Origin of the sequence: Collinsella aerofaciens (genome assembly GCF_028209885.1) — a bacterium.
Classification (GTDB): Bacteria; Actinomycetota; Coriobacteriia; order Coriobacteriales; family Coriobacteriaceae; genus Collinsella; species Collinsella aerofaciens_BA.
In genome coordinates this window covers 1-57,671 of the sequence record NZ_JAQLEM010000009.1, presented here as the reverse complement: position 1 = coordinate 57,671, position 57,671 = coordinate 1, and the positions used below count along the sequence as shown (strand labels likewise).

The following is a 57,671-nucleotide window of genomic DNA, read 5'->3' as shown; positions in this document are numbered from 1 at the left end:
CCAATGGTAATGAAGCCGTCCTCTTCCAGGCGCATGTCGATGCCGGCGATATCTACGTTGGAAATGCCCGAGCCCTGCATGGTAAGCGCGCAGCCCAGAGCACGCACGCGGTCGCCTAGGTCGACGGCCAGCGGCTTGTCGCGCCAGCCGATCATGTCCATCGCGCGCAGCAGGCAGCGGTCGAGCGCGCAGGCGTTGAGCTTCTCGTTGTAGTACTGCGGCATGATCTCACCCTCGCGCACGATGTTCTTAAGGCGCAGGTCGGCGGGGTCCATGTGCAGCATGTCGGCGAGCTCGTTGACGGCGCTCTCGACGGCAAACTGGCCCTGGGTGGCACCGTAGCCGCGATACGCGCCGCCGCGGTTGGTATTGGTGTAGACGGCGTCCCAGCTAAAGCGGCTCGCCTTCACATGGTTGTAGATGGGCAGGCTCTTGTGGCCCGAAAGGCCGATCGTCGTGGTAGCGTGCTCGCCGTACGCGCCGGCGTTGGACAGCGTGTGCAAATCGATGGCCGTGATGGTGCCGTCGTTCATGGCGCCCAACTTAACGGTCATCTGCATCTGGTGGCGCGAGTTGCCCGCGGTGATGGTCTCCTCACGGGTGTAGCAGCAATAGCTCGGACGGCCGGTCTGCTGGGTCACGAACGCCACGAAGATCTCGCAGCAGCCCGTCTGCTTGGAGCCAAAGCCGCCGCCGATGCGCGGCTTAATGACCTGCACCTGCGACTGCGGAATGTCGAGCGACTGCGCGACCATGCGGCGCACGTGGAAGGGCACCTGCGTAGAGGTGGTCACCGAGATGCGGCCGAACGCGTCGGTCGTCGCGAAGGCACGGAAGGTCTCCATGGGCGCGGTCTGCGTGGCCTGGCTGGTGTAAGTGCGGGTGAAGACGATGTCGCTCTGGGCGAAGGCCTCGTCCAAGTCGCCATAATCGCTGGTACCGCTGCACACCAGGTTGCGCGAGACATCCCCGCCCTGCGGGAACATAAAGGTCACGTCGCCCTCGGGGTGGACCACGATGTCGTTATCGAGTGCCTGGGTAAAGTCGAGCAGCGGCTCGAGCACCTCATAGTCGACCTTGATGAGCTTGAGCGCCTTGTCGGCAGCCTCCTCGGTCTCGGCGGCGACGATCGCCACCTCCTCGTTTTGGTAGCGCACCAGGTTCTCGAGGATCAGGCGGTCATAGGGACTCGGCTGCGGATAGCTCTGACCGGCAATGGTAAAGCGACGCTGGGGCACGTCATCGTAGGTGTAGACGCCCACGACGCCGGGCACCTTCAGGGCGCGCGACGTATCGATGGAGCGGATCTTGGCGCGGGCATACGGGCTGCGCTTGAGCTTAACGATCAGGGCGCCGGCGGGCACCATGTCGCCCGTGTAGACGGGACGACCCTCGAGCAGCGCCTTCGAGTCCTTCTTGGGCTGCTTGTGGGTGATCTGCTTGTACGCGACACCATCGGAGCTGGTGTTATTGACCGGCAGCTCGGGCATCTCGAAACCCACCTGCACGCCGGACTCGTTGAGAAAACGGACGATGGCGCGCAGCTGGCTCTCGTAGCCGCTGCAACGGCAGAGGTTGCCGGCAAGCTGGCGCGAGAGTTCCTCGCGCGTGGCGACGAGGCTTGGGTCCTCCTTGGCGGCGCGGGCAAGCGCCAGCACGTTCATGATGAGGCCGGGGGCGCAAAAACCGCACTGCTCGGCGCCTTCGGCAGCCATCGCGCGGGCCAGTGCCTCGGATTCGGCCTTAAGGCCCTCGAGCGTGGTGATGGTATGGCCCTCGACACGGGCGGCGGGAACCGAACAGCTCAGCACCGGGTCGCCGTCGAGCCACACCGTGCACAGACCGCAGTTGGTGGTCTCGCAGGCGCACCGCACCGACGCGCAGCCCTGCTCGCGCAGCAGCGCAAAGAGCATGGTGTCGGGGGCAATCTGAACCTTGACCTTGCGGCCGTTGAGCGTAAAGGAAAGATCGATGAGTTTGGCAGCCATTAGCGCACCTCGCTAGAATCGACGCCGGGCACGCGGCGGCAGGAATACTCGTCCGTGGCAAACTTGGGAATCTGCACGCCCTCGAGCTCGCGGGCAAGCGCGGCCGAAAGCTCGATGCCGGCGGCGCGGCGCACGGCCTGAATCGCCAGCGGGGCCGAGATGCGGCGGCGGTAGTCGGCCGAGCCCCACATGTTGGTGCCATAGCTCAGCGCGCGTACGGACGCGGCAAGGGCGCGAAGCTCGTCCTCGGAAGGATGCTCGTTGGTAAGGCCGCACGCCTCGCCCTGCAGCAAGGTCGCGCGCAGCGGGCGGGCGCCCACGGTGACATGCCAGCTGTTGTCCCACCAGGCGACGGTGACGTTGAGCGAGGGGAAATCGGTCGCGGCCTTGCGCACGGCCTCGTAGCTCGCACGGTAATCATGCTTGACGACCACGACATGCTCGATCACGTCGCGCACGTAGCCCATGTCCACGAACTCGGCGAGCGGCACGCGACCGGCGCCCGTCAGCTCAACATAGGAATCGAGCGCGAGGAAGGCGGAGAGAACGTCCGAGAAGCCAAAGCGGCCGTAGATGCTGCCGCCCACCGTGGCGGTATTGCGCAGCTGCACGCCCACGATGTCGTGGACGGCGAACTCAAAGACATTGTTGACAAGCGCGTTGAGCCCGGCATGGCGCTCGAGCTGGCGCAGGGTGCACATGGCACCGATGCGAAACTCGGTCTCGGTCTCCTCGATCTGATCGAGTCCGCAGGCCGAAAGGTCAATCGCCGTCGCCACACGGCGCGAACCCAAGCGCATCCAGATGCCGCCGCCCACAATCTTGTTGTTGCGGTTCTTCTGCAAGAGCTCATAGGCTTCGGCCGCGTTTCCAACACGGACGTAGGTACCGAACTTGAGCACGTTCTCCCCCATCTCTCCACTTGTCCAGTACCTTTAAGTGTACCAAACGAGGGGCCGCACACCGTTTTAGGACAAAATCCACCCACCCATACATAACTTGCGGTGATATACGGACTGATTAGCCGTTCTGGGGCGCTAAACAGTCCGTATTTCACCGCAAGTTATGAGGAGTCCTCCGGGATAGAAAAGGCTCCCAGCCGGATAGCTGGGAGCCTCATCACATGCTATGTCGAGCGAAAATTTAGCAGACGCCCTGGGCGAGCATGGCGTCGGCGACCTTCAGGAAGCCGGCGATGTTGGCGCCCATGACAAAGTTGCCCTCCTCGCCGTACTTCTTGGCGGTGTCGTCCACGTTGTGGAACATGCCGCGCATGAGCTGCTCGAGCTTGCCGTCGACCTCCTCGAAGGTCCAGGACAGGTGCTCGGCGTTCTGGCTCATCTCCAGGCCGGACACGAGCACGCCGCCGGCGTTGGCAGCCTTACCGGGCATAAAGGCGACGCCGTTCTCCTGGAAGTAGGTCGTGGCCTCGATGGTCGTGGGCATGTTCGCGCCCTCGCCGACCACCTTGCAGCCGTTGGCGACGAGCGCCTGGGCGTCCTCGAGCAACAGTGTGTTCTCGCGAGCGCAAGGCAGCGCGATGTCGCAGGGTAGCTGCCAAACGCCGCGGCCGTCGCCCTCGTGCCACACGGCGTTGGGCTTCTCGTCAACGTACATAGCGAGCGTGACGCCCTTGTCGTGGCCGGAGCGCTTCTTGTTGTAGACGTGCTCGAGCACGGTGTAGTCGATGCCGTCGGGATCCTCAACCCAGCCGTGAGTATCGGAGCAGGCGAGCACCTTGCCGCCGAGCTGGGAAACCTTCTGGACTGCGTAGATGGCGACGTTACCGGAGCCGTGAACGACGACGTTCTTGCCCTCGAAGGAGTCGCCGCGGCTCTTGAGGTACTCGTCCACAAAGTAGGCCAGGCCGTAGCCGGTGGCCTCGGTACGGGCGAGCGAACCGCCAAAGGAGAGGCCCTTGCCAGTGAGGACGCCGGTCCACTCGTTGGTCAGGCGCTTGTACTGACCGAACAGGTAGGCAACCTCGCGGCCGCCAACGCCCAGGTCGCCGGCGGGAACGTCGGTGTTGGGGCCGATGTGGCGATAGAGCTCGGTCATGAAGGACTGGCAGAAGTGCATGATCTCGTTGTTGGACTTGCCCTTGGGGTCAAAGTCGGAGCCGCCCTTGCCGCCGCCCATGGGAAGGGTGGTCAGGCTGTTCTTGAGGATCTGCTCCAGACCCAGGAACTTGAGCATACCCAGGGTGACCGTCGGGTTAAAGCGCAGGCCGCCCTTGTAGGGTCCAATGGCAGAGTTGAACTCGACGCGGTAGCCGCGGTTGACCTGGACCTTGCCCTGGTCGTCGACCCAGGGGACACGGAACATAACGATGCGCTCGGGCTCGACGAGGCGCTCAAGCAGGGCGGCCTCCTCGTACTCGGGATGGGCGTCGAGCGCCGGCTGGATGGTGCCGAGGATCTCGGTCGCGGCCTGGATGAACTCAGGCTGCTCGGGATAGCGGGCCTTGAGCTCGTCGAGAACTTTCTGCGTGTAGCTCATGCTTCCTCCAATTGATGGAAAAGAAAGGTGTCGTTCGAGGCGCCCCATGCGCCGCGAGCTTTATCGAGTATGGATAATATCGCACTGTTGCAGCAAAGTTTCGCATAAGCCGACGAGCAGATGTTTCGTTTTGATTACGATGCAGGTAGAAGCGTTTTTGAGTGCCCGACGCACAAATCGCGTGTTTCGAAGCTGTTTCGTCCACGTGTTCCAAACCACCACATTGGGGACAGGCACCTTTGTGGTGGTGTTGGTGGTTAGAGGACGAGCTGGTGGTAGTCGGCGGGGGTTACGCGGCCCTCGGTGGCGGCGCGGAAGGCGGCGAGGGCATCGCCCGAGAACGGCATGGCCCAGCACAGCCCGCAGCCGGCGGTGATGGAGCCGGGCAGCGGCATGATGCGCCCGGGCACACCGGCGGCAAGACACAGCTGTTCGCATTCCATCACATCGAAGGTGCTGTCGAACGACGCGATGATTTTGCGTTCGTGATCAGGGGCATCGCCGAACGAGGCCTCGCGGTGCGACTCGCGATACGCAGCCGCCGCTGCCTCTTCCTCGGCCGTATGTCCACAGCCGCCACAGCCGCAGGTGCAAGGCTCGGACCCATCGCAAGTGCAAGGTTCTCCCGTGTCGGGACAAATATCGTGAGACATGGCAACTCCAATCGTCTAGGCGAGTAACTCGGCCGCCGCAAACTCCTCGGGCGTATTGACGTTCTCGAAGCAGAGCGTCGAGCCGGCGACCGCGACAATCTGAGGCTCGTCCAAATGCCCGGCGTTCACCCGGTCGATCAGGCAGCGGATTCGCTGACGGTCACCGGCGAGCAGCTCTTGGGCAACCGGAGCACACGCGTCACGACGCCAGACGGCGCAAAGCGGCTCAATCCCCCGCTCCTCGCGCGGCACGCACACGTCGAGCGCCTCGGCCTCGACACAGCCAGCAAGGGCACCGATTAGCTCCGAAGAGACAAACGGCATATCACAGGCGACGATAGCAGCGAGAGGCAGCCGGGCCGCAGTCAGCGAACTCGCGATGCCGCGCATGGCGCCCGCCGGCCCCTCAAGGTCCGACACTATTCGCGGCACCAGGCCGCCAAACGTGCGCTCCTCAAGGTAGGCAAGCTCGCTGGGACGCGAAGTCGTCACGACCAACTCGCCGGCAACTGGCGCCAGCCGACCCAGCACGCGTTCGATGAGCGGCTCGCCGCAAAACGCCATGCGCGCCTTATCACAGCCCATGCGCGAGGACAGCCCACCCGCCTGGACGACACAAGAAAGATCGGCACGTCTTACGGTAGTCATACGGCAAAACACCCCCATCGGCATGCTCGAAACCCGGTGCACGAAGCTAAATACCGCCGCCGAAATAGCGGCACTACGAAAAGCTCGTGCAAAAACAAAACAGCGCCTTTGCGGCACGCAGCAAGACCGCGAGCACAAAAGCGCTGGTAGCGTATGGCGGGAACGTATGTGAATCGAACACATCCAAGACGTTTTGCACGCCTCGCAACGGTTTTGAGGACCGCGGAGCCCACCGGAGCCCATCCGTTCCCAAGTGCGGCGGTATTTTACCAAACCGAGCAGCCAATCTAGCGCAGGGAGCGCAGGCCGCCGGCATCCTTGTCGAGCACCGTAAAGCGCACGGCATCTAGGTGCTCCAAGATGCTAATGGCGCGTTTGCGCGACACACCCAGGGCCTCGCGCAGCACGCTCGTGGTGGCAGCGCCGCCGGCTGCCTCTATGGCGGCGGCGACAAGCTCACGCGCATGGGACTCGGCGGCAGCGGACAGGGCAACGTCGCGCTCGACCTTAACGATCGAGCGGTTGAGCGAAAGCTCGCGCAGGGCACGCGTCATGGTGTCGCGACCGAGCTGCAGCTGTTCGCCCACCTCGGGAAGCGCCGGTGCATCCAGGCCAGCCTCGTCAAGCAGCGCGACGATGCGCTCGCAAGCCTCTCGCACCACGCGTGCCGCCGCGGCGGCCGAATGCGGATCGAATACCTCGGCGCCCTCGGCGGCGCACACGCCACGGGAGCAGCCCTCGGCAATCAGGGCCGCGGCAACGCCTTCATCAGCGGCAGGCCACGCAGCATGGGCAACGGCGCCGGGCGTAAAGCCCGTCTCCTTGGGAGCCGCCGCGTGCATGGCCGACAGGGTCGCCGCCAGCACGCCCATGGCGGCATCGAGCACGGCGGCATTCACATACAGCGCATCGCCCGAGCCAGCAAGCTCGCAAACAACACCTCGTGCCACCAACTCGTTCAGCGCGGTATCGGCCTCACCGGAAACAAGATCTAGCGCCGCGGCAACGTCAGCGACCACGACTGGCAACGCCTGCAGCGCCAGCCACGCATCCGCACCAGCGACGGCATCGTCGGCCTCAAGCGCTGCAAGCAGCGTGCGCTCCCCCGCCGAAAGCTCGCGCGAGCGACGGCAGCGCGATAGCAGCACGCGCCCGCCGCCGATGAGCATCACGGGCGAATAGGACAGCACCACGGCATGGTCTCCGGCTCGCAGCGGCAGCGGCTCCTCCAAGCGCACCTGAACATTACGGGTCTCGCCCACCGCCATGGGGGCCTCGCCCTCCATGAACATGATGCGACCGACGACCTCGGCCGTACCCGCCATCACGTGCACACGCGCACCCGACTCGAGCACACGCGGCTTGGCTCCCTCGCGACCCAAATACGTAAACGCCATCATAAAGCGCAACGTCTGACCAAAACGGTCTGCCACGCCGAGCATCTCACCGCGATCGAGCGCGGCGACGGCATCGCCCACCAAGTTGAGCGCCACACGCTGACCGGGCAACGCCCGCGGCGTATCGCCATGCACCTGAATCCCGCGCACGCGACAGACCGTACGCGACGGCAAAGCCATCAGCTCGTCGCCCACCGCAACCGGCGCATCGTGCAACGTTCCCGTCACCACGGTACCGACGCCCTTGATCGTAAAGCAGCGGTCGATGGGCAGACGCGGTGCGGCATCGGTGAGCTCGCCACGGGCACGGCAGGCATCCCAGCAAGCGGCAACCTGCTCGTCGAGCGCAGCCAGCAGGTCATCGATTCCCGCGCCGGTCTTGGACGACACGGGCACCATCGGCGCGTCCGCAAACACGGTACCCGACAAAAAGTCATCGACATCGAGCTCGGCAAGCTCGGTCATCTCGGCGTCGGCCAAGTCACACATCGTCAGCGCGACCACCATATGCGTAACGCCCAGCAGCTCCAGCACATGCACGTGCTCGCGGGTCTGCGGCATTACGCCCTCAACGGCAGAGACCACCAGCACGGCCACGTCGATACCCGTGGCGCCCTGCACCATGGCGCGCAAGTAATGCGCGTGGCCCGGCACGTCGACCAGGCCAACGATCTTGCCACTCGGCAGCGCCAGCTCGCCAAAGCCCAGCTCCACGGTCATACCGCGACGGCGTTCAACCTCCAGACGGTCGGGATTCTTGCCGGTCAGTGCCTCAATCAATGCCGACTTACCGTGGTCGACGTGGCCCGCCGTGCCCACGATAACGGGACACTCCACCAGCGCTTGAACCTCACTCATCGTGCAACCGCCTTCTCAACGCACGCGACGAGCGTCGACGCCGCTGTCTCGATATCGCGGTCACCCACGAGCGTGCGCACGTCAAACAGAATGCGGTCGTGCGAGGCGCGCGTGACGACTGGCGTATCGAAGTCTTGAACGAGCGAGCGCTTAAGTGCGTCGACGGACAGGCGCCCGTCGACCGGGCAGACGGCCACGCACATCGTGGGTAGCTCCACGGTAGGCAGCGAGCCGCCGCCGGGAGTCGACGACTCCTCGACGATCTCCACCTGAACGGCGCACGGGCAACCCGCCTTATCGAGCCCGGCGACCATACGATCGCGCAACTTGCGTGCGCGACGCTCCAGATGGGCCTGCGGAAGCGTGAGCATATTGAGCACCGGTACCTCGCGATGGGCCACATCCGCCCCATCCATGTAAATGCGTAGTGTAGCCTCGAGCGCCGCCAGTGCGAGCTTGCCCGGGCGTAGGGCACGCATAAGCGGATGCGACCCGCAGGCCTGGACCAGATCGCGACGGCCCATGATAATGCCCGCCTGTGCGGCACCGAGCAGCTTATCGCCCGAGCACGACACCAGATCGAGCCCTGCCGAAACCGAAGCCGGCGTGGTTTCTTCGCCGCCGCGCACCAAGATGTCGTCGGGCAACAGCGCGCCCGAACCCTGGTCCTCGTAGAACAGCAGACCATGCTTGTGGGCCAGGGCGGCAAGCTCCCGAGAGCCCACTTCCTCGTGAAAGCCCTCGATGCGATAGTTGGAAGGATGGACCTTGAGGATCATCGCCGTATCGGGCGTGATGGCTTGCTCATAATCAGCCAGGTGCGTGCGGTTGGTGGCGCCGACCTCGACGAGTTTGGCGCCCGAAGCCGCCATGACATCGGGGATGCGGAAGCTGCCGCCGATCTCGACAAGCTCGCCGCGGCTGACGATGACCTCCTTGCCTGCGGCATGGGTCGCCAGCACCAGCAGCACAGCGGCGGCGTTGTTGTTAACGACCAGCGCGTCCTCGGCACCGGTAAGCGAGCGGATGAGCTGCGCGGCGTGCTCCTTGCGCGACCCGCGCGAGCAGGTGTCCACGCTGTACTCGAGCGTGCTGTAGCCACGCGCGACCTCGGCCACGGCCTTTGCCGCCGACTCCGCGAGCGGGGCGCGACCCAAGTTGGTATGGATGACCACACCCGTGGCGTTGACGGCAGGGCGCAGGCTCGGCAGTGCGGATCGATGCGCACGCCACTCGATGGCCGAGGCCAGGTCGCGCTTGGAACGCGGGGCGGCGCCGGCACGAATCGCGGCGCGCTCCTCGTCGAGCTCGGCCGTGACGGCGGCATGCACCACCGCGTCGCAGGTCTCCCCCGCCGCCTTCACAACCGGCCACTCTGCGAGCAGCTCGTTGACGGAAGGAATAGCGCGAAGGCGGGCGCGTACCTCATCGGACATGTTCTGGCTATCGCTCATGTGCGACCTTTCAAAACCAAAGGTGAATCAATCGTTCGAACGTCAAACTATCAGCCAATTCGATCGGCTGAGTCAATCAATCGCTATTATCCTCGCGTGCCGCGATCTTTTCCACGCGAACGGCGTTTTCCTGGGTGAGCGCAGCGCCCGTCAACGGGTCCCAACGCAACGGCGTATGGTCGAGCGGACCCACGCCCAAGGCTTGAGCGCCACCGGCATCGGCGCCAAACGAACGCCCGCCGGGAGCGGCCGAGGTGAAGATGCACGCCGGATGCAGATACGGCGTCGTCTCCACGCGCACGCGATCGCGGCCCATATCGCTCACGAGTTCGACGACCTCGCCGTCGGCGATGCCCATGTGCGCAGCAGCATCGGCATTCATCTGCACGGCATCCAGGTCCGATCCAGCCTCGGCGGCACCGGCCGCCGCAAGCCTTCGCGAGGTATGCGACTCAAAGGGACGGTTGCCGCTAATGAGGCGAAACATCCCCGGGCCGGGCTCCACCATGGGAGCAATCCAGTTGGGTACACGGCCCAGGCCGGCTCGTTCCCATACGTCGCTTGCCAGCGCAATTTTACCGCTATCCAAGGGAATCGCCGGCTCGCCCGTACGCGACGGCAACGTAACACCCGTGTCGGCCCAGCCGCGCTCCTTGAGCTCGTCCAGATTGATCCCAAAAGGCGCCACCTGGGCAGCCGCCAGATCGTCAGACGTAAACTGGAAGTACTCGCCCACGCCACACGCCTGCGCCAGACCGGCAAAAATCTCCCGACCGGAACGCGTGTCGTCATGTAACACGGGCAGCACGGCGTTGCGGTAGAACACGCGCGAATCATTGGCGCCCACGACTGTGCCCACACCGCGGTCGGCCTCCAGATACGTCACGTCGGGCAGCACGAAGTCAGAAGCGCGCGCTGTCTCGGACCAGCGAATATCAATCGTCACGAGCAGGTCAAGCTGCTGCAAAATACCCAACCAAGCCTGCGCATTGCCATAGCCCGCACCGGGGTTACTGGCATAGACGATGAGTCCACGCAAATCGCCAGCAAGAATCGACTGACCGATGGTCGTGCACAGGCCGCGCACCGGATCGACCAGTGGATAGCGCTCGGACCCCAACTTGGGCTCACGTGGCATCGACGGCGTCGCGAAACGCGCAGGGTCCAAATCGCCCAAAGCAAGCGGCGTGGGCGGGTTGAGGGCACCGCCCGCGTGTCCGATGCAGCCCAGCAGCACATCGACCAGACAAATCGCGCGCGCGGTCTGGGTGCTATTGGCATACGCGATACCGATGCCGCCATGAAAGCCGGCGTCCACCACGGCAGCAGGCGCGGCGGCAGCTAGATCACGCGCCGTGGCGGCGATCTCTGCGGCCGGCACGTCGCACATCGACTCGGTCCACTCGGGCGTCCAAGCACGGGACGCCTGCGCCAGCTCGTCAAAGCCCGTGGTATAGCGGGTCACGAACTCGTGGTCGTACAAGTCCTCGGCAATGAGCACATGCGCAATGCCCAGCAGCAAGGCCAGGTCGCAGCCCGGGCGCACGCGCAGCCAGCGGTCGGCAAGCGCAGCCGAGCCGCTGCGCCGGGGGTCGACCACGATAATCTTCGCCCCACGGCGACGGGCATCGTTGAGCGCGTCAACGGCCCCCATCGTCGACGAATCGACAATGGAACGCCCAAGGTACATGATGCAATTGGTGTGCGCTAGGTCGGAGGCGGGACTATAGCCCAGGCTGTGCTCCCAACCGGTAAGTCGGCTTACCTCGCAGGCGCCATCGGCACCGTACACGTTGGGCGAGCCCAGCGCATGCATAAAGCGATACGCCCAGTAGCGGTCGAACGAGGGCACGCCGAGCGTCATGCCCAGCGCACGGGGCCCGCATTCGTCAACAATCCCCAAAAGACGCTCGGCAATCTGGGCAAACGCCTCGTCCCAGGTAATCGCATCGAACCCCGAGCCATCAGTTCGTCGGCGCATGGGATGCACAATGCGATCGCGCTCGTCAAACGGCATTGCCAGGCGATGCCGACCGCGGGCGCAGAGGGCACGCGCCGCGCACGGATGCCCCGGCACCGGTAACTCGGCCACCACGCGACCATCCTCAACATGAGCCGCAAAGGCGCAATCGGCATAGCATCCCCCGCATGTGGTCACCACGGCACGACCGTCACGCTCCACAGCAGATGCCATCTCGATTACCCCTTTCACAAGCCAAACACAACAGGCCAACAGCCCGGCAACGAGCCCCAGACCCAAAAAGCCTCCCGCACGGCAACGCCCCGCGGGAGGCCCAACGTCAAACAGACGGTACCTTACGCCTCGGACTTCTTGGCGTAGATAAACCAGTAGCCGAGCGCGACCAGAACCGCGCCGCCCACGATGTTGCCCAGCGTGGCGGCGGATAGATTAAACGCAATACCCGCGACGTTGAGCGCATCGGCCCCGGCAACCTTGGCACCATAGCCGCACGCGTGCATCACGGCACCCATGGGCAAAAAGTACATGTTGGCAACGCAGTGCTCAAAACCGCAGGCCACAAAGGCGGCGATGGGCAGCAAAATGCCCACAACCTTATCGACCACGGTCTTGCCCGCAGTGCCAATCCACACGGCCAGGCACACAAAGATGTTGCACAGGATGCCGCGGAAGAAGATCGTCACCCAGTCGACCGTCACCTTACCGGCGGCGACGTTCACCATGGAGTTGGCGACCGCCTCGCCGTTGAGCTTATAGATGCCGGCCATGTACACCAAAAAGACGATGAACAAGGCACCGACAAAATTGCCGACCCACACGACGACCCAAGCCTTGAGCATCTGAGCCAGGGTGATCTTTTTGCTCTTGAGCGCGCAGACCATAAGCGAATTGCCGGTAAACAGCTCGGCGCCGCACACCAGCACCAGCACCAGGCCCAGGCAAAAGCACAGGCCGCCCACGACGCGCTGGGCGCCCCAGCCCAGCGTGCTATCGCTCAAGAACACGGTAAAGAACAGGCCACCGAAGGCAATAAACGCACCGGCGAACATTGCCAACAGAAAGGCCTTTGCGACCGGCAGGTTGGCCTTGGTCACGCCGGCGACCTCGGTCTTGGCCTCGATCGCGGCGGGTGCCAGGCAATCAGGAGCGGGGTACTCCACCTTGGAATCTGCCATGTCAATCACTTCTTTCCTAATCAGCAGGGACAAGCGCTCCTATTGCTCTTGCCCCAAGCGGACAAAGTGGGAAAAGTCGTTGGCGGCCACGGCGTCGTACACGGCGTCGACGGCGTCAAAGACCTCCGGGGACATAGGGTTGTAAAACTCCGTATCGCCCGGCTGAATCCCTATGAAGACGATATCTTCGCACGATTGCTCGATTTCCTCGATCAGAATCGACAAAGGGAGCGAATGCGTGGTGAACATCGACTTGCGGGCCACGTCACGTTTGTCGAGCAAGCGGATGGCGCCGACGGGCAGCGCCATGTCGGCGGCATCGACCAAAACCAAACGCGGCGGACGCTCACGCTTAACCTCGATGATGTCGTCCTCGGGCGTTTGCCCGCCGTCGATGGTGTACCAACCGGCGATGGGCGCGTCCTCCATCTTTTTGGAGAGCACGGGGCCGGCGGCATCGTCGGCACGCAGCACGCTTCCCGCCGTGAGCACGATACCCGCAAACGGGGCGCCGTTCACACGTCCATCCACAACGCGACCCATTACTGCAACCTTCCCGTCAGATACACGCCCGAAACATCGCGCACGCGCTCCACCAAATCGCGGAACTTCATTAAGAACGCGACCTGCTGGGCATGCAGGCCAAAGTCATCGTCGAACACCGAGATGCCGGCCTTGGCCGACCCGCGAAAACCGCGCTCGTCGAGCAGCGCATCGCAGGCCTCGAGCAGCGACGGCACCGCCGCCTTGTCGAGCTGGCACTCGCCAAAGGAGCGGATGGCCTCAAACTTAGTCCGGGCCTCCCCCTCCGGCAGCGCGTCGACAAGCGAATAAAACACATCCACCGGCACCGACAGGCGCGGCTCAAAGCAGTCGAGCACGCCGGTGTGGTGGCCTACGGCGAGCGTGTAGTACAGCACGTCGCAGGCCTCCTGGGGAACGTCTTCCTCGGTCTCCACAAACTTACGCGTGAGCTCATAGAAGACCACCTGGTCGGGCGCGTGGCCCAGGCAGGGGTCGGCGACGCCCTCGGCGGCCTCGTCGCTTGCGCGCGAGGCATCGCCAAAAGAGCCGCCGAGCATGCCGGGACCCGCAAAGTAACCAGAGCGGTCCGTGAGCTCCATCTAACGACCTCCGGCCAGCACCAGATCCTGCAGCGCCGAGTAGACCTCAACGCGGCGCGGATCGTCCTGCTTGTCGATGAGCAGCGCCATGGCACCTCGGATATCACCCTTGGGCGCGCCCTCGAGCGTATCCATAAACTCGTTGGCCAGGTCGCGGCCGTAACGGTAGCCGCTCATGGCGCGAGCCTCGCGCTCGATGGCAACGCGCAGCTTGTACGGCACGCCGGGGTGCAGGATATCGGCCTGCTCGCCGGCGGCCTCCACCGTGGTCTCGGCATGGAGCTTTTGGTCCAGCAGACCGAGCGCCATGGCAAAGCCGTAGACGGTCTGCGCGGGGCTAGGCGGGCAGCCGGGGATGTAGACATCGACCGGCAAAATCTTATCCGTGCCGCCCCAGACGCAGTAGTTGTCGTAGAAGATGCCGCCGGTGCAGCCGCACGCGCCATAGGACACCACGATCTTGGGATCGGGTGCGGCCTCAAAGGCGCGCAGGGCCGGCATGCGCATGGCACGCGTCACGGCACCGGTGTACAGCAGCACATCGGCGTGACGGGGCGAAGGCACGACCTTGATGCCAAAGCGCTCGACGTCGAAGACGGGCGTGATGGAACCGAAGATCTCGATCTCGCAGCCGTTGCAGCCGCCGCAGTCAACACGGTAGACGTACACCGAGCGCTTGATCTTCTTAAGAAGGGTCGCCTTGGCCTTCTCGATGCTCTCGTCGAGCTCGATCTTGGTCGGGCGGTACTGAAGCCGCTCGGGCAAAAGCGTGGGTTCGGCCATGGTTACTCCTCCTTCGTATCAAAATCCATGATGATGCCCTCGACCGGCGCCGGTCCGGCGGGAATCTCGGGCGCATCGGGGTTGAGCTCGCGGTCGATATACTCCGGGTTCACGCCGTGGCCGCCCAGATACTCCATGCCGGGGCCCTGGGGCTCGCCGGACGCAAGCGTCTCGTTGGCAGCCATGCCGGCAGCGTTGCCGGTCTTTACGGCCGAAGCGGCGCGCAGGGCGTCGAGCTCGCGCTTGCACTCCTGGCACATACCGACGGTACGGGCGGCCTGCTCGGCCTCCATGCCGCCGGCCTTTTGCAGCAGGCGCTTGGCGTAGTCGATCTCCTTGTGCGGGGCAAACGGCTTGCCGCAACGCGAGCAGTGCTCGAGCGTGTAGACGCTCTTGCTGGTGAGGTCGTCCTTGCTCATGACGGCCAGCTCAAACTCCTCGGTGAGCTTGATGGCCTCCATGGGGCAGGCTTCCTCACAGCGGCCGCAAAAGATGCAGCGGCCGTAGTCGATCGACCAGGTGATGGTATCGGCCGAAAGGTCGGTGTCCATGCGAATGGCATCGGCCGGGCACGCCACGCCGCAGGCACCGCAGGCGATGCAGAGCTCGGCATTGTGCTCGGGCTTGCCGCGCATGTCCTTGTTGGTGGGGAACGGCGCAAACGGGTACTTGACCGTCGCGTCGCCGGCCTTGGCGTTAACCTTCCAAAGCTTCAGCATATTAGAGCGCCTCCTCATCGAGCGGAGCGGCCATGGTGCCCTCGCCCGCGAGCGGCGACTTGTCGCGCCAGACGTTCTCGAACTGCTCCTTGTCGAGCACGTGGTCGCGCTTGGCGGCGACATCGGTCACCGTCACGCGGTCGGTGCAGGAATAGCACGGGTCGAGCGAGCCAACGATCAGCGCCGCATCGCCCACGGTGTTGCCGCGGAACATGTAGCGCAGGACCGGCCAGTTACTGTACGTGGCGGCCTTGGCGCGCCAGCGGTAGCACTTCTGGTTATTGCCGAGCATGGCCCAGTGCACGTCCTCGCCGCGCGGCGCCTCGGTGGCGCCGATGGCGTACTTGTGCGGGGTGTACTCCCAATCCGTGGTGAGGATGGGGCCCGACGGGCAGTTCTCGAGCATAGTCTCGATCATGTCGATCGAATCATAGACCTCCTGGATGCGGACGGCGGTGCGGCCGAAGGCATCGCAGGTGTCGGCCGTAGCGGCGTGCATCTTTTGGACGTCCGGATCGGCGTAGCCGTCGAAGGGATGGTCAAAGCGCACGTCGCGGGCATAGCCCGAGCCACGCATGAGCGGGCCGACCGGCGAGAAGTCGCGTGCGATCTTGCGGTCCAAGATGCCGATGCCACTCGTACGCTCAATAAAGTTGGGCGTGGAGAGCAAGACGTCGACGAGCTCCTGAACCTCGGAGCGCAGCTGGTGGATAGTCGTGAGCGTGGAGAGCTTCTGCTCGGCCAAAATGTCGCGACGCACGCCGCCGATCACGTTGAGGCCGTAGGTCTTGCGGTGACCGGAGAGCTTCTCGGCCAGGTCCATGGACTTCTCGCGGACGCGGAAGAACTGCTGGAAGCCGGAGTCGAAGCCGGTGTAGTGCGATGCGAGGCCAATATTGAGCAGGTGTGAGTGCAGACGCTCGACCTCGAGCATGATGGCGCGGATGTACTGGGCGCGCGGCGGGACATGAATGCCCTGGGCGCGCTCGACGGCCTCGGCATAGGCCACCGAGTGGGCGCAGCCGCAGATGCCGCAGATGCGGTCGGCGAGGAACGTCACGGCGTCATAGTTCAGGCGCGTCTCGGCGACCTTCTCCATGCCGCGGTGCACGTAGAACAGACGGTAGTCGGCATCGACGATCGTCTCGCCCTCAACGAACAGGCGGAAGTGGCCGGGCTCGTCGGAGGTGATGTGCAACGGTCCCATGGGGACGAGCGTGGTCTCCTTGCCCTTGGTGTCGGCCAAGAATTCGTAGTTTTCCATGTCGCTCGCGGGGGCGGGGCGGAAACGGTAATCCATCGAATCCTTGCGCAACGGGTACAGCCCGCTGGGCCAATCGTCGGGAAGCACCAGGCGACGGCGGTCGGGCAGACCCTCGGGAATCAGGCCGAACATATCGCGCAGCTCGCGCTCGCCCCACACGCAGGCGGGGACGAACGGCGTCACGGACGGGAACGTCATCTTGGCGGGGTCGACCTCGGCACGCACGGTAACCCAGCCGGGGTCCTCCCCCTCCATGGAGATGACGTAGTACACGGCGTAACGGCCGCACAGGGAGCGCTCGTCGTTGCCGACAATCACGGGAATCCAGCCGTAGCGCTCGTAGTACAGGTAGTGGACGGCCTCGGGCAGCTTGTCCAGCTTGACGGTGATCGTCAGCTGGTCCTCGCACTGCCACTCAACCTTCTCGATAGCGCCCGGCACTGCGGCGCGCAGGGCCTCGACGTGGCTTTCGCAACGACGAGCGTAGTCCTTCTTTTCAGGTTCTGCCATGGTGCTAATTCACCTCGCTTGTCTTGGTCTGGGAACTGAACACCATGCGGTAGAGAGGAGCCTCGTGGAGCTCTTCGACGCTCTGGTTCAAAACGACGGACGTTGCATCCTCGACGCCGTTCGTGATGGCGACCGGGGTGGCGATACCGAACCACATGACCACGATCGCGAGGGCGATCTCGGGGATGATCATGAGGGCGGGCACCTCGTGGCGCTTCATGCCCTCGGGCGCCTTGCCGAAGATGGACTTGAGCGCGATGCCGGTAAGGGCAAAGTACACGCCGGTGAGGCCAATGGCCACGAGCACGACCACCCAGATGGGACCGGACTGGACGCCGGCCACGAAGGTGAGGAACTCGGAGATGAACAGGGCGAACGGCGGGAAGGCGGCGAGCGCGAGCAGGGCGATGATGGTGAGCGCTGCCGTGACGGGAGCGATCTCGACGACGCCCTTGATCTTGTTCAGGTCGCGGGTGTGGTAGATGTGCTGGATGTTACCGGCCATGCAGAAGGCGAGCGCCTTCGTGAAACCGTGGAAGATGCAGTGCAGCAGGCAGGCGGCGATACCGAGCGGACCACCGATACCCAGGCACAGCGCGACCACGCCGACGTTGTCGACGGAGGAGTACGCGAAGCGGCGCTTGATATCGTCCTGCTTAAAGATGCACAGGGCGGCCACCAGGATGGACAGCGTGCCCAGGATGAGCAGGAGCGTACGCGGATAGGTGTCGCCCACCGTGATGATGGACAGGGAGTAGAAGCGGATGATCACCAGCATGGCGCACTTGAGCAGCACGCCCGAGAGCAGCGCGGAGACCGGGCTCGGAGCCTGGGAGTGCGCGTCGGGCAGCCAAGTGTGCATGGGGAACAGGCCCGCCTTGGTGCCGAAGCCGATGACGATGAACGCGAACGCGAGGCGCACGAGCATCGGGTCGAACTGGTCGGCGTAGGGCATGATGGAGGTGAGGAAGGCTGCCTCATGCGCGTTGGGCATGATATCGGCGGCGTTCGCGTAGATGAGCAGCGTGCCGAACAGGCCGAAGGCCACGCCGGCGGTGCAGACCATCGCGTACTTCCAAGACGCCTCGAGCGCCTGCTTGTTCTTGTAGATGCCCACGAGGAACACGGTCGACAACGTGGTGGCCTCGACCGCCGCCCAGGTGAGGATGATGTTGTTGGACAGGCAGGCGAGCAGCATCGTGAAAACGAACAGGCTAAACAGCGCGTAGTACTGCTTGGTGCGCTCGGCCGGCATGGTCTTCTCCTCGATATCGATCTTGATATAGGAGATGGAGTACACGCCGGTGATGAACCCGATGATGCCTACCAGAAGGACGAAGATCGACGAGAGCGAATCGAGATGGAGCCACAGGCCCAAAGCGTCGATATTCTGCCCGCTCGAGAGCATGGTTCCCGCGGTGACGACCGAAAGGACGAGGGTCGCCGCGACGGAGATGGTGTTGAGCCCCGCAAAGACGCTGTAGGACGTCGTCTTGGGGAGCGCAGCCATAATCAGGGAGAACACGAGGGGACAAGCGAGCAGGGCGACCGTCAGCATTGAAACATCCATGGCCTACCCCTTCAATTCGGTCAGGTCGTGGGAGTCGAGCGACTTGGTGTCGTTCCAGATCCTCACGACGACGGCGGACATGATGATGACGGCGAAAATGGCGTCGGTGGCGATGCCGATCTCGATGATCTCGGGGGCCGTGGGCGCGAGCAGGGCGAGCGTCACGTGGCTACCGTTCTCCATAAGGCAGTACCCGAAGATTTGCTTGAGGATGTTGCGCTGGGAGATGATGCACGTGAGGCCGACGAAGAAGTGCGCGAAGCTGATGGCGAGGGCCGGAGTAGCCACCTCAGCGGTGGGCAGGCTCAGGCGCGTGACCACCGCGAAGCAGATGGCCACCTCCAGACCGGTGAGGATGATGGTCCAGGCCGGCTTGATGGAGGAGGTCAGCGTGCTATCGGCAGGCGAACCCATCTTTTTGTAGGCACGGTTGAGAATGAACGGAACGAGGATTACCTTGGTGACGAAGGCCGACGCGGCCCACATGAGAAGCTCGGTGGCACCGGTGGTGAGGCCCAGGGTGAGCAGCACGCCCACCAGGACAACCGACTGGATCGCGTACCACTTAATGGCGGACGGGATGGTCTTCGAGACGACCACCATGGTGGAGGTCACGATCAGAAGACCGCCCAGGATATTGACTAACGAATAACCCATGTCCTACCTCCTAACCCATCCAACTAGAGGACAGAGGGCCGGCGACGACGACCATGATCATGAGGACGACGAACACGAACGCCATGGCGCGCGGAAGGGGCTGGCCGGCGGCCACGGTCTCGCTCGGCTCACCGGGCAGGACCTTACCCATCCAACGCAGGAACCATGCGAAGGTGGCGACGGTCTCGACGACCATGACGCACACGAGGACGAAGATGACCGTGTTGGAAGCACCAACCGCGAAGCCACCGGAAATAATCTGGAACTTGGAGAAGAACGTGCTCATGGGGGGCACGCCGGCGATAGCGGTCGCGGCGACCGCGAAGCCCACGCCCGTGACCGGGTACTTCTTCATGAGGCCCTGGATCTTGGGCAACATACGGGTTCCCAGCGTGAAGCTGAGGGAGCCGGCGATGAGGAAGAACAGGGTCTTGGTGAACGCGTGGTTGAAGATGTGCTCGACGGCGCCGTTGAACGCCATCTGGCTTCCGAACACGGAGAGGCCCAGGCCGAAGAACACGTAGGCGAGCTGCGCGATCGTCGAGAAGGCGAGCAGGCGCTTCATATCCTTCTGGGGCAGGTACATGAGGAAGCCGAAGAGCATGGTCACGACGGCGTCGATGATGGCGACCCAACCGACGATCTCGGGGATATCGCCGGCACTCGCAAGAGCGCGGGCGAACACGCACACGCCGACCTTCACCATGGACGCGCCATGGAGGTAGGCGGAAACGGGCGTGGGGGCCTCCATTGCGGAGGGCAGCCACATGTAGAGCGGGAACTGGGCGGACTTGGCCCAAGCGGCGAACAGGATGAGCAGCAGCACGACGGTCTTCATACCGGAATCGAGCTGGGAGATCGCGCTCAGCGCGAACGTGCCGGTTCCGGCGAACAGGAAGGCCGCGCCGATGTAGAGTCCCAGAGCGCCGATATGGGTGATGATGAGCGCCTTCATACCGGCCTTCTTGGCCGTGGGCGTCATGTAGTAGCTGATGAGGCCCCAGGAGCACACGCCGGTGATCTCGAAGAAAACGAGCTGGCCGACGATGGTGGAGCTGTAGGCGAGACCGGCCATGGCGCCGATGAACGTGGAGAAGTACACGTAGAAGCGGCGACGGGGCGCGTCGGGATGCTCCTTGTTCTTATCGCTCATGTACGGGAACGAATAGATGACGACGAGCAGGCCGATAGCGACGAACGCGGGTGCGAGCAGCGTGCTCATCCGGTCGAATATGAAGCCCATGACCAAGGTCTGGCCCATACTCGCCCAGGTTACATCGACCGCGTTCATGCCGTTTCCGGCAAACGTCGCGGCCAAGCCAACGGAAGCGACCGTGGCGATGCCGCCGGCAAAGGCGCAGATCCATTTAGCGTAGGGACGCGGCAGCATGACGATGAGCAGGGAGCCCAGCATGGGGACGGCGATCGCCACCATGGCAAAGAGGGACAAGCTCGATTCGATTGACATAGTTTCTCCCTTCTCCCTACACGCCTACGACGACGAAGACGAACGCGAGGACCGCGATGCCGACGACGGCCCAGGTCTGGTTACCGAGCACCTTGAAGCGCGAACGGGAAACGGAGTTCTCGAGCACGCCGCAGACAACGAAATCGACCAGGCACTTGACAAGGAAGACGACGGCGCCCACGAGAGCGGTGACGCCGATGGTCGCGGGCTCTCCCCAGGGGATGAAGATGGAGGTGAACCAAGCGACGACCACGACCTGCTTCATGCCCATGGCGAGCTTCATCATGGCCAGGGACGGGCCGGAGAGCTCGGCGAGCGGGCCCTCCTGGAGCTCCTGCTCGGCTTCGGCCTGATCGAACGGAAGCTTGCCGAGCTCCATATAGCAGGCGGCCGCGAAGGCGACGCCGGCGAGGATGACGGCGACGACGCTCGAGACGTTGCCCGTAACGATGTGCTGACCCATGGTCGCAATGTCCGTGGAGCCGCACACGATGGCGACGGTAAACAGCGCGATGAGCATGGACGGCTCGATGAGCACGCTCATGAGGAGCTCGCGGATACCGCCGAAGCCCGCGTAGGCGTTGGAGGAATCCACGCCGGACAGCGCGAAGAAGAAGCGGGACAGCGCGAGCGCGTACATGATGGTGATGGCGTCACCAAAGACGGGCATGGGGCTCTCGAGCGTGAACATGGGCAGGCCCATGGCGAGCATGAACGACACCGCGAGGAACAGCGGCGGCATGATGCGCAGCACGAAGCTCGAGTCGGAACTCACGGACTCGGGACGCGCCATGAGCTTCGCGAGGTCCCGGTAATCCTGAAGGATGGACGGACCGCGGCGATTGTGCATCTTCGCGCGAATCACACGGGCGAGGCCGGAGAAGAAGGGCGCGACCAGCATGACCACGAGGCCCTGCGCTATCGCAAGAACGATGTTCATAATATCCTCTCCCCTCTCTAGACCATGACCACGGCGAGCACGAGGAAGACCACGAGCGACGCGACGATGTAGCAGATGTATACGGAGTAGTTGCCGCCCTCGATCTTGGAGGCGAGGCCGGCCAGCTTATCGGCACCCTCGCTCGGTGCATCGACCAGGAAGCGGTCGGGCAGGGGCTCAACGCCCTGGGCGACACCGGTGAGCTTCTGGAACACGTGCGCGATGGACCAGCAGATCTTGGTGCATACCTCGCGCAGGGTGTAGAGCGGGCCCATGAAGAGCTCTACGTCTGACGCGAAGCTCGTGGCGACGACGGGCATGTGCTCGTTGGGCTCGTAGCCGCACGCCCAAGGGTCGGTCTTCTTAGCGGGGGCCTTGGTGCCGAGGCAGGACCTCAGCACGAACGCGAGGCCGGTGAGGACCACGAGCGCGATGGCGATCGCGGGGGTGGAGGTGGCGGCACCGGAAATCTCGTTCACCAGAGACACGCCCGAGGTGGCTGTGACGGCAGAGCCGGCAAGCACGCTCTGGGCGACGTCGCCCAGAACCGGGGCGATGACGGGAGAGCCGATTCCCAGCACCACGCAGATGGCCGCGAGGAGCATCTGCGAGAACAACATCGGAGCCGGGGACTCCTTGGCGTTCGCGGCCTCCTGGGAACGAGGGCTGCTCGCGAACGAGACGCCGTAGGCCTTCACGAAGCACGTGACGGCCAGGGCACCGGTGATGGCGAGGGCGGCCGCGGAGGCGACGGCGAACACCATGACGACCGGGTCGGAGAGCGTCGAGATGTTGAACAGGGACTGGTAGGTGAACCACTCGGAAACGAAGCCGTTGAGCGGCGGGATAGCCGAGATGGCAAGGGCACCGATGAGGAAGCAGACGGCCGTGACCGGCATACGGCGGAACAGGCCGCCCATCTTCTCCATGTTGCGCGTACCCGTGGCATAGAGCAGGGAGCCCGCGCCGAGGAACAGCTCGCCCTTGAACATGGCGTGGTTGAGCGTGTGGTAGAGGGCGGCCATGAGCGCGATCGTCGCGATGACGTCGTTGCCCAGGGCGTGCGCCGTCATGGACGCGCCGACACCGAGCAAGATGATGCCGATGTTCTCGACGGAGTGGTAGGCCAGCAGGCGCTTAATGTCGTGCTCGTGGAGGGCGTAGACGACGCCCAAGACCGACGAGATGGATCCGAAGACCAGGACCATGAGGCCCCACCAGAGCTGGACGCCCGAACCCGCGAGCAGGTCGAGACCGACCTTGAGGATTCCCAGGATGCCGATCTTGATCATGCCGCCGGACATGAGGGCGGACACGTTGGACGGCGCCTCGGGGTGCGCCTGGGGCAGCCAGGAGTGCAGCGGGATGATACCGGCCTTTGCGCCGAATCCGAAGAACGCGAGGACGAAGCACGCGGAGGAGACGGCGGGTCCAAAGTCATGCGTACGGAAATCACTGAAGCTGAAGGAACCGCCCACGCCGTTGGTCATGAGCAGGAAGCTCGCCATGATAAGGACAAAGCCCACGTGCGCGATGACGAAGTAGAGCCAACCGCCCCTAATGGAGTTCTTGTTCTCCTCGATAACGACAAGGAAGTAGCTCGTAAGGGACATGAGCTCAAAGGCGACCAGGAACCAGAACACGTTGTCGGCGGTGATGACTAGCATCATCGAGGCGACGAAGGTGTTCATGAAGAAACCGGCGCGCCCGACCTTGCCCGGGTACTCATCGAAGTAGGACAGACCGTAGATGAAGCCCGCAAAGGCGAGGATTGAGATGAGGACCACGATCAGGCCCGCAAGGCCGTTGAGCAAGAGCTCGAGACGGGCGAACGGGAAAAAGAAGACCGTGTTGAGGGACGAAACGTCGCCAAGCACGGCCTCGAGGCCCGCGATGAACGACAGCACGGCCGCGACGGCGCCGATCAGGCAGCCGGCGGTCTTGGCGGCGTTGTCGGCCTTAATCAGCAGAACCGAGGCGAGCGCACCGATGCACGAGACGGCAAGCGATGCGATAAACAGCGTCATGCTATCCATTGTTTACGCTCCCTTCTGCTTTCTCGGACAGGCCCTGGGCCACAGCGGTAACATCGACGGCCGGACCGTTTTCGATCGAGCGCAGGCGCTTGGCCTCGTCGAGCTCGCGATCGGCCGCGCCGCCCATGACGGTCAGCGCCTTGGTGGGGCACGCCGCCACACAATGCGGGCCGTCCGGATCGAAGGCACACAGGTCGCACTTGACAGCGCAGGTGTACTGGCCAGGAGCCCACGTAAGCAGGCTGCTCAGGGACTTAGGATACGAAGGCGTCGGGTCGCACATGCCTGCGACACCGGCGATAGACGTGCCATCGGGATGGATGGCTCCGAAGGGGCACGCAATGGCGCACAGCCTGCACCCGATGCACTCCTGCTCCTTGACGTGGATGCGATCGCCATCGTGCTCGATGGCATTCACCGGGCAGACCTCGGCGCAGGGGGCACCCTCGCAATGGTGGCAGGCAAGGGCGGCCGAAATACCGCCGGTCTTCACGAGCGCCAGGCGCGGCGTATCCTGAAGACCCTGCATCCGGTGGGCGTCGGCGCAGGCAGACTGGCATGTTCCGCAGCCGATGCACCTCTCCGGATTGATGTCGATGAAGCGGTTCATCCCCACTTCCTTTCAAAATAACGGGCCGGGCTCCCGAACGTACGGGACGCCCGGCCCAAAAAGCCAACGAGAACGGGACTACACGATTTGATTCACGTGCGTCTCGTCGTCGAACTTGGCGGCGCCAGGCTCAACGTCCTGGGGAGCGGCGGCGTCCACCAGAGCCTGCTTGAGCTCGGTGTACTGACGCTCGACCTCGCCCTCGGCCCAGACCTGGTCGGCGATAGCGTCGACCTGGCAGGCGGAGAACTTGTCCTCGGGCGTATGCGAGACCGGGTCGACCTTGTGAATGGTCAGCTCGTTGCACTTGCCGATCCACCACTGGTAGGTCATATAGACCGTGCCCTTATTGATGCGGTCGCTCACGTCGGCGCGGCTGTATACCTGGCCGCGGCGGCTGTGAATCGAGACGATGTCGCCGTTCTTGATGCCGCGCGCCTCGGCGTCCGCGGGATTCATGCGGACAAAGCCGGGCTCGTCGGCGAGCAGCGCCAGCGTCTTGCAGTTGCCGGTCATCGAGCGGCAGCTGTAGTGGCCGACCTCGCGGACGGTGCACAGGATGAGCGGGTACTCATCGTCGGGAAGCTCAGAGGGCGCCTCCCAGTCGTGCGCCATCAGGTTGGCGCGGCCGTCCTTGGTGGTGAACTTGCCACCAGCGAACATGTCGGGCGTGCCGTGGTCGTTCACATCGGTGCTCTTGACTGGCCACTGGGCGTAGCCGCCCTCGGGAGCCATCTTCTCGTAGGTCGCGCCCACAAAGTTGGGGCACAGGCTAATGCACTCGTTCCAGATCTGCTCGGTGTTGTCGTAGTGCATGGGGTAACCCATACGCGTAGACAGGTCCGCGAAGATCTCCCAGTCGTGACGGCACTCGCCCTTGGGCGGAACGGCCGCGTCAAAGTGCTGGAAGCTACGGTCGGATGCGGTAAAGACACCCTCGTGCTCGCCCCAAGAGGTGGCAGGCAGGATGACGTCGGCGAGCATGGTCGTCTGCGTCATAAAGATGTCCTGGCAAATGAACAGATCCAGCTCGGAGAGCGTCTTGCGCATACCGGCCGAATCGGGCTCGGTCTGCACCGGGTCCTCGCCGTAGTTGTAGAAGCAGTGCACCTTGCCCTCGTCGACCAGGTGGCCCAGGTCGGTGAGCTTGTAGCCCTCCTCGAGCGGGAGCTTTTCCTCGGGCACGCCCCAAGCCTTGGCAAACTTGGCACGCACTGCCGGGTCGGTGACCTTTTGGTAGCCAGGGTACAGGTTGGGCAGCATACCCATATCGCAGGAGCCCTGGACGTTATTCTGGCCACGCACGGGCGCGAGGCCGGAATTGGGTTTGCCGATCTGGCCGGCAACGCAGGCGATGGAGGCGATGGTGTGCACCGTCTTCAGGTTCTGCTTCTGCTGGCATACGCCCATACCCCAGCCAATGATGGCAGAGGGCTTCGCCGTGGCGTACATCTCGGCAGCTTGGTGGATCAACGCGGGCTCGACACCCGTGATGTCCTGTACGGATTCGGGAGTGTAGTTCTTGATGGTCTCCCACCACTCGTCAAAGCCGTTCGTGTGCTCGGCGACGAATTCCTTGTCGTAGAGGCCATCGTTGACCAAGCAGTTGGCAAAGGCATTGAGGAACGCAACGTTGCAACCGTTCTTGATCGGAAGGTAGAGATCGGCGATACGCGCGGTTTCGATATGGCGCGGATCGGCGACGATGATCTTGCAACCCTTTTCTTTGGCTCGCACGATACGCCTTGCGACGATGGGGTGCGAATCGGCAGGGTTATAGCCGAAGAGGAAAATGCAGCCCGCATCCTCCATACCGGGGATGGAGCATGACATGCAACCTGAACCAACCGTGTCCATCAGACCGAGGACAGTAGGGCCGTGTCAAGTACGGGCGCAGTTGTCTACGCTGTGGGTGCCGATGCACGCACGCGTAAACTTCTGCATGACGTAGTTCGCCTCATTGCCGCCGCCTCGCGAAGAGCCAGTGGTCATGACAGCGTTAGGACCATATTCGTCAATTATGGCCTGCATCTTAGATGCGGTGAAATCCAGTGCCTCATCCCAGCTTACGCGCTCAAGATCCGCGCCCTTGGTGCGGCGGATCATCGGGTGCAGTACGCGAGGAGTCAAGATCTTGGTGTCGTTGATGAAGTCGTAGCCGCTCATGCCCTTAAGGCACAGCTCGCTCTGGTTGGTGATGCCGTTGAGCGGTTCGGTACCCACGACCTGGCCGTTTTGGACCAAGAGGTTAAACTGGCAACCGGCGCCGCAGTACGGGCAAATCACTTTATGCTTCTCCATGACACCCTCCTTCCTTTCTCTGCTACCGAATACTCGGTACTTATTTGACAATCATTGGGCCTGTCGCCCGACGCTTACGCCTCGTTTTCGATGGTGGCGCGGGCACGCTCGGCAGTCAGCTCCGCCAAACGTTCCTCGTCCACCAGGGTGAGGCCCTTGGTCGGGCACGCCTCGGCACACGCCGGACCGCCGGGACGGTCCACGCACAGGTCGCACTTGAGCACGAAGCTCTTAGTCTGCGAACCCACTCGCACGTCACCCATCAAGACGGGGACCTGCGTGGTCGCCACGCTCACGGCGCCAAAGGGGCATGCCATGACGCAGCTCTTGCAGCCGATGCAGTTGTCCTCGTTGACGCCGATGCGATGGTTCTTTGGATCAAAGAACAAGGCGCCCGTAGGACAGGCCTTCGCGCACGGGGCATCCTCGCAATGATGGCAAGCCACCGGTGCGGAGATCTCGTACGTACGCGTCACGCGCAGGCGCGGCGCGGCGATGTTGCCGGGAATATCGTGTGCCTCGATGCACGCCGCCATACAGGTTTGACACCCAATGCAGCGTGAAGAATCAGCCACGACTCGTTTATTGCCCATGTTGTTCACTCCCTCCTGAATCCCATGCCGGAGAGACCCTGTCGACGTTGCCCCGGACCGCCCGTGGTCCGGCATCGGCGTATCGAGTGCATGCGGCGAAACAGGCACTTCGATAGAATTCCTCCAACGATATACAGGTTAAATATACGCAGTTGCAGGTGGCAAACTTGAGCATACGACCTGCAATACGGGTGTATTGCAGGGGTTTTGGCAGGTTGGGATTATTCTCTATAAGCTATAAAGGTGAGTGTATTACATGCGTACATCCTGGGGAGATTTCACGCTCGTTTCTGAAAGATGTAGTACGTTTGTAATATCGTTTACACTCAATTACTCTAGTGCAATAAAGTAGTGGTTGTAAGATTGGCGATTATTAGCCGATGTTGTATTTGACTATTCAAATTGCACGCTCATTAAGGGAGGCCAGTGATGTCATCGACTCAAAAACGAGCCATCCTGCAGGTGCGCATTCGCGAGGAAGACAAGCAGCATGCCGAGCGTCTCTACGACGCCATGGGCACATCGCTCGCCGAGGCTGTCCGTCTATTTGTCGCGCAGAGTATTTTGATGCGCAAGCTCCCATTTCAACCGGTCGCCGTGCGCTCCAAGGACGGCACGGCCGCCTATGGACTGCTCAAAGCACACGGGGACCCCAATCGCCGCTCCGAGGAGCGCAATGCCTGGATTGAATACCTAGCCACAGAAAGCGACGAGTCGGTTTTGGGTCCCGAGGAAGTAGATATCCATGAGTAGCACCATCATCGACGAGACCGTCATCCTTCGCTACCTGCTTGACGACGACGAGGTCCCGTCACCGCGCGCCGCCAAGGTCATCGCCACGCGCACCGCACGTGTCTACCCCGAAATCATCACGCGCGTCGTGGTCACGCTGCGCGACGTCTATAAGGTTCCCCGCGTTGAAATTGCTGCGGCCATGAAAAGGCTGCTCGATGACGTCATGGTCGACGAGCCCACCGTTGTCGCCCTTGCCGTCAAACTCTTCGGCAAGACCCATATGGACTTTACCGACTGCCTCCTCGCAGCCCGAACCGCCATCTACAACGATGATGTCGTGAGCTTTGGCAAGCCCATCATCCAAGGCATGATCGATTACCGCCGTAAACGCCAAACCGCCGCCGACGCCCGCAGCCGAAGCACCGACTCCACCATCGACAAGCTCCGCCACCAATCCCGCCACTAGCCGACAGGCAACGGCATCGCCCGCCCCTCAGCCCCATCCCCTCCTCAGTTGCGGTGAAATACGGACTATTTCATGCCTATAAAGTCCTCAACAGTCCGTATTTCACCGCAACTTATTAAAGATTGGCTGCGAACGATTTCGCTATCGGGAGTCGGCGTAGGGTTTTGTTGTCGGAATGCCGTAACCGCGCATCATGGCACCGAACATTTCAACGTCGTAGGTGTCCGAGAGTTTGAAATGAATGACGTTGTGGCCCATAGCGCGAAGGTTCGCGTCGCGCATGAGGGCCGCTCGATAGGTTTTTGCCGCCGCTTGCTCTGGATCATTTTGAGCTTCGTCTTCAAACTTACCTAGCCCATGCAGCTCTGCCAGCGTCCATGAGCCGTCTGGCATCTGCCAACCATAATCTGCTAGATAATAGCCAGCGTTTCCCGGTCGTGTTATCTCAACTTGAAGCTCAGGCGCGGCAACCCCAGCAAGAATCATCGCTGCTCTCGCCTCGGACTCGCCGCCATTATCTGACCTACCGTCCATAAACTCGAACACGCCAAACGCACGGGCGATGCCATGCAAACCGCGGCAATTGGCCTGTGCATACGCACACAGCTCTTCGCGATCGACATCGTACTCACGGGCCAAGCCATCGACATAGCCCAGCGCATAGCGAAAGGCGCTCGTTCGGGCGATATCAACAACCGTTCGATACGGATCCGTCAGTGTAAACAGACCGAGCCGCCACACCTCGCCCGCCCGCCAGCGCTTGTATTCAACGAACTCATACGTATCACGCCTTGTAGACCGTGGCAGCAGCACTTGCACTTTATCCAGAAGCGTATACGCCGAGCCGATGCCGTAGAGCAGCGCTGCCGTCGATCCGCAAAACACAACATCCGGTTCAACGACCGCAATAGCGGATGCCAGCTGAAAAATGCGATTTTCAACCCCAAGATTATTCCAATAGACCGGATCCGCATACACATGGTTGTAAAGACGAAGCATGAGCTCTTCCTGCATAAGCTCGCGCGCACGGCGTTCATCCCAAGGATCAATTGTTATAAGCAGCTGACTATCTTGATGAATTCCGAGGGCCGAGAATAGCATCCTTGCATATGATTGCGGAAAATGTTTGCCTTTATCGAGCATGGCCAACCCCATAACCATCACGGCGGAGAGAATGCCATTACGCTATCGCACGCTTCCGTCCGCAGGCCTTGCCAAAAGCTGACCAAAAGCTTGACGTCGCAGGTCAGAGCTTCAAAAAATATTTCCACTCTCGGTAGACGGTCGCTACGACCCTCCCAACGGCATCAAATTCCAACCTTACAAATAGTTGCGGTGAAATACGGACTACATGGGCCATAAAAGCCGGAAAACAGTCCGTATTTCACCGCAACTTAGGAGGAGATGTGGGGCGGCATCGATTCGCGTCAACCCGTACACTTACGAAAATGGCTCTGGCACCAAATGGAGCCAAAGCCGTTAAAACTATCCTATGGAGCGGGCGACGGGAATCGAACCCGCGTCATCAGCTTGGAAGGCTGGGGTTCTACCATTGAACTACGCCCGCAAGATATGGTCGGGACGACAGGATTTGAACCTGCGACATCCTGCTCCCAAAGCAGGCGCGCTACCAAACTGCGCCACGTCCCGAAGGTGTTGAGCAGCTAAGGTCTAAACCTTGCGTGTCCCAAAGCGAAGGAAATTATAGGGGAGACTCCCCGCCTGTGCAAGCGCAGAAACCCTAGCTCCTCGAATGTGCGACAAACCGGCTGTGGAGCAGACCGATCACAAACGCCACCACGGCGACCGGCGCCCACGCGGCGCCGATAACTGCCAGGGGAAGCGCATCAAAGGGCAGCCACGTGCCCCCAAAGAACGCATCGCGGACCGAGGTGATCACGCTCTGCACGGCAACCGCGCCGCCGACCCATACCCACACCTGCGGATGAGCGTCGCAAAAGCCGTGCACCAGGCCCATCAGTACCAACACGATGGCAACGGGATACAAGGCGTTGAGCATGGGCACCGAGAACATAAGAATCACGTCGAGGCCCACATTGGAGAGCACGCACGAAAACGCTGCGAACACAAAGGCGAGAATCGCAAAGGGACGGCGCATGGCCTCCTCGGAGACCTCCGCTCCCCCTTCGACCACATACGTCTCGCAGAAGTAACGCGAGCAGCAGCTGATGAGGCCGATGCACACGTTCATGCAGGCGAGAAAGAAAATCGCAAATACCACAACCGTGCCGGCAAGGCCAAAGTGCATGGAGGCCGAGCGAGCAAGGATTGCAGCGCCGTTGGTGGCGTCGGGCATCACGGTGCCGAGCTGCATACCGGCAAGGGCCAAGCCGCAATAGATGATGGCCATGAGCACGCCGGCGATCACACCGGAACGCGAAATCTCGAAGGCCACGCGTTTGTCATCGGTAACACCCAACTCGTGGATGGTCTCGGCGATGATGATGCCGAAGGCGAGCGACGCAAGCAGGTCCATGGTCTGGTAGCCGGTCAAGAAGCCTTGAACCGCAGCGCCGGCATCATAGGGAGCTTGCGGGGCAGCAGCCGGTCCCAGCGGCGAGATCACGGCAGCACCCACGACCAGCACGATGAGCGCGATGAGCGCGGGGCCCGTAATGCGACCGAGTACGCGTGTGATGACCCCCGGGCGCAGCGTAAGCACAAACGCGACGACAAAGAAGCCGACGGCAAACACCAGACGTGCCGTGCCAAGCGAAACGCCCTCGGGTAGCAGCGGCACCAGCATTTCGAACGCCGTAGAGCTTGTGCGCGGAATGGCCAGGCACGGACCGATGGCCAGGTAGACCGCCGCAACGAAGAATTCACCAAACTTAGGATGCACGCGCCCGGCCAGCTCGCGGGCCGTGCCGGCGAGCGCGACGGCGATAAATCCCATGACGGGCAGACCGATGGCGGCAATCAGAAAGCCGAGCATGGCGACCGGCGTGGCAGAACCTGCCTGGAGCGCCAGCAGCGGCGGAATAATGAGGTTGCCGGCGCCGAAGAGCATCGAGAACAGGGCGATGCCAACGGTAACGACATGATCGGAGCGTAGACCACGCGGGGCGGATGAGGCCATATGCACACCTTTCGGGTCGAAACAAAAACGGGACGGGCAAAAACACCCGTCCCGCAAGTATAAACGGTCTAGCAGCTTTAGCAGGCTAAATCGCATAGAGCATCGATAGCCGTGTCAACTTCTTCGGTAGTGTTGAAATACCCAAACGAGAAGCGAACGATACCCTGGCGCTCGGTCCCCAGCGCGCGGTGCATGAGCGGAGCGCAATGGGCGCCGGGGCGCGTCGCAATCCCCCACCCTTGCATGAGCGCGTCCGAGATCTCGGCAGAGTCGATATCGCCCACGTTGAGCGACGCAATCGCAGAGCGCATCGGCTGGTCAAAGGCACCATAGAGCTTAATCCCCGGAATCTCGCGCACGCCGACGAGGAAACGCTCGGCAAGCGCGCGCTCACGCGCCGCAATCGCCTCGGCCCCACCCTGGGCCTCGATAAAGTCGAGACCGGCAGAAAGGCCCGCGATGCCGTGACCGTTGAGCGTGCCCGCCTCAAGGCGCGTGGGCCACTCAAGCGGCTGCAGCGCATCGAAGCTGTGCACGCCCGTGCCGCCCATGGCCCAGGGCGCCACGTCGACACCCTCCGCCACGGCCAGACCGCCGGTGCCCTGCGGGCCCATCAATCCCTTGTGGCCGGTAAAGCACACGACGTCGAGCCCCATGGCCTGCATGTCGATCTTCGCCGTACCGGCAGACTGGGAGGCGTCGACGATCACCAGCGCACCGGCAGCATGAGCCATGGCCGCCACGCGCGCAATGTCGACCGCGTTGCCGGTCACATTGGAGGCGTGCGTCACCACCACAGCACGCGTGCCCAGCGTGACCAACCGCTCGAGCTCGTCGTAGTCGAGCACGCCGCTCGCATCGCAGCCCGCATGCTCAACGGTCACACCCTGCTCTGCCGCAAGGCGGTTAAGCGGACGCAGCACGGAGTTGTGCTCGAGCACCGTTGTGACCACACGGTCGCCGGGGCGCACCACGCCGTTTATGGCAGTGTTGAGCGCCGCCGTGGAGTTGGGCGTAAAGCACACATGGTCCGCCCTCGGGCAACCCAAAAGGCGCGCGAGCTTGGCACGGCAAACGTGAATCGTACGAGCGGCATCGAGGGCACCCGACGTGGCGCCGCGCCCGGCATTGCCGAGCGAGCACATCGCCTGCGTCACGGCATCGATGACCGTCTGCGGCTTGTGCATGGTCGTCGCCGCGTTATCCAGATAGATCATCGCACGACCTCCCACATATCAATCACGGTATAGCCCTCGGTGGGAACACCCGCCTCGGCGAGTTCGCCGCGCAGCAGTTCCTCATCGGCAGGCAACGCCTTCCACGCCAGACCGCAGCCGGCAGCGACCTCCCCGGGCACGGGAATCGTTCGCCCGGGAAGGCCGCGCTCAATGCACAGGGACTCGCAGCCCATGGCGGCCGCAGTGGTGGGAAACGTGATGACAAGCGCCGGGCGCTTCTCCCTCATGGCAACTCCAACCAATACGCTACGGGCGCACGACGCGCACGGCCTGCTCCATCTTCTCCACGATCACGTACATATTCGTGACCTCGCCCACCGCAAGCTGGTCTTTAATGCCATAGTGGTCGAGGCAGGTACCGCAGGTGAGAATCTCGACGCCCTGCTCGGCCAGGCCCTTCAGGTCATCGAGCACCGGCGAGCCCTCGACGGTGAGCTTGGCACCGCCGTTGTAGAACAGCATGGTCGCGGGCAGTTCCTCCTGCTGCGTCACGGCAAAGATAAACGCCTTCATGAGCTTGTGGCCCAGCTCGTCGTCGCCACGGCCCATGCAATCGGTGTAGACGGAAATGACGAGTTTGCCCTTGCCGGCGCTGGCGTCGCAGAAGGCAGCGCCATCCTGCTCAGGATCGGCCACGGCAACGGCGCCAGAGGTCGCCACGGTCACGTGCCACTCGGCGTCAGAAACCTTCTCGACCGAGGCCGTGCAGCCCTTCTCCTGCGCCATCTTGGAGATGTTCTTGACGGCAGTCTCGTTATCGACCGAGGTCACCACGGCGCCCTCGCCATCGAGCTGCTTCAGGGCTTTGAGCGTCTTGACGACGGGCAGCGGGCAGGCATCGCCCATGGCATTGACTTCAATTTTGGTAGACATAGTTTTTCCTTTCGAAAGAACCGTTCTAGAGAACGGTAAACAGTTACATAAACGTGCGGGCTAGCGAACAACGTGGACGGCAGGACCGCCTGGCACCGGCTCGCACACGCGACCGACGACGGCGGCAATACGTCCTTCGGCATGCAGACGGCGCGCAAGCTCATCCACATCGGCAGCAGGTGCCGCGATGAGCAGGCCACCAGACGTCTGCGGATCGTACAGCGAATCCAACATGCCCGGCTCCAGGTCTTCGTCGGCAGCCACGCGCGGGCCAAAGAAGTCCTGGTTGCGGTAGGAGCCCGCGGGAATAATGCCCAGACGCGCCATGTCGAGCACCTGGTCAAAGAGCGGCACCGCCCCCGACGCAAGCTCAATCTGCACGCCCGAGCCCTCGGCCATCTCGCACGCATGCCCGATCAGGCCAAAGCCCGTGATGTCGGTGCAGCCGTGAAGCTCAAGTCCCTCGGCCAGACGAATCGGAGCCTCGTTGAGGGTGCGCATCGAGTCAAACATGGCTGCGGCCTCGTCCTGCTCGATGAGCTCGCCCTTAATGGCCGTGGTGATGATGCCCGAGCCAACCGCCTTGGTCAGCAGCAACGCATCGCCCACGCGCGCGCCGCTGTTGGCGAGCATGCGGTCGAGCGCGACAAACCCGCTCACGGACAGACCGTACTTGGGCTCGTCGTCGTTGATGGTATGGCCGCCCGCGATAGAGCAACCGGCCTCGACGCACTTGTCGGCGCCACCCGCCAGAATCTGGCCGGCGACCTCGACGCCCAGGCAGCTCGGAATGCACAGCAGGTTCATGGCATGGCTCGGCCGCCCGCCCATGGCGTAGATGTCCGACAGCGAGTTGGCCGCAGCGATCTGGCCAAACAGAAACGGATCGTCGACCATCGGCGGGAAGAAGTCGATGGACTGCACAAGCCCCAGGTTCTCCCCTACGCGGAAGACACTCGCATCGTCGGAGGTATCGAACCCCACGAGCAGATTGTCGTTGGGCACATTTGGCAAGTCGCCCAGGACCTGGGCGAGGGCTCCGGGAGCCAACTTAGCGGCTCAACCGCTCGCGGCCGTCATAGACGTGAGCTTAATCTGATCGTCAGCCATCGATACCTCCTCTCATCGGTCAATCATTTTCTCCCAGTATACGCATGAATGCGAGCCTGCGGCGGATGCATTAATTGAGCGCCTGTGCGCGAATCGCCGCGCCGATGGCACCGGCAAAGCGAGCCTGGGGCGAGGTGGTCACCGGCGACCCCAGCAGCTCGCCCAACCGCTCCACCACGAAGGCGTTCTCGCACAGGCCACCGGTCAGGTAGTACGGGGCGCCCGCGGCCTGCCCGGCCATGGTCGCCACGCGCGAGACCACGCTGTCGATCACGCCACGCGCAATGTTCTCGCGCGGCTCACCGCGACCGATCAGGCTGATGACCTCGCTTTCGGCAAACACCGTGCACATGCTGCTGATCTTGGTGGGCTCGCCGGAACGCGCCAGGTCGGCCATCTGCTGCTGGGAAATGCCTAGGCGGTCGGCCATGATCTCCAAAAAGCGCCCCGTGCCGGCGGCGCACTTGTCGTTCATGGCGAACTTGGCCACGCGGCCACTTTTAAGCTGAATGACCTTGGTGTCCTGGCCGCCCACGTCGATCACCGTGCCGTGGTCGCCAAACAGGCGCACGGCACCGGTACCGTGGCAGGTGATCTCGGTCACGACCTTGTGCGCATAGGGCACGGCGACACGGCCGTAGCCGGTCGCGACCACACGCGCGTCGTCGGCAGCCACGTCATAGCCGGCCGCTGCCAGCGCCTCGCGCAGCCGCTCGGAAGCATCGACCGAGGAGAACCCGGTTGGCTGCACGCACGTCCACGCCACCGAACCCTCCCCGTCGACCACAGCAGCCTTAGCCGCCGTAGACCCGATATCGATCCCGATCCCTATCATGGCTCTCTCCCAATCTAAACATCAAAGGTAGCGGCGCGTTCAGGCGCCTTAGCTCTAGGTTTCTCAGGTGCCGGAGATTGCCCCGAAAGAGGAGCGCAGCGTACTTTGGGTACGCAAGCGACGGTTTGAGGAGCAAGATCCGGTGCCTGAGGAAGCTAGAGGGTTTCGATGAAGGCGGCGATGCGCGTCTCGATCTGGCCCATGTCGCCGTTGCTGTAATCGGTCTCGATCTTCATGTACGGAATGCCCGCACCCTCGACAGCTTCCTGCATGCGTGCGCTCTCCACGTTAAAGGTATGGCACGCCTGGAGCACGCTCTCCACTACGCCATCGACATGATACTTCTCGCACATGGCCAGCGTGTTTTCCATACGACCGTCGTTGGGCGTCATAACCGAGCAGTTGATATCCAGGTAGCGGTCGGCGATGGCGCGCAGAATGTCGGACGCGTCCGGGTCGATCATCATAGCCGCCGTGCGCTCGCCCGAGCAGTCGTCCATGCACACGACCACGCCGCCGTTGGACTCGATGGTGCGGCCGATCTTGTTGATCACACCGCCCACCGGACAACCGGTGATCAGAATGCGCTTGGCATCCGCCGCAACCGGGCGCTCGCCCGCGTCGTAGGCCTCGCGCAGCTTGACAACCTTTTGCTCCAGCTGCTGCGTATAGGCCTCGATATCAAAGCTGAACGTGCCGGCAAACATGGTGCTCATCAGGTCGACGCCGCTCATGGCCGCCGGCTGGTTGGCCTGCAGGGCAAACATGTCGAGTTGGGCCACACGCAAGCGGTTGCGACGACGGACGGCAGCGCGCAGGTCATCGTCAGTGATCGTGATACCGTAGAAGTTCTCGAGTTCCTCCTTGAGCAGACGGCACTCCTCGTACCAGCCCTCGCGCTCGTAGGCACGGTCGCGGCCCTGCGGAAGATGCAGAATGTGCGTGCGCTTGAGCTCGTTGAGTAGCTCGTACATCTTCTTCTTGCCGTCGCAGGTGGTCTCGCCAATGATCATGTCGCTAAAGTACGTAAACGGGCACTTTTGCGAATAGGCAAAACCGTACGTCGACTTGATGAGCGGGCACAGATTTGCCGGCAGCACCTTCTCGGCCTCGGGAATCACCTCGTCGGACGTGCCACACAGCGCCACGCTCGCAGCCCCAGCGGCATCGATAATCTCGAGCGGCGTGTAGCTGCACAAAAAGCCGACCAGGCGATTACCCGCCTGCTTATAATCCTTGACGCGAATAAACGCCGCCTTGCGTTGCTCGTTGAACTCCTCAAACGTGCGCGGCAGCGGTTGCTCAATATATTCCGACATATAGCTCCTTAACAAACCTTTTAACCAACCAAGGAAACGGCTTTCCCAGGTGCTCGAGGTTGCCGTGAAAGAGGAGCGCCGCGTACTTTGGTACGCAAGCGACAGTTAGAACGGCAAGATCGGGTGCCTGGGGAAGCCGCCGAGACGGATAGCCCTAAATGGTTTCCAAGAAAGCCTCGATCCTGGTTTGCAGTTGGCCTGCATCCTCGCCGGCGTAGTCGGTCGTGATGTGCATAAACGGAATGCCGGCCTCCTCGGCGGCCTTCTCCACGGCAAACGACTCCATCTCGTAGAGCGTGCAGAACTGCAGGGCCACGTCGACGATGCCGTCTACATGCAGGTCCTTGGCCATCTGAACGATGTCCTTCATACGCTGGTCGTTGGGCGTAAAGACGGCGCAGTTGATCTTAAAGTAGCGCTCGGCGATGGCGTCGAGCATCTCGTCGACCGTCTCGCCGGACTCGTCGACCAGGTCCTTGTAGTAGCGCGAGCCCGTGCAGGACTCCTCGCCGACCACAACGCCGCCGGCCTTCTCGATGAGGTTGAACAGTTTCCAGTTGGGCACGGCCATGGGCGTACCGGTGTACAGGATGCGCTTGGTCCCCTTGGGCGTCACGCCCTCGCCGGCCTCGACACGCTGCTCGCACTCAGCCGCCATATCGTTGATGGCTCCGGTCAGACGCGGCGTGTCGTCCATAAAGGCGGCCTGAACGGTCAGCAGGCTGTCGAGACCGCTGATGGGCGCCGGGTCGGCAGCGCGCGTGGCTGCGAGGCGCTGCAGGGCGCGACGCTTCTCATTGACGGCGTGGATGGCGGCCTTCAGACGCTCGGGCGTAATCTTGACGCCACACTCTTCCTCGATCTTGTCGGCGAGCTTCTTGACCTCGGCCTTCCAGGTCACGAGCGTCGACTCGTCGTGTACGTTGGGAATATCCATGACGTACATGTTCTTTTGCGTGGCAAAAAACTCGTAGGCCTTCTTCTTGCCGTCGCAGGTGTTCTCGCCCACCACCAAGTCGCTCGACTCAATGTAGGGGCAGACCTCGCCCAGCTTAAAGCCGGCAAAGCTCTTGATGAGCGGGCAGGTGTTGCGCGGCAGGTGCTCCTCGACCTTTTCGGTTGCCCAATCGGCACCCGAGCACAGACCCACGGGGATACCGTCGCAGGCGAGCACAATCTCCTCGGGCACGTAGACGCAGAAGCTGCCAACAATCTTGGTGGCCTCGCCGGCCTCCTTCTTGTCGAGCATCTCCTTAATTCGGCCGCTGTGGATGTTGGTGGCGACAAAATCCAGGTAGGACGTGGACTTGGGGCGATTGTTCTGCGTCAGGAACATATCGCCGTACATCTGGCCCACGGCGCCCAGCAGCATGTCGTGGTCGGCAAGATTCATGCCGAGGCTCTCCCACATCGGATGGAAATCGAATTCTTCAGCCATGGCGGTTCCCCTCTCGAACCAAAAATGAATAGCTACGGTATTGCTGCACGGTGGGTGGCGAAAACCCAGCCGCGCCTAAACCCGGAATTTTGGGGAACCTGCTTTGCGGTCGATTATTTAGTTGCGCGTCGTCTCTCCCGGAGCCGTGAACATACCTGCTCATATGCGACTCCGAGCCATATACAGGGCGCGCGCGGCAACGCGGCGAATGTATGTCGTCTGCGGCATGTGCGCACCCTCCTCTACAAGTTGAGGTCAACTATATCAACGGTCGTCGACCATGCGAACACCGTTGACATTCGTACGACAGCCTCGTGTGCCGTCGTTTAATAAATAATTATCTTGATTGATAAGAGTTTGTCATCCTTCATTCGGCGAACGGCAAGACGAGGCCGCCGAGGCTTATATCCCCGACGGCATTACCCGGCGCTACCGACAAACCAAATGGATCCTGCTTGCATCAAAATGCATGCGCAGAGCCTCACCCGCCTGCGGCAGCTCTTCCACGGGTACACTCACCTTATTCACCTTCCACTGCAGACGCGTGGGCGCATCAGCACGCGGCACGTCCAGCAGCACCAGCCGCTCAAAGCGCGAATCGCTCACACGGGCCACGTGCAAATCGTAGCTGTTGCGACCGCGCTCCGCGCGATTGTCAACATGGAAGTAGCTCGCACGAATACCGAGGTACGTCACGTTATCGGGAACCTCATGGCCCACGTTAAAGGTCATGCCCCAGTCCAGGGCTTCAACTTCCTGAGACCCGATCTTGCGCGCCCGGCTTGTGTTCTTGCAGCCCGTCAGGCGCAGTGCCGCCAGCGTCTGCGGACGGCGGACCACGTCCTCGACGGAGCCGATCTCCTCAACATGCCCGTCGTGCATCACGCAGATACGCTGGCACAGGCGGCACGCTTCGTCGATGTCGTGGCTCACGTAGAGCACGGTGCGGTTGCACACATCAAAGAGGTCGAGCATGTTTTGCTCGAGCGCGCTCTTAAGATACGCATCGAGTGCGCTCATGGGCTCGTCGAACATAAAGATGCCCGGGTGTGCCGCCACCATGCGGGCAAGCGCCACGCGCTGCTGCTGGCCGCCCGAGAGGCGCGCGGGATAGCGGTCGGCAAAATCGGCCAGGCCAAAAATGCCCAGGTAGCGCTCGGCAAGCTGCTTGCGCGCGGCGGCGTCGCCCGCGTCCTTTACGCCGGCGCATACGTTATCGGCCACCGTCATGTTGGGAAACAGCTGATAGTTTTGGAACAGCAGGGCGCATTTTCGCTCCTGGGGCGACAGGTTGATGCCCGCCGCAGAGTCAAAAAAGGTCACGCCGTTGACGACGATCTTGCCCTCGTCGGGCGTCTCCACACCGGCAATGCAGCGCAAGGTGCAGCTCTTGCCGCAACCCGAGGCACCGAGCAGCGCCACACGATCCTCGCCGGCCTCAAGCTGCATGTCGAGCATAAACCCGGAATAGCGCTTTTTGATATCCAGAACGAGCGACATGGCCTATCGACCTCCCTGCAAGGCGGCATCATCGCGCATGAGCTCGGTCAGCGCCTCGCGATCGATACGCAGCGCATCGCCGCCCGCCGGGTCGAGCGAATCGCCCTGTCCGGTGAGATCTTTGGCCTGTTTGCGCTCCGCACGGGCAAGGCCCCGCTCGCGATACTTTTGCGAATGAGCGGTGTACATGTTGATGAACAGGATGACTAGGAAACTAAACGCTATTACGACCATGACCCAAAAGAGGGCCACCGACGTATTGCCGCCCATCCATTCAAAGTAAATCGCAATGGGAATGGTCTGCGTAATGCCGGCATAGTTGCCCGCAAAGAACAGGGTGCAGCCAAACTCGCCCATCGCGCGGGCAAAGGCGAGCACCGTGCCGGCGGCAATCGAGGGCCAGCCAAGCGGCATCATAAGCTTGGTGAAGATGCGACGCTCGGACCAGCCCAGGGTTCGCGCCGCATCGAGCATCTGCGTGTCAAGGCTCTCAAAGGCACCGAGCGCCGTGCGGTAGACCAGGGGAAACGACACCACCACGGCAGATATCACCGCCGCGGGCCAGGTAAAGACGATCGAGACGCCGTGCGCGATGAGCCACTGACCCACCCCAGTCGAGCGGCCAAACAGCATGAGGAGCAGAAAGCCGCAGACCGTGGGCGGCAGCACCATAGGAATCGTAAAGACCGAATCGAGCAAACCCTTCACGCGGCTCGAGGTACCCATAGTCTTCCACGCGGCGAACAGGCCCAGTGCAAAGGAGATCAGCAGGGCAAGGCCACTCGTTTTAATGGACACCCAAAACGGTCGGTAGTCGATGCCGCCCAATAAGGAGGCCGAAGAGGTCAGGGGCCCCCGCTCATCCCGCAACACGACAGACGATGCCTCTACCATTTGAGCGCTATCAAGCCAACGCGCGCCGCCCTTGGCATCACCCGAGGCTGATGTAATCACCACATAGCGGTCCCCATCCGCACCGCGCTCGTCAAAGCCATAGGTATACCCGCCGGATTCAAACGTTGTTTCCGACGTGACATACCAAGGAAGATCCACGTCCCCTAGCTGCGCACCTCCCATGCAGTTTGCACTGTCGAGCTTACAGACGAGGGCCTTGAGACCCGATACGCACTCGTTATCCTGCGGATCCAATCCATACTTCTCGACCGCCTTGGGCGATATCCAAACCACAACGCGATCGGCAGTAGGTGCCACTACAAGGTCCACGTCCTCGTCAACGGGAAACCGATAGCCCTCAGGCTGGCCCTCCATGGCACGAGCGGTCCCCTTGGCCAACCGCTCAAAACCCTCGATCCCATAGGAAAGCCCATGGGCGGTCGCAGCAACCTGGGCCCCGTCCTCAGCGTCCCCAGCAAACGCAAATCCCGGCACCCAGCAAAGCGCGAAGGTCAAAGCACAGGCGACAAGCATGCGGAATCTATTAAGCACGAAAAGCTCCAAGCGAATACAAGGACGGAGTGAAAAACAAAACGATGGAATTATCGCGCCAAGCCGCACTACTCGGAAAGCTCAAAGCCGTACTTGGCCCAAATCTTCTGGGCCTTCTTGTTGGTCAGGCAGAAGTCGATGAACGCCTTGGCCTCGTCGGCGTGCTCGGAGCTCTCGGCGACAGCACCGGGATACACGATGGGCTTGTGCGAGTCCTCGGGGCACACGAAGGCCTCCTCGATGCCGTCGTAGCGGAAGATGTCGGAGCTGTAGACAAAACCCGCCACGCAGTCGCCTGTAGAGACGTAAGACGCAGCGGTGCCGACCTTGTCGGCCAGGGCTACCTTGTCGGCGAGCTCGGGCGCGTACTCGCCGTCGTCGCCCTCGGTACCGGTATAGAGGCCCACGGAAGCCAGCGCCTGGTTGGCGTACTTGCCGGCGGGGACGGTCTTGGCGTCGCCGATGGCAATCTTACCGTCCAGATTCGCGACGTCGGCGATGGCCTCGACCTTAGTATCGGAGCCCTCGGCGCGAATGATCACGAGGTCGTTGACGAACATGTCCTCACGCGTGTCGGCATCGACGAGCTCGGCGGCTTCGGCGTCGTCCATGGTGCCCTTGGAGGCCGTGATGAGCACGTCGACGGCGGCACCGGCGCGCATCTGCTCGACAAGGTCGCCAGACGCTTTGAACTGCGTGTCGGCGAAGGTGGTGCCGGTCTGGTCGGTGTAGAGCTTCTGGACCTCGGGCAGGGCCTTCTCGAGCGAATTTGCGGCAAAGACCTGCAGCTCGACAGCTTTCTTCTCAGAGGAAGACTTGGCGAAGCCGGCATCGGAACCAGCGGGCTCGGACGTCTTGTTGCCCGAGCAGCCAGCAAGTCCAAAGCTGGCGGCAGCGGCAGCAGAAAGCGAGACAAAACCGCGGCGTGAAACCATATCGAACATATTCAACCCTTTCGAACGCTATGCCCGGGCACCCCGCCGCAGGCTTTATTCTGTTACTAGATTATACTTCCGCGCGAATAATGATAATGAGAAATTATTCTCGCTAGAGAATATAGTTTCGAGTTGCCGTGCACCTCGGCGTCGCTTCGGCGGAAAACAAAGGCGGAGCAGCCGTTCAGGTCGCCCCGCCGCAGGTAAACCGCTTATTTGGTATGTCCGCCGCCCGCCGTCATTTGGGCCGCATGCTCCAGCTGATCGCTCACGGCCTCCCAGCTTTCGCGGGCCGCTTTCGTGGATCCCGGAAAGTTGATGACAAGCGTATGCCCACGCTGCATGCACACGGCGCGCGAGAGCATAGCGCGGCGCGTCTTGGTCATGGAGTACGCACGGATTGCCTCTGCAATACCCGGCACATCGCGGTCGCAGACGGCACGCGTCGCCTCGGGCGTCACGTCGCGCATCGAAAGTCCCGTGCCGCCACAGGTGAGCACGACATTGGCGTGGCACTCATCGGCAGCTTCCACAATGGCATCACCGATCTCGCTGGCGTCGTCGCGCACGACCACATGTGAGACGACCGTCCAGCCCTGCGCCTCGATAAGTTCCTCGAGTGCGGCTCCAGCCTCGTCCTGAGCAAGATCGCGCGTATCCGAGCACGTCACGATCGAAATCTTCAACTCCATAGTCTTCCTCCTACAACACCGTGCCCTCGGGCAGGTCGACACGCACGACATCCACGACGTCGCCCGCCTTGAGCTCGCACGGTCCTTCGTCAATACGCAGCAGGCAGTTGGACCGCTGCATCGTGCCGAGCAGCGCCGAATTCTGCGTCTTGGCCTCGGTCACCAACAGCTCACTGGTCTCGGGGTCGCGCAAAACCGTGGCGCGATCGAAGAAGCGTCGGTCCTGGCGCTTTTTCACGCCGTGCGTGAGCGTCGCCTGCTGCACGGGACGCACGCCCTCGGCAAAGCCGCGCATCTTGCGAATCGCCGGACGGGCGAGCATCTCAAAGCCCACATACGCCGCGGCCGGATTGCCTGAAAGCCCTAGGTAGGGCTTGCCCCCGAGCACGCCAAACGTGATGGCCTTGCCCGGACGCATCGAGATGCGATCGAACAGCACCTCGCCCTCGCGCCAGACGAGCGCCGTCACGAAATCGTAATCGCCCGCTGAGGCGCCACCGCTCGTAATGACAAAATCGCACTCCTGCACGGCACGATGCACCAGCTCGGCAATCGCCTGCTCATCATCGGGCGCAATGCCGTAGAACACGGGCTCGGCGCCGGCATCGAGCGCTTCGGCCATCAACGCCGACGAGTTGGAGTCGCGAATCTGCCCACGCGCCGGCACGTTCCTCGGTGCGACCAATTCCGTCCCTAGCGAGATAATGCCCACGCGCGGAGCGGCATGCACCTTCACGCTCGCATACCCGGCGCTCGCCAGCAAGCCGGCGCCCGCCGGAGCCACGACCTCGCCGGTGTGCATCACAACATCGCCGGCATGGGCCTCCTCGGCGGCAGAGCGAACGTTCTCCCCTACCTTGGCAGGCGCCGAGAAGCGAACGTGCAAGCCCTCGTTGCCGTCGCCATCGAGTACGTCGACGATCTCGTACTTCACCACGGCATCGGCACCTTCGGGCACCGGCGCGCCCGTCATGATGCGGACGGTCTCGCCCGTGCCGATTGTGCCCTCAAAGACATGGCCCGCGGCCTCGTGTCCTACGACGGAGAGCGTCACCGGAGTGTCACCGGCGGCCGCAGCAAGATCGGCTGCGCGCACGGCATACCCGTCCATGGCACTGTTGGCAAACGGCGAGATGTCGATATCGGCCACCGCGTCCTCAGCCAAGGGAAGACCGGCGGCCTGCCACACGGGAATCTCGACGAGATCGGTCGGAGCAACGTGCGACAGAACAATCGACTGCGCGTCCTCCAGCGGAATGAGTTTCTCTGCCATATGCACCTCTTAATGCCACGGCGCACAACAGGGGCGCCGATTCTTTATGCTTGTCTCAGTATAATCCCCCGACGCACGACCGCGACTCGGCCTGTACCCGCAAATACACCTGTCGGTTGCAGGCCGCGAAACAGAATGGAAACCAACCCACCGGCTCGTCGCGTTTACCGCGTTTTATAATGCTTGCGTTGCAACCTAAAAGAGGAACGTATGGCTCATAACGACAAACCCGAAAGCGCAAACGAAGCGCAGGATCATTCCCAGCCGCTCGACGAAGGCGGTTTTTATTCCCTGAACGACGTCATCACGGCAGGCAGGCATCAGCTCACCCGCTCTGAACATCTCTTGGCTGCCGACACGCGCCGCAACGCCCGCAACCTACTCGCGAGCGCCAAGTTGCTCGCACTCGTCGTCATCGTCTCGCTCGCCATGGGCGTTGCCGCTTGGGCGTTTTTGGCCTCGCTGAATATCGCGACCGACTATCGCGAGCACCATGCGTGGATTTACGCGCTGCTTCCCGTTGTGGGCATGGCCACCGCATGGGTCTACAAGAACCACGGTCTCGCCGCAAAGCGTGGCAACAACCTGGTCATCGACTCCGCTCTGGGCACACGCCTCATCCATATGCGCATGGCCGTCCTCACGTTTGTGTGCTCCACGCTCACACACCTAACGGGCGGATCGGCCGGTCGCGAGGGGGCCGCAGTGCAGATCGGCGGCACCATCGCCAGCAACATCTCGAGCCTCGCCCACCTCAAAAAGCATGACCACCACGACCTCATGCTCGCGGGCATCTCGTCGGCCTTTGGTGCCGTATTCGGTTCGCCCCTTGCCGGAGCTTTCTTTGGCATGGAGATGTGCTTTATCGGCAAGATTGACTACACCGCGGGCATTTACTGCCTGGTCGCCTCGTTTACCGGCTACTTTACATCAATCGCCCTGGGTACCGAGTACGAAGCGAATGTCATCGCCAGCGTTCCCACCATGACGCCCAAAACGGTCGTCATCGTTGTTATCAGCGCCATCATCTTCGGTCTGACGGCACGCCTCTTTGCGTGGTCGGTTCGAACCGTCAAGAGCCTGTACGGTCGCTTTATCACCAATTACCTCGTTCGCGCACTTATAGGCGCACTCGTGGTTTTGGCCGCGTATGCCCTCCTCGACGCCTGGGACTACGCCGGCCTTTCCACATGGCTTTCCGGCGCCGGATTTGCCGGCAACACCACCCTGGCGGACGCAGTCATCAAATTGGTCGTCACAGCGCTTACCCTGGGCGCGGGCTTCCAAGGCGGCGAGGTCACGCCCCTGTTTGGCATCGGTGCGGCGCTCGGCGGCTGGATCGGTTGCCTCGTCGGAATCGATCCCAGCTTTCTGGCAGCGCTGGGCATGCTCGGTGTGTTCTGCGCCGGCCTTAACGTGCCCATCACCACCTGTATGATGGCCATCGACCTGTTCCACGGCACGGCAGCCGGGTTCTTTGTCATCGTGGCCTTTATCAGCTACCTAACCGCCGGTCACCGCGGCGTGTACCCCGCCCAGCGCATCATCTCACCCAAGCGCCGTTCGCTTATTGTGGATGAGGGCGGTACGGTAGCGGATGCTATCGAGCGCCACAACGACCTGATAGAGTAGATGTAATAATCGCCGTGCAGCCACAATCGGGGGCAATTCGACCTGAGCGCGACCGCACTGTCATGTCACACGCCGGGAGTCGCCCCATGCACGCAACTGATTTTGGTCGCACGCTCATCATCGCCAACCCAGCCGCCCAGTCGGGCGCCGCGCGCGAAGTTGCCGAGCGCCTGCAACGCTTTTTGGACATGACCGCGCGCGCATCCCAGTTTGACCTGGTGCTAACCGAGCGCATGGGACACGCCAAGGAACTGGCCGCCCAGGCAACGGACTATCGCACCGTTATCGCACTCGGCGGCGATGGCGTGATCCACGAGGTCGTCAACGGGCTTATGACGCAGGATGAGGCGGTCCGGCCCGCCCTTGCCGTCCTGCCCGTGGGCTCCGGCAACGATTTTGCCCAAACGCTCGGTATCGATGATTTCTCCGGCAAGGATTTTGGCGCGCTGCTCACCTGCGAGCTGCAGCGTCAGGATATCGGGCGGATTCGCTCATGGAGCCCTGCGAGCGGTAGCGGCGAGGCTTCCGTTGAGTACTACGACCAGACGCTTTCGGTCGGCATCGATGCCGCCATCGGCCTTGGCACCACCGAGCTGCGCAAAAAGACGGGCCTCGCCGGCGCTCCGCTCTACACCCTATCGGGACTTGAGCAGTTTGGTCTGCGCTACCGCAACTACCCTATGACCATCAGCTTTGATGGCGTGCCAGCCGAGCGCGTGCGCGCGATTATCATGGCCATCCAGCTGGGGCCCACCTATGGTTCGGGCTATCGCATCTGTCCCGACGCCGACCCGTGCGACGGCATGCTCGACGTTTGCTACGCCTGTGGCCCCGTCCCCCGTGCGGTCGCCCTGCCCATGTTCCTTTCGGCCAAGGACGGCCACCATACTAAGCTGCCGCCGGTTCGCATGCGTCGTTGCCGTCATGCCGAGCTCACGTTCGAGGAGCCCGACTACCCCATTCAGGCCGACGGCGAGCCCGTCGTCGCCTCGCGCATCGAGGTGGACATTCTTCCCGCCGTTCTCGAGGTCTGGCACCCAACCCGCTAACCCCACCTAAGTTGCGGTGAAATAGGGACTGTTTATGCAGCTAAAGCCGCAAATCAGTCTCTATTTCACCGCAACTTATTGAGAAGATCATTCCTCCCCGCCTGGCTTGCGACGGTTGGCCTTTTTAATGGCGTTGAAGTGCTTGTCGTTGAGCCTGCGCTGGCGCGATCGCTGAGGCACCTTGGTCTTTACGCGTCGGCGCGGTGGACGCCCGCGACGCTCAAGCTCAGCGCGCAGCTTACGCAGGCAGCTACTACGGTTCTGGAACTGACTGCGGCTCTCGCGCGCCGTCACGACAATCCCCGAAGGGATATGTTTCATGCGCACCGCCGAGTCCGTCGTGTTCACACCCTGTCCGCCCGGACCCGTCGCACGAAACACCTGCACCTCGCAATCGCGTGCCAACTCCTCGACCGACATCTCGGCATAGCGCGCATACTCGCGCCATCCCATCTTGTTCTCATCCATATCAACACCTCCCCTCATACAAAAAATGTGACAAAGGGACAGTCCCTTTGTCACATCGCATACCAATCGCTTGTGTTGCACGCTTAGGCGAACGTGATCTCGCCGTTCTCGCAGTCCATTTCGGCGATACGGGCAAGGCTCTCAACGCGGAAGCCGCGCTCGCGGAGCTTATCGCCACCGCCCTGGAAGCCCTTCTCAACGGCGATGCCAATGCCGGCAACCTCGGCGCCCGCAGCCTCGCAGATCTTAATAAGACCCTCGAGCGCGCAACCGTTGGCCAAAAAGTCGTCGATGATCAGAACCTTGTCGCCCTCGGACAGGAAGCGCTTACCCACGATAACCGGGTACTCCTTCTGCTTGGTAAAGGAGTAGATGGTCGTGGCATACTGCTCGCCGTCAAGGTTGATGGACTGGGCCTTCTTGGCAAAGACCACCGGCACGCCGCCAAAATGCTGAGCTGCGATGCAAGCCATACCAATGCCCGAAGCCTCGATCGTCAGGATCTTGTTGATCTCGACGCCCTCGAACAGACGGGCCCACTCGGCGCCCATGTGGTCGAACAGTTCAACGTCGCACTGGTGGTTGAGGAAGGCATCAACCTTAAGGACGTTACCGGCCTTTACGATGCCGTCATGGCGAATACGATCCTCAAGCTCCTGCATGGCGCAACCCCTTCTCGCGGCAACGATACCGCGCGATTAATAAACGTTGTTCGATAGTCTACCACGGACCGACCCCCGCCCGCCCCACAAGCCACATCGCACCATAAAGCTGCAAGACCAGTAGATAAGCCCGATTCGTGGCAAGCCTGCCACCACAAGCTAATGGCGGGCGCGCATCCTCACCAAACGCACCATGGCGAGCGCAAAGCCCACAGCGGCCACAGCCATGAGCACGTAGAACACCGAGCGAAAGCCAAACAGGAACACATCCGGACGGCCTGCAACAATACTGGTCACAGCCTCGCCCATCGCCACGCTCATCTGCCCATATAGGATATGTGATGCAGCCGTAATGCCCACTGCCATACCCGCATAGCGCGCCAAACTGCCCAAGCTGCCTGCAAAACCGAGCGCCTCGCGCGGGGCCGAACCCATATACAGCGAGTTGTTGGGGCTCTGGAAAATCGACGTGCCGCACGACATAAACGCGGCACAGCACACGATCACAGGGATAGAAGAGTGCTCGTCGAGCGTGCTTACCGCAAAGAGACCGCACACGTACACGCCCAGGCCGACCGCCGTGGGGCCCTCGCAGCCAACACGGTCCGAAACCGTTCCCGAAAGCGGGCCGATAAAGGCATTCACCATCGGCAGTGCCAAAAAGAGCAGTCCGGAAATATCGGAGCTAAAGCCATGGGCGTCCTGAAAATAGAACGGCAGAATAAATTCGGATGCGCCAATGCCAACGAACACGATGAGCATGCAGGCAAGGTTGATGGTAAAGGCCGAATTTGCAAAGCAGCGACGAGCGGCCTCGATCATGGACATGGGACGCTCGCCGGCCTCCGGCTTAACATGCGGCAGCGTATAGAGCCCCACGATAAACGAGATGACGCCAATGGGCAGGTTAATGAGAAAGATGCTCTCCCAGGGAAAGCTTGCCACCAGCATGCCACCGAGCACGGGGCCACACATCATGCCGAGGGCCACGAAGGTCGCGAGAATACCCATAGCACGACCGCGTTCGCGCGCCGGAAACGACTCGGTGATGATACCCATGTTGTTGGCCATGGCCGCCGCGCAACCGACGCCCTGAACAATACGTGCCAGAATAAGAACCTCGAGCGAGGCCGAAAGGCCACAAAGCAGCGAGCCAACCGTAAAGACGATGACGCCCAGCTGGAACACATTCACCTTGCCGCGCACGTCGCCCAGGCGGCCAAACGGCAGCATAGCCACGCATGTCGCAAGCAGGTACACCGAACTCACCAGCTGAATGCGATCGAGGCCCACGCCCAGTTCCTTTTGCATCACGGGCAACGCCACGGTCACGACGGTCGAATCCAGGCACACCATAAACGTCATGATGAGCACGGTAAACAGAATCGCCCACTTGTTCTTGCCATGGGTGTCGCCCTCTAGGGCAACGTGCTCGCGGCGCAGCTGCTCTGCAGTTTTCTCCATATCCATCCTTTCGAGTGGCGCAACGCAAAAACGGGGCCCCAATCGCCTGCAAACAGCCGCGATTGGGGCCCCGCCTACGGAATCGGAACGAAAGGGCGCCGAAGCTTCCTGCCAGCATCGGCGCCTTGTGCGAACGCTAGCCTAGCACTGCTCGAGTGCCTGCTCAAGGTCGGCAATCAGATCGGCCGTATCCTCGAGGCCGCACGACAGGCGCACCATGTCGGCAGAAATGCCACAGGCGATGAGCTCCTCATCGTTCATCTGGCGATGCGTGGCATTAGCGGGATGCAAGCAGCAGGTACGCGCATCGGCCACGTGCGTGGCGATCTGGGCGAGCTTAAGGCTCTTCATAAAGGTCTCGGCCGCCGCGCGACCACCGTTAAAGCCAAAGCTCACAACGCCGCAGGTACCGTTGGGCATGTACTTCTGAGCCAGGTCATAATACTTGTCGCCCTCCAGACCCGGATAGCTCACGAAGCGCACCTTAGGATGGCTCTGCAGGAACTTGGCAACGGCCAGGCCGTTCTCGCAATGACGCGGCATGCGCACATGCAGGCTCTCGAGCGAGCTGTTCAGGAAGAAGGCCGCCTGCGGGTTCTGCATGGGGCCGAGGTCACGCATGAGTTGAGCGGTTGCCTTGGTAATGAAGGCGCCCTCGCGACCGAACTTCTCGGCATAGGTCACGCCGTGGTAGCTCTCATCGGGCGTAGTAAGACCCGGGAACTTGTCCGCATGGGCCATCCAGTCAAACTGGCCGTGGTCGACGATCACGCCGCCCAGGTAGGCAGCATGTCCATCCATGTACTTGGTGGTGGAGTGTGTAACGATGTCGGCGCCCCACTCAAAGGGACGGCACATCACGGGCGTCGGGAAGGTGTTATCGACCATCAGCGGCACGCCGTGGTCATGCGCGGCCTTGGCGAAGCGCTCAATATCGAGCACAGCAAGGGCGGGGTTGGCGATCGTCTCGCCAAAGACGAGCTTGGTATTGGGCTCAAAGGCTGCCTCGAGCTCCTCATCGGTGCAATCGGGGGCAACGAACGTGCAGGTCAGACCCATGCGACCCATGGTGTGAGCGAGCAGGTTGTAGGTACCGCCGTAGATGGCAGAGCTTGCGACCACGTGATCGCCGGCACCGGCCACGTTAAAGATCGCGAGGAAGTTCGCAGCCATGCCCGAGCTCGTGAGCATCGCGGCAGTGCCTCCCTCCATCTCGCAGATCTTGGCGGCAACCAGATCGCACGTGGGGTTCTGCAGGCGGCTGTAGAAGTAGCCCGACTCCTCCAGGTCAAACAGCTTGCCCATGTGCTCGGACGTGTCGTACTTCCACGTGGTGGACTGGTAGATGGGCACCTGGCGCGGCTCGGCATCTCCCGGGTGATAGCCGCCCTGAACACATGTGGTACCGATAGTCTGCTCGCTCATATCTAGCTCCCTTGCCTGGGTTACGTTTTATTCGGTTCACGATACCGCTACCCTGCACCCCTCTCAACCCATCCCCAAGGTAGGTTATGGGACTAATTGATCAGGAGTATTTATCTCAAGCCTTAGGCATTTGCTCGATAGATAAAATTGAGGCATACATGAAGCTCTCGATGATTACATGCACCGGCACGGGTACCATAGGCGGGTACACCGTGACCAAGGAGACAACAATGAAGCAAATCGATACAGCCCAGCTCGACATCACCGCTTGTCAGGCTCAGGCTGCTGAATACCACGCCCGTGGCTTTAACTGCGCCCAGGCCGTCGCCTGCACGCTCGCACCTGCCGTCGGTCTCGACCCCCAGACCGCCTTTACCCTCACCGAGGGCTTTGGCGCCGGCATGGGCGGCATGACCGAAACCTGCGGCGCCATCTCGGGCGCCGTGGCCATCATGGGCTTTGTAATGAGCGACGGCATGGAAAACCCCAAGACCAAGGGCCAGACCTACAAGCTGTCGCGCGAGATTGCCAAGCGTTTTGGCGAGAAGAACACGACGACTGTCTGCGGCACGCTCAAGGGCATCGGATCGGACAAGGGTCCGCTCCGCAGCTGCCCCGGCTGCATCGACGATGCCGTCGAGATCGCCTGCGATGTGCTAAAGCAGCTCGCCGAGTAAACGGCGGCAACAGAAAACGACGGCCGGCGCGCTTGGGATCCATCCAAAAGCACGCCGGCCGTCGCCGTTAGAACTCCGCAAACGCGGGAGCGCCGACCTCGATCTCCTCGCGCCCAGCCATAAGCTCGCGCATCTTAGCACAAAACGGCTCCTGCTCCCCCGCCTTAAACACCAAGTGAAGTGTCACGGCATCCGCGTAATCGGTATCCAAAACCTTGGCACCCGAATCCTGAGCCAAACGAAGCACCTGCTCATACTGCGGATAGGCCACATGCACGTCAACTGGCACGACACTCGTCATCTCGACGATCTGCCCGGCCTCCCGAGCAGCTGCCACCGCCGCCTGCGTCGCCGCCGTATAGGCGCGTACCAAGCCACCAGGCCCCAACAGCGTGCCACCAAAATAGCGCGTCACTACGCAGCAAACATTTTTGAGCCCCGCACCGCGCAACACCTCGAGCGTCGGCATACCGCTCGTGCGGCTCGGCTCACCGTCATCGCTCTGGCGCTCACGTCCATCGACCAAAATCCACGCGGGAACATTGTGTCGAGCGTCGTAATGACGCTTGCGAACCATCTCGATAAAGGCATTCGCCTCATCCTCGGACTCAATATGGACTAGCTGGGCAATAAACCGGCTCTTGCGGTCCACAAACTCGCCCGAAGCCTCAATATTCGATTGCAGAGTAAAATAGCTGTCCAACAAAGCCCCTCAACAACAAGCAAAGCAACAAACAGCCTCAATAATACGGCAAAGCCCGTACCGTTAACCCCGGTAAATAGAACGGCGACGCCGATGACCAGGCAAAAACAGCGAGATGCCAAGAACGGAACCGCAGATGATTCCATCAACGAAAGCGAGAACCCGTCAGCGCGAGCAAGGTGCCTTGAAAGACGAGGGCATTGACCTTATGGTCATGCCCGAAGGCTTGAAAGGCAGATTGCCGCGCTGACGGGTTCGCAGCGTCAACAAAGTGCCGAGTGGGCTTGTAAGCCGGGTTCTGTCGTGAACGGTCATTTATCTTGTCTGCACGTTACCATGCAGCTCCACGCACGCTACCCGAACGCGGACCGGGCCGGCCCATAGCGTTCCTATTCGCGCTTGCTCCGGATGGGGCTTGCCAAGCCGCCGTGTTGCCACGACGCTGGTGGTCTCTTACACCACCGTTTCAGCTTTTCCCTTTACGCCTTGCGGCGCAGGTGGGAGTCTTCTTTTCTGCGGCGCTTTCCGTCGGATCACTCCGCCCGGCCGTTAGCCGGCATCCCGCCCTCTGGAGCCCGGACTTTCCTCACGCGTACTGCAAACAGCACATCGCGCGACCGTCTGGCCCACTCAGCAGTGCAAGAGTGTAGCACACCGTTGCCGCAGGCAATGGCACAACACAAGCGTTCGACACGATAAACCAAGAACCACGCCATGCAGTACAATAGGGTTGTCGATGGGCAATGTCGTCAGTCGAGACGCGACCGCGCTCCGCACCCCTCCGTCTACTCGGTGCGTTCCCGCCTCCTCCCCGAGGCGGGATGTCGGCATTTTTTCATTCACCGACAACCCAATAGCCTGTGGACAGCCCGGGTAGCATCGCGTGCATCAGCAGCGAAAGCAAAAAGGGACCCGTCCATTGCGGACGGATCCCTTAAAACAAGTGATCGTCAAACCGATTTACTCGGCGTCGGTCTCCTCGTCCTTCTTCTCGGAAGGAAGCGGGGTAACCTCGATCTCGACGCCCAGAGTCTCAGCAGCGGACTTCATGGACAGAGAGATACGACGACGGTCGAGGTCGATCTCCATGACCTTGACCTGAACCTTGTCGCCCACGTGGGTGACCTGAGAAGGCTGGTCGACGTGCTTGTTGGCCATCTCGGAGATGTGCACCAGGCCCTCGATGCCCTCGCCCAGGTCGACGAAAGCGCCAAACGGGACAAGCTTGGTCACAGTGCCCTCGACGATAGCGCCGACGGGGTACTTCTTGACCAGTGCGCGCCACGGATCCTCGGTGGTCTGCTTGAGACCCAGGGAGATGCGCTCGCGGTTGAGATCGACGTCGAGAACCTCGACCTCGACCTCCTGGCCGACCTTGACAACCTCGGAAGGATGGTTGACGTGGTTCCAGGAGAGCTCGGAGATGTGGATGAGGCCGTCGATACCGCCGAGGTCGACGAAGGCGCCGAAGTCGACGATGGAGGAAACGGTGCCCTGGAGACGCATACCAGACTTGAGCTTGGACAGGATCTCGGAGCGCTCGGCCTTACGGGACTCCTCGAGCACGACGCGACGGGAGAGGACGACGTTGTTGCGGTTACGGTCCATCTCGATGACGCGGGCCTCGATGCGGGTGCCCATGTAAGAGGTGAGGTCCTTGACGCGACGGAGGTCGACGAGGGAAGCAGGCAGGAAGCCACGCAGGCCGATGTCGAGGATCAGGCCGCCCTTGACAACCTCGATAACCTCGCCCTCGACGTTCTCGCCGGAGTTGAACTTCTCCTCGATGCGGTTCCAAGCACGCTCGTACTCGGCACGCTTCTTGGACAGGACCAGACGACCGTCCTTGTCCTCCTTCTGGAGAACCAGAGCCTCGATGGGATCACCGAGTGCAACGATGTCTGCAGGGTTAGCGTCCTTGCGGATGGACAGCTCGCGGACCGGGATAACGCCCTCGGACTTGAATCCGATGTCAACGAGCACCTCGTCATGCTCGATCTTAACGACAGTGCCGTTAACGAGATCGCCCTCATCAAAGTCGGTAATCGTACCGTCGATGAGGTTGTTCATCTCCTCCTCGTTGACATCGTCAAGAGAGAAAATGGACGAGTTCTGAATCTCACTCAAAGGTGGACCCCTTTCGAACTACGGGGCCCCGATTGCTAGGACCTACAGAAGGGTGCGACAAGCACACAACGTTTAGGAACACTCGGGAGCCGACAGATACTAATGTGACGCTTATGCAATCACGTTCGTATAGGTTACGGGGAAATGAGTTTGATTTCAAGCGTGAACTGCGATTTTTTACTCGTGTGGAGACTTTTTCGTAATCTTATGAACACACGTCTCCGCAACTTGACGATAACCAGCTAGGCATTCGGCTTTGGGGTAAAGTATCCGGAGCCAACGATTCTAGATCGATTTTTCGAGAAAGGTGCCCGCGTGCTCAAAGCAGTCGTTTTCGATATGGACGAGACGCTTCTCAGCATCAACCTCAACGCGTTCATCCTTCGCTATTTTAAGGATGTCTCTTCGATGCTCGCGGATATCGGGCGCCGCAGCCGCGGTGGCACGATGGCACGCCTCGGCACCATCCTAGTCGACCTCAACGCCAATCGCCGCAGCGGCACGGACAACCGCACCAATCTTGAGTTTTACCAAGAAGAGGTCGAGCGCCGATGCGGGATCCGCCTCTCCGATCCCCTCATCTACGAGGCGTTTACCTACTATGACCGCGAAGTTCTTCCGTACAAGAACGACGATGTCATTAACGCCCACGCCATGCCGGGCGCACACGCCGCGCTCCAGGCCGTACAGGACGCAGGGCTGCGTTGCGCGCTCTTTACCAACCCCAGCTTTCCCCAAGGGGCCATCGAGTGCCGCATGGGCTGGGGCGACCTGGCCGACGCCCCCTTTGAGCTCGTCACGCACATGGGAAACACCACCCGCTGCAAGCCCGATGCCACCTACTATCTAGAGCAGCTTCAGGTGATGGGACTCGAGCCACACGAGGTCCTTATGGTGGGCAACGATCCCAAACGCGACTTCCCGTCCCCCGATTGCGGCATCCAAACCGCCTTTGTGGGCCAAGGCAAGCCCAGCCGAGCCACCTGGCGCGGAACCATGGAAGACTTCGCCCGCGACTTTAACGCCGTAATCGAGGCCTTCTACGAGCACCAAATAGCCGACGAACTATCGTAGGCGCCAGAACATCTAGCGCAGTTGCGGTGAGATAGTTCCTGTTTGCCCCTCACCCGGGTAATTTTAGGAACTATCTCACCGCAACTTAATATCTAGCAGACCTGGGTTTTGCCGATCATGATGTTGAGGATCTCGACGTCGGTGTCCTTCATGCCTACGCGGCCTACGTAGCCCATACTGGCGATTGTCTGCTCAACGGTATCTTGGATCAGGCCCTCGCCGGCGCGGAAGCCGCGACCCTGCATGGCCATATCATGGCCCAGAATCGCCGCATCGACGGCAGCGGAAATCTTAGCCGCGCAACTCGCCTTGGCGCCATCGCACACGATGCCGCCCACGTTACCGAGCGTGTTCGAGACCGTCGCGCCAATCTGCTCGCGCGTGCCACCGCACAGCCAGGTAATCGCGGCGCCGGCGCCGCACGCGGCGCAAATAGCACCGCAAAACGCCGAGAGCGCACCAATATAGCTCTTGATATGCACGGCGATAAGATCGGACAGCATCACGGCGCGCACCAGGCGCTCGTGGTCGCAACGCAGGTACTCGGCATACTCCATGACGGGCAATGCGCAGGTAATGCCCTGATTGCCCGAGCCGCACACAATGGCGACCGGCAGCGCGCAGCCGTTCATGCGGGCGTCGGACCCGGCGGCCGCACGGGCACGGGCACGGCAGGCGACGTCATCGGCACGAGCACCCAGCAGCGTACGACCCACCTCGGCGCCCCAAGCGTGCGCAAGGCCCTCGGCACTGATTGCGCCATTCAGCTCAATCTGACGCTCAACGGCAGCACGGGCGTCCTCAATGTCACCGTCCTCGATAAAGTCGATGATGGTCTCGATCGACATGGGCGTGTCGGCCTTATCCGCCGCACGCTCGGCCACCACGCGCTCGGCGCAGGCGGCACACTCCCCCGCCGACTTGCCGCATACCGGAATACCATCGAGCGTATGGCACGTGACATTAGTGTGGTGATCGGTAATCTCGACGACCGCGGTATGGCCCCCGGCCGTCGCAGTCACCTTGATGTAGAGGTTGGGCACACCTTCGACAAGCGACACATCGCAGTAGCCGGCGTCGGCGAGGAGCTCGGCCACGCGAGCGCGGTCTTCATCGTTAACGCTCTCGAGCACCTCGAGCGCGCTCTTAGCGTCGCCGCCCACGGCACCCAGCACGGCCGCCGCTTCAATACCGTGCATGCCGCCCGAGTTGGGCACGGTCACGCTCTTAACGTTCTTGATGATATTGCCCGAGCAGGCAACATCCATATGATCGGGTTCGCAACCGAGCGTCTGACTCGCCAGCGCCGCTGCATAGGCAACGGCAATGGGCTCGGTACAGCCGAGCGCGCAGACGAGTTCGCGGTTCAAAACATCGCAAAACGCGGCATCACGGATGGAATCGGTAGGCATAGGTATCTCCTGCTTGCATAACGGGCTGGGCTCTCATAATAGTTAGCTCCTTTATTTGATAACAATGCATCAAAAACCGCAACCATGGTTCCGGCAGACGGCGCTCAAGCGCAAACTGACGACATTCATTCACAAGAAGTCAGTCTTGTTGCCTGCTAAAGCGTTTGACCAAAAAACGCTCGAGCGTTTACGCAAAAGTCGCGCTATCATGCAGTCGAACGCGGTAAACACCTTTAGCATTTGCGCCGCACAGACCAGAGAGGAACCATCCATGAAGATCGGTATCGGTAACGACCACGCCGCCGTCGAGCTCAAGAACATCATTTCCGAGCACCTGAAGGAGCGCGGCTGCGAGGTCGTGAACTTTGGCACCGACACCTCCGAGAGCTTTGACTACCCCATCGCCGGCTACAAGGTGGGTAAGGCCGTTGCCAACGGCGACGTCGATTTGGGCATCCTGATCTGCGGTACCGGCGTCGGCATCAGCCTGGCTGCCAACAAGGTCGAGGGCGTACGCGCCGTTGTGTGCTCCGAGCCCTTCAGCGCCAAGCTCTCCCGCATGCACAACAATACCAACGTGCTCGCCTTTGGCGCCCGCGTCGTGGGCTCCGAGCTCGCCAAGATGATTGTCGACGAGTGGCTCGACGCCGAGTTTGAGGGTGGTCGTCACGAGCGTCGCGTTAACCTCCTCAACGAGATCGATCACACGCGCGGCCTTAAGATCGTCGACGAAGCCTAAACTATTCAGTGCCACAAGCTAACAGCAGGGGCCCGCTCGGCACACATGTCC

Annotated in this window: 50 protein-coding genes, 3 tRNA genes, 1 other RNA gene and 2 pseudogenes (1 of these 56 running past the window's edge); 7 read left to right on the top strand and 49 right to left on the bottom strand. The window is 61.9% G+C overall.

What is annotated here, in order from left to right:
- The 25 genes and pseudogenes from PMX21_RS03735 to PMX21_RS03625 all read right to left on the bottom strand — a co-directional run.
- A protein-coding gene (locus tag PMX21_RS03735; protein WP_416378168.1) for a xanthine dehydrogenase family protein molybdopterin-binding subunit crosses the window boundary here: on the bottom strand, positions 1 to 1,367 show its 5' portion. Its footprint begins 844 nt before the window's first position; the window shows 1,367 of its 2,211 coding nt (coding positions 1-1,367); the start codon lies at positions 1,365 to 1,367; its stop codon lies off the left edge, out of view.
- Positions 1,368 to 1,544: 177 nt separating this feature from the next.
- Positions 1,545 to 1,913 (bottom strand): annotated as a pseudogene (locus tag PMX21_RS10075) ((2Fe-2S)-binding protein); the annotation flags it as partial.
- A gap of 74 nt (positions 1,914 to 1,987) precedes the next feature.
- Positions 1,988 to 2,890, bottom strand: coding sequence for an FAD binding domain-containing protein (locus PMX21_RS03730; RefSeq protein ID WP_271758102.1), 903 nt, complete (start codon positions 2,888 to 2,890; stop codon positions 1,988 to 1,990).
- 241 nt (positions 2,891 to 3,131) lie between these two features.
- Positions 3,132 to 4,487: an NADP-specific glutamate dehydrogenase gene (gene gdhA, locus PMX21_RS03725; RefSeq protein WP_271758100.1), complete on the bottom strand. Its 1,356-nt coding sequence runs from the start codon at positions 4,485 to 4,487 to the stop codon at positions 3,132 to 3,134.
- A 257-nt stretch (positions 4,488 to 4,744) separates the two neighbouring features.
- Positions 4,745 to 5,140 carry a putative Se/S carrier protein gene (locus PMX21_RS03720; RefSeq protein ID WP_271758098.1) on the bottom strand — a complete coding sequence of 132 codons (396 nt, stop codon included), beginning with the start codon at positions 5,138 to 5,140 and terminating at the stop codon, positions 4,745 to 4,747.
- A 15-nt stretch (positions 5,141 to 5,155) separates the two neighbouring features.
- Positions 5,156 to 5,788: a molybdenum cofactor guanylyltransferase gene (gene mobA / locus PMX21_RS03715; protein WP_271758096.1), complete on the bottom strand. Its 633-nt coding sequence runs from the start codon at positions 5,786 to 5,788 to the stop codon at positions 5,156 to 5,158.
- Between the two features lie 154 nt (positions 5,789 to 5,942).
- Positions 5,943 to 6,039, bottom strand: a tRNA-Sec gene (locus PMX21_RS03710).
- A 36-nt stretch (positions 6,040 to 6,075) separates the two neighbouring features.
- A complete protein-coding gene (gene selB, locus PMX21_RS03705) occupies positions 6,076 to 8,043 on the bottom strand; it encodes a selenocysteine-specific translation elongation factor (RefSeq protein ID WP_271758094.1) in 1,968 nt (655 codons plus the stop codon).
- Positions 8,040 to 9,497: an L-seryl-tRNA(Sec) selenium transferase gene (gene selA / locus PMX21_RS03700; RefSeq protein ID WP_271758092.1), complete on the bottom strand. Its 1,458-nt coding sequence runs from the start codon at positions 9,495 to 9,497 to the stop codon at positions 8,040 to 8,042. The genes selB and selA overlap by 4 nt, the downstream gene beginning before the upstream one ends.
- 76 nt (positions 9,498 to 9,573) lie before the next feature.
- Complete coding sequence (locus tag PMX21_RS03695) at positions 9,574 to 11,691, bottom strand: molybdopterin-containing oxidoreductase family protein (RefSeq protein WP_271758090.1); 2,118 nt, start codon at positions 11,689 to 11,691, stop codon at positions 9,574 to 9,576.
- A 122-nt stretch (positions 11,692 to 11,813) separates the two neighbouring features.
- Positions 11,814 to 12,653: a formate/nitrite transporter family protein gene (locus PMX21_RS03690; RefSeq protein ID WP_271758088.1), complete on the bottom strand. Its 840-nt coding sequence runs from the start codon at positions 12,651 to 12,653 to the stop codon at positions 11,814 to 11,816.
- Positions 12,654 to 12,692: 39 nt separating this feature from the next.
- Positions 12,693 to 13,196, bottom strand: a complete 504-nt coding sequence (gene hycI, locus PMX21_RS03685) for a hydrogenase maturation peptidase HycI (protein ID WP_052044134.1) — start codon at positions 13,194 to 13,196, stop codon at positions 12,693 to 12,695.
- Positions 13,196 to 13,777, bottom strand: coding sequence for a formate hydrogenlyase maturation HycH family protein (locus PMX21_RS03680; protein ID WP_271758086.1), 582 nt, complete (start codon positions 13,775 to 13,777; stop codon positions 13,196 to 13,198). The genes hycI and PMX21_RS03680 overlap by 1 nt, the downstream gene beginning before the upstream one ends.
- Positions 13,778 to 14,560: an NADH-quinone oxidoreductase subunit B family protein gene (locus PMX21_RS03675; protein ID WP_006234107.1), complete on the bottom strand. Its 783-nt coding sequence runs from the start codon at positions 14,558 to 14,560 to the stop codon at positions 13,778 to 13,780.
- Between the two features lie 2 nt (positions 14,561 to 14,562).
- Complete coding sequence (locus PMX21_RS03670) at positions 14,563 to 15,279, bottom strand: formate hydrogenlyase complex iron-sulfur subunit (protein WP_271758084.1); 717 nt, start codon at positions 15,277 to 15,279, stop codon at positions 14,563 to 14,565.
- A 1-nt stretch (position 15,280) separates the two neighbouring features.
- Positions 15,281 to 17,053 (bottom strand): hydrogenase large subunit, encoded by a 1,773-nt coding sequence (locus tag PMX21_RS03665; RefSeq protein ID WP_271758083.1) that lies wholly within the window; start codon positions 17,051 to 17,053, stop codon positions 15,281 to 15,283.
- A gap of 4 nt (positions 17,054 to 17,057) precedes the next feature.
- Positions 17,058 to 18,623 (bottom strand): hydrogenase 4 subunit F, encoded by a 1,566-nt coding sequence (locus PMX21_RS03660; protein WP_271758081.1) that lies wholly within the window; start codon positions 18,621 to 18,623, stop codon positions 17,058 to 17,060.
- Positions 18,624 to 18,626: 3 nt separating this feature from the next.
- The gene (gene hyfE / locus PMX21_RS03655; RefSeq protein ID WP_035138044.1) at positions 18,627 to 19,280 is read right to left on the bottom strand and encodes a hydrogenase 4 membrane subunit; all 654 of its coding nucleotides are present in this window, start codon (positions 19,278 to 19,280) and stop codon (positions 18,627 to 18,629) included.
- A gap of 10 nt (positions 19,281 to 19,290) precedes the next feature.
- A complete protein-coding gene (locus PMX21_RS03650) occupies positions 19,291 to 20,748 on the bottom strand; it encodes a hydrogenase 4 subunit D (RefSeq protein WP_055309579.1) in 1,458 nt (485 codons plus the stop codon).
- Between the two features lie 16 nt (positions 20,749 to 20,764).
- Complete coding sequence (locus PMX21_RS03645) at positions 20,765 to 21,688, bottom strand: respiratory chain complex I subunit 1 family protein (protein ID WP_055309580.1); 924 nt, start codon at positions 21,686 to 21,688, stop codon at positions 20,765 to 20,767.
- Positions 21,689 to 21,705: 17 nt separating this feature from the next.
- On the bottom strand, positions 21,706 to 23,724 hold the full coding sequence (hyfB, locus tag PMX21_RS03640) for a hydrogenase 4 subunit B (protein ID WP_271758079.1): 2,019 nt from the start codon (positions 23,722 to 23,724) through the stop codon (positions 21,706 to 21,708).
- Positions 23,717 to 24,334 (bottom strand): 4Fe-4S dicluster domain-containing protein, encoded by a 618-nt coding sequence (locus PMX21_RS03635; protein ID WP_117584077.1) that lies wholly within the window; start codon positions 24,332 to 24,334, stop codon positions 23,717 to 23,719. The genes hyfB and PMX21_RS03635 overlap by 8 nt, the downstream gene beginning before the upstream one ends.
- 78 nt (positions 24,335 to 24,412) lie before the next feature.
- Complete coding sequence (fdhF, locus tag PMX21_RS03630; protein WP_465038255.1) at positions 24,413 to 26,500, bottom strand: formate dehydrogenase subunit alpha; 2,088 nt, start codon at positions 26,498 to 26,500, stop codon at positions 24,413 to 24,415.
- Positions 26,486 to 26,635: pseudogene (locus PMX21_RS10110) on the bottom strand (hypothetical protein); the annotation flags it as partial. The pseudogene PMX21_RS10110 and the gene fdhF, both read right to left, overlap by 15 nt.
- 74 nt (positions 26,636 to 26,709) lie before the next feature.
- Positions 26,710 to 27,228, bottom strand: coding sequence for a 4Fe-4S dicluster domain-containing protein (locus tag PMX21_RS03625; RefSeq protein WP_022095206.1), 519 nt, complete (start codon positions 27,226 to 27,228; stop codon positions 26,710 to 26,712).
- A gap of 429 nt (positions 27,229 to 27,657) precedes the next feature.
- Between PMX21_RS03625 and PMX21_RS03620 the strand changes: the two genes are divergently transcribed.
- Together PMX21_RS03620 and PMX21_RS03615 are read left to right on the top strand one after the other, a co-directional pair.
- Positions 27,658 to 27,981, top strand: coding sequence for a type II toxin-antitoxin system RelB/DinJ family antitoxin (locus tag PMX21_RS03620; protein ID WP_271758076.1), 324 nt, complete (start codon positions 27,658 to 27,660; stop codon positions 27,979 to 27,981).
- Positions 27,974 to 28,429: a PIN domain-containing protein gene (locus tag PMX21_RS03615; protein WP_271758075.1), complete on the top strand. Its 456-nt coding sequence runs from the start codon at positions 27,974 to 27,976 to the stop codon at positions 28,427 to 28,429. The genes PMX21_RS03620 and PMX21_RS03615 overlap by 8 nt, the downstream gene beginning before the upstream one ends.
- Positions 28,430 to 28,570: 141 nt before the next feature.
- Here the strand turns inward: PMX21_RS03615 and PMX21_RS03610 are convergent, their stop codons facing one another.
- The 16 genes from PMX21_RS03610 to PMX21_RS03535 form a co-directional block, all read right to left on the bottom strand.
- A complete protein-coding gene (locus PMX21_RS03610) occupies positions 28,571 to 29,572 on the bottom strand; it encodes a hypothetical protein (RefSeq protein ID WP_271758074.1) in 1,002 nt (333 codons plus the stop codon).
- A gap of 350 nt (positions 29,573 to 29,922) precedes the next feature.
- Positions 29,923 to 29,996: transfer RNA gene (locus PMX21_RS03605), tRNA-Gly, on the bottom strand.
- A 6-nt stretch (positions 29,997 to 30,002) separates the two neighbouring features.
- Positions 30,003 to 30,079, bottom strand: a tRNA-Pro gene (locus tag PMX21_RS03600).
- Between the two features lie 91 nt (positions 30,080 to 30,170).
- On the bottom strand, positions 30,171 to 31,529 hold the full coding sequence (brnQ, locus tag PMX21_RS03595) for a branched-chain amino acid transport system II carrier protein (RefSeq protein WP_271758073.1): 1,359 nt from the start codon (positions 31,527 to 31,529) through the stop codon (positions 30,171 to 30,173).
- Positions 31,530 to 31,606: 77 nt separating this feature from the next.
- On the bottom strand, positions 31,607 to 32,746 hold the full coding sequence (locus tag PMX21_RS03590; protein WP_271758072.1) for an aminotransferase class V-fold PLP-dependent enzyme: 1,140 nt from the start codon (positions 32,744 to 32,746) through the stop codon (positions 31,607 to 31,609).
- Positions 32,743 to 32,994, bottom strand: coding sequence for a putative Se/S carrier protein (locus PMX21_RS03585; RefSeq protein WP_161159820.1), 252 nt, complete (start codon positions 32,992 to 32,994; stop codon positions 32,743 to 32,745). Before PMX21_RS03585 ends, PMX21_RS03590 begins: the two co-directional genes overlap by 4 nt.
- A 19-nt stretch (positions 32,995 to 33,013) precedes the next feature.
- Positions 33,014 to 33,640: a sulfurtransferase-like selenium metabolism protein YedF gene (yedF, locus tag PMX21_RS03580; protein ID WP_055286145.1), complete on the bottom strand. Its 627-nt coding sequence runs from the start codon at positions 33,638 to 33,640 to the stop codon at positions 33,014 to 33,016.
- A 60-nt stretch (positions 33,641 to 33,700) separates the two neighbouring features.
- On the bottom strand, positions 33,701 to 34,750 hold the full coding sequence (gene selD / locus PMX21_RS03575; RefSeq protein ID WP_271758068.1) for a selenide, water dikinase SelD: 1,050 nt from the start codon (positions 34,748 to 34,750) through the stop codon (positions 33,701 to 33,703).
- Positions 34,751 to 34,820: 70 nt separating this feature from the next.
- Positions 34,821 to 35,585, bottom strand: a complete 765-nt coding sequence (locus PMX21_RS03570) for an acyl-CoA dehydratase activase (protein WP_271758066.1) — start codon at positions 35,583 to 35,585, stop codon at positions 34,821 to 34,823.
- A gap of 155 nt (positions 35,586 to 35,740) precedes the next feature.
- Entirely contained in the window at positions 35,741 to 36,904 is a 1,164-nt protein-coding gene (locus tag PMX21_RS03565; protein ID WP_271758064.1) for a double-cubane-cluster-containing anaerobic reductase, read from the bottom strand.
- Positions 36,905 to 37,058: 154 nt separating this feature from the next.
- On the bottom strand, positions 37,059 to 38,342 hold the full coding sequence (locus tag PMX21_RS03560; protein ID WP_271758061.1) for a double-cubane-cluster-containing anaerobic reductase: 1,284 nt from the start codon (positions 38,340 to 38,342) through the stop codon (positions 37,059 to 37,061).
- A gap of 429 nt (positions 38,343 to 38,771) precedes the next feature.
- Positions 38,772 to 39,842 carry a sulfate/molybdate ABC transporter ATP-binding protein gene (locus PMX21_RS03555; RefSeq protein WP_271758058.1) on the bottom strand — a complete coding sequence of 357 codons (1,071 nt, stop codon included), beginning with the start codon at positions 39,840 to 39,842 and terminating at the stop codon, positions 38,772 to 38,774.
- Positions 39,843 to 39,845: 3 nt separating this feature from the next.
- Positions 39,846 to 41,288 (bottom strand): molybdate ABC transporter permease subunit, encoded by a 1,443-nt coding sequence (gene modB / locus PMX21_RS03550; RefSeq protein WP_271758056.1) that lies wholly within the window; start codon positions 41,286 to 41,288, stop codon positions 39,846 to 39,848.
- A 68-nt stretch (positions 41,289 to 41,356) separates the two neighbouring features.
- Complete coding sequence (gene modA, locus PMX21_RS03545) at positions 41,357 to 42,232, bottom strand: molybdate ABC transporter substrate-binding protein (protein ID WP_271758054.1); 876 nt, start codon at positions 42,230 to 42,232, stop codon at positions 41,357 to 41,359.
- Positions 42,233 to 42,435: 203 nt separating this feature from the next.
- The gene (locus PMX21_RS03540; protein WP_022095222.1) at positions 42,436 to 42,915 is read right to left on the bottom strand and encodes a MogA/MoaB family molybdenum cofactor biosynthesis protein; all 480 of its coding nucleotides are present in this window, start codon (positions 42,913 to 42,915) and stop codon (positions 42,436 to 42,438) included.
- A gap of 10 nt (positions 42,916 to 42,925) precedes the next feature.
- Positions 42,926 to 44,188 (bottom strand): molybdopterin molybdotransferase MoeA, encoded by a 1,263-nt coding sequence (locus PMX21_RS03535; RefSeq protein WP_271758052.1) that lies wholly within the window; start codon positions 44,186 to 44,188, stop codon positions 42,926 to 42,928.
- A 210-nt stretch (positions 44,189 to 44,398) separates the two neighbouring features.
- Between PMX21_RS03535 and PMX21_RS03530 the strand changes: the two genes are divergently transcribed.
- Positions 44,399 to 45,820, top strand: a complete 1,422-nt coding sequence (locus PMX21_RS03530) for a chloride channel protein (protein WP_271758050.1) — start codon at positions 44,399 to 44,401, stop codon at positions 45,818 to 45,820.
- Positions 45,821 to 45,906: 86 nt separating this feature from the next.
- Entirely contained in the window at positions 45,907 to 46,869 is a 963-nt protein-coding gene (locus PMX21_RS03525; RefSeq protein ID WP_271758048.1) for a diacylglycerol/lipid kinase family protein, read from the top strand.
- A gap of 87 nt (positions 46,870 to 46,956) precedes the next feature.
- Here the strand turns inward: PMX21_RS03525 and PMX21_RS03520 are convergent, their stop codons facing one another.
- From PMX21_RS03520 to PMX21_RS03505, 4 genes are all read right to left on the bottom strand, one after another.
- Complete coding sequence (locus PMX21_RS03520) at positions 46,957 to 47,337, bottom strand: peptide chain release factor family protein (RefSeq protein WP_416378167.1); 381 nt, start codon at positions 47,335 to 47,337, stop codon at positions 46,957 to 46,959.
- An 83-nt stretch (positions 47,338 to 47,420) separates the two neighbouring features.
- Complete coding sequence (locus tag PMX21_RS03515; RefSeq protein WP_117758705.1) at positions 47,421 to 47,999, bottom strand: xanthine phosphoribosyltransferase; 579 nt, start codon at positions 47,997 to 47,999, stop codon at positions 47,421 to 47,423.
- Positions 48,000 to 48,158: 159 nt separating this feature from the next.
- On the bottom strand, positions 48,159 to 49,463 hold the full coding sequence (locus PMX21_RS03510) for an MFS transporter (protein WP_271758046.1): 1,305 nt from the start codon (positions 49,461 to 49,463) through the stop codon (positions 48,159 to 48,161).
- Between the two features lie 141 nt (positions 49,464 to 49,604).
- Positions 49,605 to 50,888: an O-acetylhomoserine aminocarboxypropyltransferase/cysteine synthase family protein gene (locus PMX21_RS03505; RefSeq protein ID WP_148346077.1), complete on the bottom strand. Its 1,284-nt coding sequence runs from the start codon at positions 50,886 to 50,888 to the stop codon at positions 49,605 to 49,607.
- A 230-nt stretch (positions 50,889 to 51,118) separates the two neighbouring features.
- Here PMX21_RS03505 and PMX21_RS03500 point away from each other — a divergent pair, with 230 nt between their 5' ends.
- The gene (locus PMX21_RS03500; protein ID WP_271758044.1) at positions 51,119 to 51,565 is read left to right on the top strand and encodes a C-GCAxxG-C-C family protein; all 447 of its coding nucleotides are present in this window, start codon (positions 51,119 to 51,121) and stop codon (positions 51,563 to 51,565) included.
- A gap of 67 nt (positions 51,566 to 51,632) precedes the next feature.
- Here the strand turns inward: PMX21_RS03500 and PMX21_RS03495 are convergent, their stop codons facing one another.
- The 3 genes from PMX21_RS03495 to rpsA all read right to left on the bottom strand — a co-directional run bounded on the left by PMX21_RS03495 (position 51,633) and on the right by rpsA (position 54,395).
- Complete coding sequence (locus tag PMX21_RS03495; protein WP_271758042.1) at positions 51,633 to 52,271, bottom strand: YigZ family protein; 639 nt, start codon at positions 52,269 to 52,271, stop codon at positions 51,633 to 51,635.
- Between the two features lie 268 nt (positions 52,272 to 52,539).
- Positions 52,540 to 52,901, bottom strand: an RNA gene (rnpB, locus tag PMX21_RS03490) — RNase P RNA component class A.
- 327 nt (positions 52,902 to 53,228) lie between these two features.
- Complete coding sequence (gene rpsA / locus PMX21_RS03485) at positions 53,229 to 54,395, bottom strand: 30S ribosomal protein S1 (protein WP_022095232.1); 1,167 nt, start codon at positions 54,393 to 54,395, stop codon at positions 53,229 to 53,231.
- A 315-nt stretch (positions 54,396 to 54,710) separates the two neighbouring features.
- Here rpsA and PMX21_RS03480 point away from each other — a divergent pair, with 315 nt between their 5' ends.
- A complete protein-coding gene (locus PMX21_RS03480; protein ID WP_055286118.1) occupies positions 54,711 to 55,469 on the top strand; it encodes an HAD family hydrolase in 759 nt (252 codons plus the stop codon).
- A gap of 92 nt (positions 55,470 to 55,561) precedes the next feature.
- Here PMX21_RS03480 and PMX21_RS03475 read toward each other — a convergent pair whose 3' ends face one another.
- A complete protein-coding gene (locus PMX21_RS03475) occupies positions 55,562 to 56,881 on the bottom strand; it encodes an L-cysteine desulfidase family protein (protein ID WP_271758039.1) in 1,320 nt (439 codons plus the stop codon).
- Positions 56,882 to 57,152: 271 nt separating this feature from the next.
- On the opposite strand from PMX21_RS03475, the gene rpiB reads away from it, so the two are divergent.
- Positions 57,153 to 57,620 carry a ribose 5-phosphate isomerase B gene (rpiB, locus tag PMX21_RS03470; RefSeq protein WP_035138007.1) on the top strand — a complete coding sequence of 156 codons (468 nt, stop codon included), beginning with the start codon at positions 57,153 to 57,155 and terminating at the stop codon, positions 57,618 to 57,620.
- The last annotated feature ends 51 nt before the right edge of the window (positions 57,621 to 57,671 follow it).

Bases quoted from the DNA above. Each gene is read 5' to 3' on its own strand.
- gdhA (WP_271758100.1), bottom strand. From the start codon at position 4,487: ATGAGCTACACGCAGAAAGTTCTCGACGAGCTCAAGGCCCGCTATCCC.
- PMX21_RS03720 (WP_271758098.1), bottom strand. From the start codon at position 5,140: ATGTCTCACGATATTTGTCCCGACACGGGAGAACCTTGCACTTGCGAT.
- mobA (WP_271758096.1), bottom strand. From the start codon at position 5,788: ATGACTACCGTAAGACGTGCCGATCTTTCTTGTGTCGTCCAGGCGGGT.
- selB (WP_271758094.1), bottom strand. From the start codon at position 8,043: ATGAGTGAGGTTCAAGCGCTGGTGGAGTGTCCCGTTATCGTGGGCACG.
- selA (WP_271758092.1), bottom strand. From the start codon at position 9,497: ATGAGCGATAGCCAGAACATGTCCGATGAGGTACGCGCCCGCCTTCGC.
- PMX21_RS03695 (WP_271758090.1), bottom strand. From the start codon at position 11,691: ATGGCATCTGCTGTGGAGCGTGACGGTCGTGCCGTGGTGACCACATGC.
- PMX21_RS03690 (WP_271758088.1), bottom strand. From the start codon at position 12,653: ATGGCAGATTCCAAGGTGGAGTACCCCGCTCCTGATTGCCTGGCACCC.
- hycI (WP_052044134.1), bottom strand. From the start codon at position 13,196: ATGGGTCGCGTTGTGGATGGACGTGTGAACGGCGCCCCGTTTGCGGGT.
- PMX21_RS03680 (WP_271758086.1), bottom strand. From the start codon at position 13,777: ATGGAGCTCACGGACCGCTCTGGTTACTTTGCGGGTCCCGGCATGCTC.
- PMX21_RS03675 (WP_006234107.1), bottom strand. From the start codon at position 14,560: ATGGCCGAACCCACGCTTTTGCCCGAGCGGCTTCAGTACCGCCCGACC.
- PMX21_RS03670 (WP_271758084.1), bottom strand. From the start codon at position 15,279: ATGCTGAAGCTTTGGAAGGTTAACGCCAAGGCCGGCGACGCGACGGTC.
- PMX21_RS03665 (WP_271758083.1), bottom strand. From the start codon at position 17,053: ATGGCAGAACCTGAAAAGAAGGACTACGCTCGTCGTTGCGAAAGCCAC.
- PMX21_RS03660 (WP_271758081.1), bottom strand. From the start codon at position 18,623: ATGGATGTTTCAATGCTGACGGTCGCCCTGCTCGCTTGTCCCCTCGTG.
- hyfE (WP_035138044.1), bottom strand. From the start codon at position 19,280: ATGGGTTATTCGTTAGTCAATATCCTGGGCGGTCTTCTGATCGTGACC.
- PMX21_RS03650 (WP_055309579.1), bottom strand. From the start codon at position 20,748: ATGTCAATCGAATCGAGCTTGTCCCTCTTTGCCATGGTGGCGATCGCC.
- PMX21_RS03645 (WP_055309580.1), bottom strand. From the start codon at position 21,688: ATGAACATCGTTCTTGCGATAGCGCAGGGCCTCGTGGTCATGCTGGTC.
- hyfB (WP_271758079.1), bottom strand. From the start codon at position 23,724: ATGGATAGCATGACGCTGTTTATCGCATCGCTTGCCGTCTCGTGCATC.
- PMX21_RS03635 (WP_117584077.1), bottom strand. From the start codon at position 24,334: ATGAACCGCTTCATCGACATCAATCCGGAGAGGTGCATCGGCTGCGGA.
- PMX21_RS03625 (WP_022095206.1), bottom strand. From the start codon at position 27,228: ATGGGCAATAAACGAGTCGTGGCTGATTCTTCACGCTGCATTGGGTGT.
- PMX21_RS03620 (WP_271758076.1), top strand. From the start codon at position 27,658: ATGTCATCGACTCAAAAACGAGCCATCCTGCAGGTGCGCATTCGCGAG.
- PMX21_RS03615 (WP_271758075.1), top strand. From the start codon at position 27,974: ATGAGTAGCACCATCATCGACGAGACCGTCATCCTTCGCTACCTGCTT.
- PMX21_RS03610 (WP_271758074.1), bottom strand. From the start codon at position 29,572: ATGCTCGATAAAGGCAAACATTTTCCGCAATCATATGCAAGGATGCTA.
- brnQ (WP_271758073.1), bottom strand. From the start codon at position 31,529: ATGGCCTCATCCGCCCCGCGTGGTCTACGCTCCGATCATGTCGTTACC.
- PMX21_RS03590 (WP_271758072.1), bottom strand. From the start codon at position 32,746: ATGATCTATCTGGATAACGCGGCGACGACCATGCACAAGCCGCAGACG.
- PMX21_RS03585 (WP_161159820.1), bottom strand. From the start codon at position 32,994: ATGAGGGAGAAGCGCCCGGCGCTTGTCATCACGTTTCCCACCACTGCG.
- yedF (WP_055286145.1), bottom strand. From the start codon at position 33,640: ATGTCTACCAAAATTGAAGTCAATGCCATGGGCGATGCCTGCCCGCTG.
- PMX21_RS03570 (WP_271758066.1), bottom strand. From the start codon at position 35,585: ATGATAGGGATCGGGATCGATATCGGGTCTACGGCGGCTAAGGCTGCT.
- PMX21_RS03565 (WP_271758064.1), bottom strand. From the start codon at position 36,904: ATGTCGGAATATATTGAGCAACCGCTGCCGCGCACGTTTGAGGAGTTC.
- PMX21_RS03560 (WP_271758061.1), bottom strand. From the start codon at position 38,342: ATGGCTGAAGAATTCGATTTCCATCCGATGTGGGAGAGCCTCGGCATG.
- PMX21_RS03555 (WP_271758058.1), bottom strand. From the start codon at position 39,842: ATGTCGCTCGTTCTGGATATCAAAAAGCGCTATTCCGGGTTTATGCTC.
- modA (WP_271758054.1), bottom strand. From the start codon at position 42,232: ATGTTCGATATGGTTTCACGCCGCGGTTTTGTCTCGCTTTCTGCTGCC.
- PMX21_RS03540 (WP_022095222.1), bottom strand. From the start codon at position 42,915: ATGGAGTTGAAGATTTCGATCGTGACGTGCTCGGATACGCGCGATCTT.
- PMX21_RS03535 (WP_271758052.1), bottom strand. From the start codon at position 44,188: ATGGCAGAGAAACTCATTCCGCTGGAGGACGCGCAGTCGATTGTTCTG.
- PMX21_RS03530 (WP_271758050.1), top strand. From the start codon at position 44,399: ATGGCTCATAACGACAAACCCGAAAGCGCAAACGAAGCGCAGGATCAT.
- PMX21_RS03525 (WP_271758048.1), top strand. From the start codon at position 45,907: ATGCACGCAACTGATTTTGGTCGCACGCTCATCATCGCCAACCCAGCC.
- PMX21_RS03520 (WP_416378167.1), bottom strand. From the start codon at position 47,337: ATGGATGAGAACAAGATGGGATGGCGCGAGTATGCGCGCTATGCCGAG.
- PMX21_RS03515 (WP_117758705.1), bottom strand. From the start codon at position 47,999: ATGCAGGAGCTTGAGGATCGTATTCGCCATGACGGCATCGTAAAGGCC.
- PMX21_RS03510 (WP_271758046.1), bottom strand. From the start codon at position 49,463: ATGGAGAAAACTGCAGAGCAGCTGCGCCGCGAGCACGTTGCCCTAGAG.
- PMX21_RS03505 (WP_148346077.1), bottom strand. From the start codon at position 50,888: ATGAGCGAGCAGACTATCGGTACCACATGTGTTCAGGGCGGCTATCAC.
- PMX21_RS03500 (WP_271758044.1), top strand. From the start codon at position 51,119: ATGAAGCAAATCGATACAGCCCAGCTCGACATCACCGCTTGTCAGGCT.
- PMX21_RS03475 (WP_271758039.1), bottom strand. From the start codon at position 56,881: ATGCCTACCGATTCCATCCGTGATGCCGCGTTTTGCGATGTTTTGAAC.
- rpiB (WP_035138007.1), top strand. From the start codon at position 57,153: ATGAAGATCGGTATCGGTAACGACCACGCCGCCGTCGAGCTCAAGAAC.